The organism is Duganella sp. CF458 (assembly GCF_900113115.1).
In the GTDB taxonomy this organism is placed as follows: Bacteria; Pseudomonadota; Gammaproteobacteria; order Burkholderiales; family Burkholderiaceae_D; genus Rugamonas.
Genome location: NZ_FOOF01000011.1, coordinates 169,292 through 222,474, shown reverse-complemented (window position 1 = coordinate 222,474; position 53,183 = coordinate 169,292). Strand labels below are relative to the sequence as shown.

Genomic DNA, 53,183 nt, shown 5'->3' with positions numbered 1-53,183 from the left:
GATGTCGATATAGGCGGCCAGTTCGAACAGCGCTTCCGCCAGTACCTGCTGCTTGATGCGGTGGCGCAGCAGCCATGCCACGCCCATGGCGTAGGCCAGGTAAGCCAGGGCGCCGAGCATGAACAGGCCGGCGTGCGCGAACGACTGCGCCGGCGTCAGCACATGCTCGGTCGACATGGTCATGATGAACAGCGTCGCCAACTGCAGCGGCATCGACTTCTTGCCATACACGACCATCATGCTGGCGAAGAAGCTCACCGCCACCAGCATCGGCATCAGCAACCAGTAATACGGCCCGCACAGGCTGATCAGCAGCGTGACGGCGGTGCATAGCAGCACCGATGCCATCATTTCGTTGAACTTGTGGCGCAGTGGGCTCGGCATGTCCATCAGCGCGGTGCACAGCGCGCCGATGCCGATCGACATCGCGATATGGATGTCGGTCAGCCACATGGCCAGCGCAATAACGCCCACCAGGCCGGCGCCGAAGCGCAGGCCCAGGTGGAAGTAATGGCTGTAGAAGAAGGTGCGGGGGTCTAGTGCGTAGTGCATGGTCCCCGTCTTACACAATCGACAGGACAGGGTAGCGGCGCCATTCAGGCTCGCGCTGTCGCTGGCAGTTGTGGAAGATGAAGTGCAGCACTGCGTCCTTGTCCTTCACCAGCGCCGGGTTGGCAGCTTTCCAGTTGTCGAACCTGGCCTTGGTTTCCGGCTCGGCGGCCAGGATGTCGGCAGCCAGGTCTTCGAACACATAGTCGGAGATGTTCTCCTTGCGCTCCAGCACGGAGTTGAAGAAGCCCCAACGGAAGAAGGAATCGTGGCCTTGCGGTTCCAGGGTTTCGACGGCATAGCGCGCGTTGTCCTGGTCCAGTGAAATGTACCAGTCGCCGGGGCTCAGCTCGAACGTGGCGTCGCGCTTTTCGACTTCCACCTCGTCGTGGAACATATGGCCTTCGTAGGCGGTCGGGCGCGAGGTCACGCTGTTGATGTGATAGTACTGGGCCTGCACGGTGGCCGGCGCATCGATGCGGGTCATCTGCACGCCGTTCCATTGCAGGCGCTCGATCGCTTCGCGCCATTGCTGCGGCACGACGTAGGCTTTCGGCGCCTTGATCACGGCGTCGGCAGGGAAGCGGTTGAACCACTTGATGTCGCGCGCCCATGGCTTGCTGCGGTCGTAGGACAGGCGGATGTAGTCGCCCAGCCTGGATGGGCTGCGCTGCGCCTCGTAGCCCTTGAAATGGAAGGTGCCTGGATTCTCTTCATCCATGCGCCAGGTGACGGCCCACTCCTTCTGCTTGCGCTGCGCGGCCTTGGTGGCGGCGCGCATGGCCTTGATCTGTTCGCCGTGCTTGACGGTGAAATTGCGCACGGTGTCGACCAGGGCGCGCATCGACTCATAGCGGTCGGCGTAGGGCTTCAGCATGTGCGTCTCCGGCATGAAGCCGATGATGTTATGCAGGGCGGTGAAGCCGGTCGAGAAGCGGGCGGTCTCCAGGAAGTCGGCGATGCCGTCGTCCGGGGTTTCCACCACAGGGTTCACGTAAGGGCAGGTCGGCCAGCCGGCGGCGGCCATGTCATCGTAAATCCGCGGCAGCATGGTGTCGCGCAGGAATTCGCCCAACTCGCCACCCAGCTTGTCGCACTGGGTGTGGATGAGGGTCATGGTGTAGCTGTAGTCGGCGCCGTTGGAGGTGTGGGTGTCGACCATCACGTCCGGGTCCCAGGCGGTAATCAGCTGGTTGAAGAACTTCGCGTTCAATGTGTCGCATTTGACAAAGTCGCGGTTCAGGTCCAGGTGGCGGCTGTTGCCGCGGAAGCCGAACAGCTCCGGGCCGTCCTGGTTGGCGCGCGAAGTGTTCTGGCGATTCAGGCAGCCGTCCACGTTGTAGACCGGGACGAACAGCAGCACGGTCTTGCCCAGGCTTGCCAGCAGCTCCGGCTTGAAGCACAGGTCGCGCACCGTCGCCATGCAGGAGTCGATGCCTTCCGGCTCGCCGGGGTGGATGCCGTTATTGTTGAAGAAGACCGTACGGCCTTCGCGCTTGATTTGTTCGCGGTCGAATACGCCGTCGGCGCTGACCACGCCCACATGCAGGGGGATGCCGCCGTCCGATACGGCTGCCTGTTCGAATTTCAGGATGTTCGGGAAGCGGCGTGCCAGTTCTTGGTAGAAGGCGATGCACTCGGTCCAGAGGGTAGTCTGGTTTTTGTTGCCTTTTTCGTAAGGCGTGAGCATTTCTTGCATGGTCTGGATCTCAGTCTTCTGCAGTGGGGGAGGTCAGCGATTTTACCACTTGGCCCCGGGCTTAGCCCTTATGGCCATTGGCCTCCACCCATTTCGCGAAAGCGGCGGCCCAGCCGGCCAGCACTTCCTTGGTCTTTTCGTTATTGACCTTGCCGTCTTCGCCGATCAGCGCACTGCCGTTGCCGATGTAGACCTCGGGGCCCGGCATGACGGGCGCATTCAGGGTCACCATGGTCTGGCGCACGTTGTGGTTGCCGGCGAAGCCGCCCACCGCGCCGATGGAGGCGGAGATCACGCCGACAGGTTTCGCGTTCCAGATGCTGTGGCCCCAACGACGCGAACCGACGTCGATGGCGTTCTTCAGCGCACCCGGCATGGAGCGATTGTATTCCGGCGTGGCGATGACGATGCCGTCCACCGCGCGCAGCTGGTCGCGGAAAGCGGTCCAGGCGGCTGGCGGGGTATGGGCGTCGTCCAGGTCCTGGTTGTACAGCGGCAGCTCGCCGATGTCGACGAATTCGAATTGCAGCCCGGCCGGCGCCACTTCCACCAGGGCGTTGGCGAATTTGCGGTTCAGCGAATCCTTGCGCAGGCTGCCGACGATGAGGGCGATTTTCTTGGTCATGGGTGTGGCTCCTTATAAAACAGACAATTTACATCAAGCGGGGAAAACATGTGCGTCCTGTCGCAGCGCGTCGTACAGGAATTGGCTGAGGGCCTTGATGCGCGCGACGTTGCGCAAGTCGCGATGGCTCAACACCCAGAGTTGGGTGTGGAAACGCGGATCGGGCGGCGCCAGCTGCTCCAGCGCGCGCTCGCGATCAGCCAGCATGCAAAGCAGGGGCGCCACGCCCATGCCGTTGCGCGCGGCGTCGACCATGGTCACCAGGCTGTCGGTGCGCACTGCCACCTGGGACGGCGGCACGCGCTCGGCCAGCCACTGGGCGGCGGCCAGGTGGGACAAGCTCTCGTCCGGCGCCACCCAGCGGTGCGCCGCCCAGTCGTCGCGCGCGATGCCCTCGCGTTCGGCGCGGCGCAGGTAGGCGTGGGAGGCGTACAGCGCGCTCGCCAGCGCACCGACCTTGCGGCCGACCAGGTTGGCGGGCGGGGTGTTCGACGGGCGCAGCGCCATGTCGGCCTCGCGCTGGGTGAGGTTGAGGAAGCTGTTGTTGACGACCAGTTGCAGCTGCACGGCCGGGTGGGCTTCCTGGAAGCGGTGCAGGTAGGGCATCAGCAGGCCGTGCGCCAGCGTGTCGGTGGTGGTCAGGCGGATACTGCCGCGCAGGTCTTCATCCAGTCCGCCCACTTCGCGCTGGGCGCTGCCGATTTCTTCTTCAATCGGGCCGAGGCGGCCGCGCAGGGTTTCGCCGGCGCCGGTCATCACATAGCCCGATTGCAGGCGCTCGAACAGGCGCACGCCGAGCGACTGTTCCAGGCTATCCAGGCGGCGCAGCACGGTGGAGTGGTTGACGCCCAGTTCGCGCGCCGCGGCCGAGATGGAACCGCCGCGCGCAACGGCGGCGAAATAGCGCAAGTCTTCCCAGTCAAGTTTCTGCATATTTGCGTAACCGTTCTGCTGTTATAGGGAATTCTAATGCGTTTTTGCGGAGCATACACTGGACTCCATCAAAACACGAAAGGAGCCGACCATGCTGACCCTGTACACCGCCGATACACCCAACGGCCAGAAGATCACCATCGCGCTGGAAGAACTGGGCCTGCCGCACAAGGTGCACCACGTGAACCTGTCCGCGGGCGAGCAGCACCAGCCGCCATTCAGCGTGATGAGCCCGAACCACAAGATTCCCCTGCTGGTGGACGACACCACGCCGATCTTCGAATCGGGCGCGATCCTGATCCACCTGGCCGACAAGGCGGGCAAGCTGCTGCCGGCTGCCGGGGTGGAACGCAGCGTGGCGCTGCAATGGCTGTTCATGCAGGTGGGCCACATCGGGCCGATGCTGGGGCAGTTGTGGTTCTTCCGCCATGGCGCCGCGACGGGTAGTCCGCGCAACGAGCAGGCGCTGGAACGCTATGGCCGCGAGACTTTGCGCTTGCTGGGCGTATTCGAAGAACGTCTGCGCGACAAGGCTTACCTGGCCGGCGACGAATACACGATTGCCGATATTGCCAGCTTCCCGTGGATACGCTCGCACCATGAACTGGGGATCACGCTGGCCGATTTCCCGGCGCTGGCGGATTGGGTGGAACGCATCGGCGCGCGTGCGGCCGTGCAGCGCGGCCTGGCGGCGGCCAAGCCATGATTGCCGCCTGGGGCCTGTTGCTGGCCGCAGCGCTGGTCGATATCGCCATGGCGGTCGCGCTCAAGCACGCCGAAGGCTGGACGCGGCTCTGGCCCAGCCTCGCCGGCCTGTTGTTCGCCAACGGCGCGATCGTGCTGTTGACGATGGCCTTGCGCCAACTGCCAGTCGGTACAGCGTTTGCGGTCTTTACGGGGATAGGAGCGGCGGGCGCCGCGCTGGTAGGTATCGTGGTCTACGGCGAAAGCGCCACGCCGCTGCGGCTGATGCTGATCGCCGCCATCATCGCCAGCATTGCCGGCCTCAAGCTCACAAACGGCTGAGCCCGTGTCCCACCATGGGGTCACACCCGAAATGAGACACGGGCTCTTCCATCCTGTGCATGTGTCCGTGTCCCAAAACGGGTGTGACCCCATGGTGGGACACGGGCTGGGCCGGGCCGTAAGGCTTGGCTTACTCGGCGTTCATTTCCTTCAACAGGTTGTCGGCCTTGTCGATGAACTTCATGTTCCACAGCATGTAGCGCAGGTCGACCTGGATGTCGCGGGTCTTGGCTTTGTTGAAGTCCCAGTCCGAGATGATCGAGTCCAGGGTGCCGTCGAAGGCCAGGCCTACCAGCTCGGCTTTCGAGTTCAGCGCTGCCGAACCGGAGTTGCCGCCGGTGATGTCCAGCGTGGCCAGGAAGTTGACCGGCACCGACTTCAGCTTCGGATCGGCGTATTTGCCGAACTGCTTCTTGTTGATCGCGTCGAGCTGCGCTTGCGGGGCGTTGAATTCGCCTTCGCCGGTGGCCTTGGCTTTCACGCCGGCCACGGTGGTGAAGGCGGACCAGCCAGTGGTGCCGTCTGCGCCTTCGGCACGCGAAGCGATCTTGCCGAAGGTGACACGCAGGGTGCTGTTCGCGTCAGGATATACAGCCTGGCCTTTCGAATTCATGAAGGCGATCTTGGCTTTCATGTAGCTGGCGTAGGCTTGCTGGATCTTGCCGGCCAGTTCTTCGTTGGCGGCTTCCTGTTTCAGGCCTTCGTCGTACAGGGCGACGGCAGCCTTGATGAAGGCGTCGTCGCTGGCCTTGAAGTCTTCCGGCTTCTTGCCCAGCCAGGAGGCGCGGAATTCGCCGTCTTCCAGCTTGGAGCCGGCGTACAGCTTGTCCAGTGCCGCCGACAGTTCGGCTTCGCTCATGCCGGCCTTGATGCCCAGCACGGAGTCGAATACCGCGTTGTGTTCGGCCGCCGGCTGCGCGTTGTACTGCTTCAGGTTATTCAGCACGATCGCCTTGTCGACCTTGGCCACGTAAGTCTTGTTGGCGCCTTTCACTGCTTGCTCGATGCGCTTGACGTCGCGTTCCTGGTAGCCGGCCTTGCGGTCGGCGTTGGGCTTGGTGCTTTCGTTGGCCAGGCGCAGCATGGCGCGTGCCTGGGTCAGCATGGTCGGCGAGGCGCGGTCGTAGAAGAAGTCGCGCTTGTTCTCGGCGTCGCGCTGGGCGATCAGCTTTTCCACCGCTTCCAGGTCGGCGCCGAAGCTTGCCTTGCGCTTGGCGTCGGCATTCACCCAGGCCTTCAGGGCTGCGTGTTCGGCGCTCTTGCGCTCGAGGACATCGCTGCCTTCGTAGCTGTTCAACATGCCCTTGCGGTTCTTGTAGTAGTTGTTGATGTTGGCGACGCGGCCGGCTACTTTCAGGGCCGCATCGCGGTCGCCCTTGGTTTCGCGGTCGATGATGGCCAGGGTCTCGTTGGAGTTCTGGATGAAGGCCGGGTATTCGAAGCCGAAGGTGTTCGATACTTCGGACGGCAGGCGGTGGCGGTTGGTGCGGCCCGGGTAGCCCAGTACCATCACGAAGTCGCCTTCCTTCACGCCTTCCTTGGCCAGCTTCAGGAAGGACTTGGACTCGTAAGGCACGTTGTCCTTGGAGTAGTCGGCGGCCTTGCCGTCCTTGCTGACGTAGGCGCGGTAGAAGCCGTAGTCGCCGGTGTGGCGTGGCCACATCCAGTTGTCGGTGTCGCCGCCGAACTTGCCGACGCCGGCTGCCGGGGCGTGCACCAGGCGCACGTCGCGGATTTCCAGTTGCTTGATCTGGTAGAACTCCAGGCCGCCGTAGAAGGACGACACGGTGCAGCGGTGGCCTTCATCTTTTTCGCATTCCGCAACCAGGGCCTTCTGGTTCTTCTCGATCGCGTCCACGCGCGCCTTGCCCTGCAGCTTGGCTACTTCCGGCGTGATGATTTTGTCGGTGACGTTCAGCACTTCCTTCGTCACGTACACGCGGCTGCCTGGAGCTGCCGGCAGTTCTTCACCGAAGTTGTGCGCGACGAAGCCATTGGCCAGCAGGTCGCGTTCCTTGGTGGAGTTGACGGCCACGCTGTTGTACACGCAGTGGTGGTTGGTCACGACCAGGCCTTGCGGCGACACGAAGGACGCGGAGCAGCCGCCCAGGCTCACGATGGCGTTCATCGGGAACTCGGTCAGCTTGGTCAGCGAGGCGGGGTCCAGCTTCAGGCCGGCGGCCTTCAGTTGCTTGGCTACTTGTGGCAGCTGCTGCGGCATCCACATGCCTTCGTCTGCGAAGGCGGCGGAGGTGGTGCTCAGGACGGCGAGCGCGAGGAGAGTTTTTTTCATGGTCTTGAATTGGTTGTAGTGGTGGCCTGCGAGGCTTGCCGCGGGCGCCCTAGAGTATCGGCATGGCGGCGCCTGGCGTCAACACCAAAAATAGGGCGGAAAGCTGAAGAAAATTCGGACGGGGATGGAACTGTTGCTTTGCAGCATAAGGTGCGCTCAGCGCAGGTGCAGGTAGAGCAGGGTGGCCATCGTCGATAGCCAGGAAGTCAGAATCAGGGCTGTCTGGCGATCGAATTTTCGGTCCATGCGCGCCGCCAACTCATCGTGGCGCCGCCTGTGTTCAGCATGCAATGCATCGCTGCGCGCCAACGCGCGTTCGCGCATGTCCCGCGCTTCGGCTTGCTGCGCGTCCAGGCGGCGCAGGATTTCATGGAATTGCTCACGAGTAAGCTCTTTGTGTTCGTCGAGCGCATGTGGCACGCTGCCGACGCGATCGAAGTCCATCGGTCCCTGTGCCATGGCAGTCTCCTTCGTTGTTGGCGCTGCGTTGGACCATGGTTGCGCGCCGAAGTTCCGCGAAGGCGAAAAAAAGCCAGCGCCGCGGCGCTGGCCTGTGAGGAACCTTTTTGTGCTATCTGACGCGGCCGCGGAAGACCAGGTTCACGATCGCCAGCAGGATCACCGCTCCGAGGAATGATACAGCCAGCGACAGCACGCTGAAATCGTCCGTATTGATGGTGCCTGCCCCGAATAGCGGGGACAGCAGCCAGCCGCCCAGGAGCGCGCCGACAATACCCACCACCACGTTGAGGAACATGCCCTGTTGCGCGTCCGTTTTCATGACCAGGCTGGCCAGCCAGCCCAGGATGCCGCCAATCACAATCCAGATAATGAAATTCATTTCCGCCCCCCTTATTGTTGATGCTTCCAGTGTAGGACATGCGCAGGCCGGCATTCCGTGCGCGAACGTACAGATTTGCGGGGCGCGGCGGCCTATCTTGTGCGGGACTCATGCAAAAAGGGGGAATTCCCATGAACACTGCAGACAAGCAATCCCGTATGGTGACCGGCCTGTTTCGTGACCGCAACAGCGCCGAGCGTGCCTGGCAACACGCCACTTCCCGCGGTTACGACAAGGACGACATCAATGTCGTCATGAGCGACGCGACCCGCCAGCGCTATTTCCATGGCCAGGCGGATACGGAACTCGGTTCGAAAGCCGGCGAAGGCGCCGGCATTGGCGCCAGTGTTGGCGGTGCAATCGGCGCCGCCCTCGCTGCCGTGGCGGCCATGGGCACCACCCTGGTGCTGCCGGGCCTGGGCATCGTGGTGGCCGGTCCGCTGGCCGCCGCGCTGGCCGGCGCCGGTGCCGGCGGTGTGGCGGGCGGCCTGGTGGGTGCCCTGATCGGCGCCGGCATCCCGGAAGAGCGCCTCAAGCACTATGAAGAAGGCATCCGCTCCGGCGGCATCCTGATGGGCGTGAACACCCGCGATTCGGTCGACGCGGCCGATATCGAAAGCGCCTGGAAAGACAGCGAAGGCGAGCACGTGGTCGGCGTCGGCGTCGGCACCACCGGCGGAGCGCTGGCCGGCGCTGCCGCCGGTTCACCGGCCGGTGTGCCCGGCATGGTGGCCGGCGCCGTGATCGGCGGCGTGGCGGGAGCCTTCGTTGGCAAGGGCACGGCGGAAATCGTCAACCCGCAGCTGGAGGACGATGAAGACGACCACAATTTGGCGACCGGTGTCGGTGCCGGCGGCGGCGCGGCGGCGGGAATCGCGGCGGGCGCGGCGGCCGGCCCGATCGGCATGGCTGCGGGCGGCGCCATTGGTGCGCTCGCCGGCGGCATGGCCGGCCAGGGCATCGGCACCTTGCTCAACCCGAGCGAAGAGCGGGTCTATTGGCAGGACCATTACCGCAACGAGGCCTACTTCAACCCGACTTTCGATTACGACGATTACGAGCCGGCTTATATGCTCGGCTTCACCGCGCGCCAGCGCTATCGCGGCACGTGGGAGGAGTTGAAAGGCCAGCTGGAAAGTGATTGGGAAGCGGTGAAGGGCAAGTCGCGCATGGCATGGGAACACGCCAAGGATGCGGTGCGTGCTGCTTACGAGAGGGAGATCCCGTAAGCAGCGAAGACGATATTATTCGGCTTTGATGGCTTCGACCTGGATCGCCAGCTTCACTTCGGGCGCGAATGCCGGAGTGGCGTAGTTCAGGCCGAAGTCGGTGCGCTTGAATTCAGCCGAGGCGTCGGCGCCGCAGACTTCGCGCTTGTAGCGCGGGTGCATGATGCACTTGAACTTGTTGACCTTCAGGGTGACCGGCTTGGTCACGCCCAGCATGGTCAGCTCGCCTTCCACGGCCACCAGTTGCTCGCCTTCGAACTTGAAGTGCTTGCCCTTGTAGGTCACGGTCGGGAATTTCTCGACGTTGAACATGTCGGGCGATTTGGCGTGGTTGTTCATCTTGTCCATGCCGAAATCGATCGAGGCCGCGTCGATGGTGATGTCCATGCTGCCGGTCTTGGCCGCCAGGTCCATCTGGATCGTGCCGCTGGTCTTGTCGAACTTGCCGCGCCATACCGACAGGCCCATGTGGTCGGCTTCGAAGCTCGGGAAGGTATGGGTCGGGTCGATGTTGTAGGTCGCGGCGTTGGCGGCAACAGCGGATACGGCCAGCAATGCGGCGGTCAGGAACTTCAGTTTCATGGGGTCTCCAGGGGTTTATTGAGCTACTACGTGGAACTTGATGGTTACTTCGTCAGCGACCATGCCGGTGTCTTTCCATTCGCCTTCACCGATGTTGAAGGCCAGGCGCTTGATCGGCAGCGCGCCATCGAACACTTGCTTGCCGCCGTCGGCTTTGACGGTGATCGGGAAGGTCACGTCGGCCGCCTTGCCCTTGATGGTCAGCTTGCCGCTGACATTCAACTTGCCCGGGCCGGCGCTCTTGATGGCGCTGGAGACGAAGGTGGCTTTTGGGAACTGGGCGGAATTGAACCAGTCTTTCTTGGCCACTTCGGCGTTCATTTCGGCTTCGCCCAGGTCCAGGCTGGCGGTCTCGATCTCCACGGTGGCCTTGGACGTGTCGGGCGCGGCGGCGTTATAGTCGATGACAATATTGTGTTTCTTGAATTTCGATTCGATCGGCACGTTCATTTGCTTGAACACGGCCGACACGCTGCTCTTGGCAGGATCGGTTTTCAGGACGGCGGCGCTGGCTGCAGCCGCCACGGCCAGCAGGGCGGCCAATAATACGCTTTTCTTCATGGTGTGGCTCCAGGTTATGGCAGCATGCGCTTGAGCAGGCCGTCCTTGTCGATGAATTGGTGTTTCAGTGCCGCTGCCACGTGGCCGATCACGACGGCGGCCAGCAGCATGTTGAGCCAGTAATGTACCGGTTTCAGGACTTCCTTGAGAGCCGGATTGGCTTCAAACAGGGAGGGGATCTTGAACAGGCCCAGGTAGACCACCGGCACCCCGGCAGCGGTGGTGTACAGGTAGCCGGAAACCGGCACGGCGAACATCAGGAAGTAGAGCAACCAGTGGCCGGCTTCGGCGGCTTTCTTCTGGCCCTGGGTCATGGAGACCGGCAATGCGGGCGGCTTTTGCGTCAGTCGCCACAGCAGGCGGGCAGCGGCCAGGGCGAGCACGCTGATGCCCAGCCATTTGTGCCAGGAATAGTATTTGAGCTTGGTTGGGGTCAGGCCGGGGATGTCGGTCATCACCAGGCCGAGAACGAACGCGGCGACGATCAGCAGGGCGATCAGCCAGTGCAGCGCGATCGCGGTTCGTGTGTAGCGTTCCATTGTGACCCTTGGTAGATAGTACGTGTTAGGACTAATATACCAGAGGGTAACTTAACTTGCTTACAGCTTGCTTAAAACCGGTAAATCCAGGTCTGACCCAAGGGGCAGACCCAGTCAGCACAACGGCCGCGGGTTGGTTCGAGGCCTTTGACGTTCGGCGAAAGTCAGAAGCCCAGAACCAAGCCCGCGGCCGCGAGAGCATGCGGGGTCTGACCCTGTGGCTCAGACCCGGGTTTACCGGTTTTAGATGGCCTTGGCCAGCGCAGCAGCAATACCGATGTAATTACCCGGCGTCATGGCCAGCAATTGATCCTTGGCATCCTGCGGAATCGCCAGGCCGGTGATGAACTCGCGCAGCGCTTCCTTGGTAATCCCCTTGCCGCGCGTCAGTTCCTTCAGCTGTTCGTACGGATTTTCGATGCCGTAGCGACGCATCACCGTCTGCACCGGCTCGGCCAGCACTTCCCACGACGCATCCAGGTCCGCTTCCAGGCGGGCAGGGTTCACTTCCAGCTTGTTCAGGCCGCGCAGGCACGAATCATACGCCAGCAGGGTGTAGCCGAAGCCCACGCCGATATTGCGCAGCACGGTCGAATCGGTCAGGTCGCGCTGCATGCGCGACACCGGCAGCTTCTCGGACAGGTGCTTCAGCACGGCATTGGCCAGGCCCAGGTTGCCTTCCGAGTTTTCGAAGTCGATCGGGTTGACCTTGTGCGGCATGGTGGAGGAACCGATTTCGCCGGCCTTCAGCTTCTGCTTGAAGTAGCCCAGCGACACATACGTCCAGATGTCGCGGTTCAGGTCCAGCAGGATGGTGTTGGCGCGTGCGAACGCGTCAAACAGTTCGGCCATGTAGTCGTGCGGCTCGATCTGGATGGTGTAAGGATTGAACACCAGGCCCAGGCGCTGCTCGATCACGTTCTTGGAGAACGCCGGCCAGTCGAACGCTGGGTAAGCCGACAGGTGGGCGTTGTAGTTGCCTACGGCGCCGTTCATCTTGCCCAGGATTTCCACCTTGGCGATACGCTCGATGGCGCGCTGCAGGCGGGCGATCACGTTGGCGAACTCCTTGCCCAGGGTGGTCGGGCTGGCGGTCTGGCCGTGGGTGCGCGACAGCATCGGCAGCTCGGCGTTGGCGAGGGCGATGTCCTTCAGGCGGGCGACCAGGCCGTTCAGGGCCGGCACCATCACGCCGTCGCGCGCGGCTTTCAGCATCATGCCGTGCGAGGTGTTGTTGATGTCTTCCGAGGTGCAGGCAAAGTGGATGAATTCGGAGGCAGCCACCAACTCCGGCACGTCCTTGACTTTTTCCTTCAGCCAGTACTCCACGGCCTTCACGTCATGGTTGGTGACGGCTTCGATTTCCTTGATGCGGGCGGCGTCGGCTTCGGTGAAGTCGGCCGCCAGCTTGTCCAGCAGGGCGGTGCCGGCAGCGGAGAATGGCTTGATCTCGGCAAAACCAGCCAGGGACAGCGCTTGCAGCCACGCGATTTCGACCTTCACGCGGTGGTGCATGAAGCCGGATTCGGACAGGATCGGACGCAGCTTGTCGGTTTTCGACGCATAACGGCCGTCCAGCGGGGACAGGGCCGACAGGGTGGAGTAAGGAGTTGTCATGAGAGTGCTGGGAGGAGGCGGGAAAAAACAGGATTTTACCATTGTGGGCGGCCGCCGCCTGCCGGCCGCTCCGCTGCGCCTGCTACCTGGGGGCGATGCTATACTGTTGTCTAATTCTCCACTTTCGGCATCTATGAAACTAATCGGTTCACTCGCCAGCCCTTATGTACGCAAGGTTCGTGTCGTCCTGGCGGAAAAAAAACTCGACTATCAACTGGAGCTGGAAAACGTCTGGGCGCCGGACACCACCATCCAGAAACTGAATCCGCTGGGCAAAGTGCCATGCCTGATCATGGAAGACGGCTATGCCATGCAGGATTCGCGGGTGATCGTCGAGTACCTCGATTCGGTGTCGCCGGTGTCCAAGCTGCTGCCGCCGAACGGCCGCGAGCGCGCCAACGTCAAGTGCTGGGAAGCACTGGCCGACGGCGTGCTGGATGCCGCGGTGCTGATGCGCCTGGAGCGCAACCAGCGTCCGAAGGAAAAGCAGAGCGAAGAGTGGATCGCGCGCCAGATGCAAAAGGTTGAACTGGGCCTGGCGTCGATGGCGGAGCGCCTGGAAGACGATCCTTGGTGCGCCGGCAACCATTATTCGCTGGCCGACGTGGCCGTGGGCTGCTGCCTGGGCTGGCTGAGCTTCCGTTTCCCGGAAATCGACTGGCGCGGCAAGCACCCGAACCTTGGCCGGCTGCACGACAAGCTGTCCGAGCGGCCATCCTTCAAAGACACCGTTCCACAAGCCTGATCCCCGGAGGCCGCCATGGCAGACAGAATCCTCGTGTTCGGCGAAGCCCTTCTCGATGATTTTGGCGACCAGCAGATAGTCGGCGGCGCTCCCTTCAACGTAGCGCGCAATCTGAGCGCCTTTGGGCTGGCATCGTTGCTGGTGACGCGTGTCGGCAATGACTCTTTCGGCGAGCAGGTGCGCCAGGCGCTTGCCGGTTTCGGCATGAGCGCCGAGGGCTTGCAGCATGGTCCGCAACCGACCGGCCGCGTGCTGGTGGAGCGCGACGGCAACGGCGGGCATCGCTTTCACATCCTGGCCGAACAAGCGTACGACCATATCGAAGCGGCAGCCGCGGTCGACGTGATGCGAGCCTTCTCTCCCGACACGGTATATTTCGGCACCCTGGCCCAGCGCGAGGCCGGCTCGCGCGCCGCGCTCAATGCGGTGCTGGCCGGCGCGGACGATGCCGAACATTTTCTGGACCTGAACCTGCGCGACGGCGCGGACGAATCGGTGGTGTTTGACTCGCTGCAGCAAGCCGATATCGTGAAAGTCAATGAGGACGAGCTGCAGGCGCTGTTCTCGTGGTACTGCCACACCTGTCCGGATACGGTCGACATGGACGGCGCCGCTGTGGAGGCGGAAGCGCGCGCCATGATGCACAATTTTTCCATCCAGGCTTTACTGGTGACGCTTGGTGAGCGCGGCGCCATGTACTTTGGCGCCGATGGCACGCGTGTGGTCGACCAGCAGGCCGTCAAGCCGGCGCAGTTTGTCGATTCGGTCGGGGCGGGCGATGCGTTTGCCGCCGTGTTCCTGGCGGGCCGTGCACGCGGCTGGGACACGCCGCTGATCCTGGCACGCGCCAACGCATTTGCCGGCGCCGTGTGCCGCATTGCGGGCGCGGTAGCGCCTGATCCGGCGTTCTACGCGCCCTGGCGCTCAGCCTGGGGCCTGGATTAAGCGGCTGCGACCTTGCGGCGGGTCTGGATCATTTTCCAGCCGTTGCCCGACGGGTCGCGGAAGCCGGCATCCACGGTGCCGTAGCGTTCCACCGGCTCCTGGGTGAATTCCACGCCCTTCTGGTGCAGCTTGTCGTAGACCGCGAAACAATCGTCCACTTCCAGCACCATCGGCGGCATGGCGCCCTTGGCGACCAGGGCGTTCAGCGCTTGCGCGGTCGCTGCATCATGCACTGGTGCGCCTGGCACGTAGAGGCCAAGCTGGAACGAAGGCTGTTCCGGATGCTGGACGGTCAGCCAGCGGTAGTCGCCGTTGCGCACGTCGGTGTGGACCTTGAAGCCGAGCTTGTCGACATAGAAAGCCAGCGCTTCATCCTGGTCACGAACGTACAGGCCGACAGTTTGAATACCTTGGGTCATGGGGTGGTCTCCTTTAAGTGAGACTCCATTGTAGGGATGGTCTCCTGGCGCCGCTTCTCCGAAACTGCCATTGTGAGGTCGGGACGGTGCGCGGCGCTGAGCACGCAGGCAGGCACCCGGCCGGCCTGCTCCGCCTCGGCACGGACCTGTTCACGGATGTCGCCCGGGTTCTTGCCGGTGATATCGCGGAAGGTGCGCCCGAAGGTGCCGATACTGTTCCAGCCGGTCGAATAGGCGATATCGGTAATCGGCAGGCCGGTTTCGCGCAGCAGCGTCACGGCGCGCTCGATGCGGCGCGTGAGCAGGTAGCGGTGGGGAGGCAGGCCGAAAGCCTCCTTGAACGAGCGGGCGAAGTGCGTCGGGGAGACGCAGCTCACTTGCGCCAGGCGGCTTACCGGCCATTCCTCGTGGGAGGCGCCGTCCATCCGGTCTTTTGCGCGCAGCAGGCGGCGCAGCAACTCCGGACTCTGGCTGGGCATTACTCAGCTTCCGACATCTGCGATTGCAGGTAGTTCTGGATGCCGATCTTGCCGATCAGGTCGATCTGGGTTTCCAGCCATTCGATGTGCTCCTCGGTATCCTTCAGGATATCCAGCAGCAGGTCGCGCGATACGTAATCGCCGACTTTCTCCGCTTGCGCGATGCCTTCCTTGATGGTCACATGCGCGCCTTTTTCCAGCTTCAGGTCGGCGGCCAGCATTTCCTCGGTGTTTTCGCCGATCAGCAGCTTGTGCAGGGCTTGCAGGTTCGGCAGCCCGTCCAGCATCAGGATGCGGTCGATCAGGCGGTCGGCATGCTTCATTTCGCCGATCGACTCGTCGTACTCTTTCTTGCCCAGCTTGTCGAAGCCCCAGTGACGGTACATGCGCGCATGCAGGAAGTACTGGTTAATCGCGGTCAGCTCGTTGGTCAGCTGTGCATTGAGCAGACGGATAACGTCTTTGTCGCCCTTCATGGGGTTTCCTTCTTGTTTGGTTGGGAATAATGGCATTTTGCCACGAAGCAGCAGCGCCACCTAGTCATGCGGGGAACATAGGATTGCTAACGACATTGCTAATGTAAATGAAAACAATTATCATTTGCGTTTTATGCTCACAATGTAGAGTTGTCCATGTCCTTTATTAAGAGCCGCAAGCATTCGCCAGCTACGCTCGCAGCCATCGCCGCTTCCCTGGCGCTGCCTGTAGCCCATGCCGATTCCAACAGCGCTGCCCCTGAGCAGAAGATGCAGGAAGTAGTCGTTACTGGCCAGAATGGCAACGACTTCCAGGTCAAGAAATCCGCTTCCGATAAATTCACCGCACCGCTGCTGGATACCCCGAAATCGGTGACCGTGATCCCGGCCGAGGTGATTTCCCAGACCGGCGCTACCTCCCTGACCGACGCCCTGCGCACCGTGCCGGGCATTACCGTTGGCGCGGCTGAAGGCGGCCAGCCGGTGGGCGACAACCTGTTTATCCGCGGCTACAACGCACAGACCGACACCTATATCGACGGCATCCGCGACAGCGGCTCGCAGTCGCGCGAAATCTTCGCGCTGGAGCAGATCGAAGTCGTGAAGGGCCCGAATTCCGCCTACGGCGGCCGTTCTTCCGCTGGCGGCGGCATCAATATGGTGTCCAAATCCGCCAAGGCCGAAAACTTCAGCAACGCCAGCGTTGGCCTGGGAACCTCGAAATACCGCCGCGCGACTGCCGACCTGAACCGCACCATCGGCGATAACGCCGCCGTGCGCCTGAATGTGATGGGCCACGAGAACCACGTCGCCGGCCACAACAAGGAAGTCTACGGCGACCGCTGGGGCTTCGCGCCAAGCGTGGCCTTCGGCCTGACTGGTCCCACCAAGGTCAACCTGAGCTACTACCATTACAAGTCGAGCGAACTGCCGGACGCTGGCGTGCCTTTCGATAACCCGATCACCACCGGTCCGAACGTGGCCAAGAACGGCGTCGGCAAGCCGGTCAACGTACCCAGCGAAACCTTCTACGGCCTGGTCGAGCGCGATTTCCGCGACACCAAGTCGGACATCGGCACCATCGACATCAAGCACGAGTTCGGCAATAACCTGACCTTCCGCAACGTGACCCGTTACGGCAAGACCGGCAACGAATACGTCTACACCCTGCCCGACGATTCCAAGGGCAACGTCGTGCTGTACGGTACCGTATGGCGCCGCCATAACAGCCGCAATGCCGAAACCGAATCGCTGGCCAATGCATCGAGCCTGACCGGTTCCCTGGTGGCTGCCGGCATCAAGCACAGCTTCACCGCCGGCGTCGAAGTGAGCCGCGAAGTCACCGAGCGCGCGACCTATAACTTCAACCCGGGCACCAACAATCCGCTGACGAAGACCACCACCTGCCCGACCGCGGGCGCGGCGACCCTGTACAACTGCACCACCCTGGCCAACCCGAATCCATTCGATCCGTGGACCGTGGGCCAGGTGCGCAGCGTTGCGCCTAACGACACCAACGTGCACTCCAACTCGCGCTCGGTGTACGGCTTCGACACCATTGAATTCAATCCACAGTGGCTGCTGAACGTGGGTGTGCGCTGGGATGAGTTCCGCACCGGGCTGCATACCAATGCCAACACTGCCGCCACCCCGGTGGTGGCAGCGATCGACGCGGAAAACAAGTCCAGCTTCGCCAACTACCAGGCAGGCCTGGTGTACAAGCCGGCAGCCAACAGCAGCATCTACGTATCGTACGGCACCTCGTCCACCCCACCGGGCAACGACGGCGGCGACGGCGTGGACGCATTGTCCACCACGGTACAGAACCTGAAGCCGCAGGACAGCAAGAACTTCGAACTGGGCACCAAGTGGGAAATCCTGGCACGCAAACTGTCGGTCAGCGGCGCCATCTTCTCCAGCAAGATGAACAATGCCCGCGTGACCAACGTGGACGGCACCACCCAGAACGTGGGCAAGAAGTCGGTCAAGGGTATTGAACTGGGCGTGAGCGGCGCGCTGACCGCCAACTGGCAGGTCTTCGGCGGCTACACCTGGCTCGATTCCGAAGTGGAAGACAACGGCTTCGTGAACGTGGGTACCACCGCCAAGCCGGTGTATGCGGCTTCCCCGTTCAATGGCAACGCCTTCCCGGCAACACCCAAGCAGAGCGCTTCGTTGTGGACTTCGTACACGATCATGCAAGGCCTGGTCGTCGGCGGCGGCGTGAATGCGGTCTCCAAGGTATGGGGTAACATCAACAACACCAAGTTCGTGCCGGGATATACCCGCTACGACGCGATGGCAAGCTATGATGTGAACAAGAACATCAGCCTGCAGTTGAACATCCAGAACCTGACGGACAAGCTGTACTACGACAAGGTGGGCTCCAGCCACTACGCCGGCGTCGGCGTGGGCCGTACTGCAATCCTGACTGCGAACTTCCGCTACTAATATGATGCTGCATATCCCCGGCGTGCTGACGCCGGAGCAAGTCAAAACCTTCCGCCAGCGCCTGGCAGCCGCCGATTGGATCGACGGCCGCGCCAGCGTGGGATCGCAGGGGGCGCAAGTCAAGCGCAACCGGCAGATCGCGGAAGGCACGCCGCTGGCGCTGGAGCTCGGGGATATCATCATCAAGGCGTTGGCGAAGAACCCGCTGTTCTATTCGGCGGTTCTGCCGCTGAAGCTTCTGCCGCCGTATTTCAACAGCTACACCGGCGGCGAGAATTACGGCTTGCATATCGATGGCGCGATCCGCCACATGGTGGGCTCGTCGGACGTGATGCGTTCCGACGTTTCCACCACCGTGTTCCTGTCCGATCCGGAAGAGTATGAGGGCGGCGAGCTGACCGTGATGGACAGCTACGGCGCGCACGAAGTCAAGCTGCCGGCCGGCGATGCGATCGTCTACCCGGCCAGCAGCGTGCACCGCGTGAATCCGGTGACTGCGGGCGAGCGTGTAGCGTCCTTCCTGTGGACGCAATCGATGGTGCGCGATGACTGGCAGCGCAGCATGCTGTTTGAGCTGGACCAGAATATCCAGAAGCTGCGCGCCTCGCACGGCGATGACGAGGCAACAGTCGGCCTCGCTGGCCACTATCACAACCTGCTGCGAATGTGGGCTGACCTATAAAAAAATGGGGTACGTCCCCATTTTTTTTATTGCTTAAGACATCTGGAAGTTAATCGGCACCACGACATACACCGGCTGTGCCTTGCCATCTTCCACATAAGGCTTGAACAGCGCGCGCATCACGGCGGCGCGGCCGGCTTCGTCCAGGTTGTTGGAGCCGGACGATTTCTGGATCGATGCCTGCTCGGCATAACCCTTTTCATTGACCAGCACACGCAAGGTCACCACGCCTTGTTCGCCCATGCGGCGTGACACCGACGGGTACACCGGCTGCGGCGCACGAACATATTCAACCGCGGAGATCACTCGCGGGCCAGCCGGCGCGGCTGGTGCCGCCGGCGCTGCGGCAACCGGCGCCACGACGACCGGCGTGGCCGCTGCGGGTTCAGTCACGCGCGCCTGGGAAGGCGGCAAGGTGATGGTGTTTTCGATCACGATTGGCAGCATCGGCAGCGGCGGCGGGGTAATCGAAGGCGCTTTCTGCGCGATTTCTACCGTCTTTGGCTGCGAGGCTGGCGGGGGAGGTGGCGGCGCCGCCACAAAAGTGACGTTGACCACTTCGGGGATGCGGTCCACCAGGCGGTGCATCGTGCCGTTGATAAAAGCATAACCGAGGACTGCGTGCAAAACGACGACTGCTGCGATCTTGGTCAGCTTGGCGCCGCCAACGCCGGCGCCGAAATCGCCGCCAGCCGGGAAAGTCATCGATTGCATCACGCGCTCCTTACACGGTCAGTGTTGGGCGCTTGAGCACAGTCTCCTGTATTCCGCTGCCCAGATGTTCGTCCAGCACTTCCACTGCATAGCTGAGGCAGTTGCCGCAGCAGGTGGCCACGCCGAGCGCTTCGCGCAACTCGTCCATGGAGCTGATACCCATATCTATGGCTTGACGGATTTCTCGATCAGAGATGTTGTTGCAGACACAAACGATCATTTCAGAGATTACCTTCTGGCTAAGATTGCGATTCCGTTATTGAGAATCATTATCATTACGGTTCCCATTCTACCCGAACAGGGCTACAATGCAAGCGAAATTGAAAACCATTCTCATTTATAATGGTGCGGTATGTCCGCCTGGAAAGTTCGCCATGACCCTTGCTCCAACCCTGATCAAGCTTGATTCCCTGCCGCTGGGGCAGAGCGGAACGGTGATCCATATTGCCCCGGGCAATCCTGAAGATACCGAGGACGGCGCCGACCTGGCGCGCCGCCTGATGGAGCTGGGTTTCGTGCCCGGCGAGCGCATCCGCATGCTCAAGCGCGGACTGCCGGGCGGCGAACCGCTCGCCATTAAAGTAGGCAATGCCACGTTTGCCTTGCGCCGCTTCGAAGCCGCGCTGATCTCGATCCAACCGGAATAAATGCAATGGGTGCAGTAGAAAAGGCCGCGCCAGTCGTCGCGCAGCAGCCAATGGTCGCCCTGTTGGGCAACCCGAATTGCGGCAAGACCGCATTGTTCAACCGCCTGACCGGCGCCCGCCAGAAAGTCGCCAACTATGCCGGCGTGACCATCGAGCGCAAGGAAGGCCAGTTCACCTCCGGCGCCGGCAACCAGTACCGCCTGCTCGACCTGCCGGGCGCTTACAGCCTGTCGGCCCACACTCCTGATGAAATGATCACGCGCGACGTGGTCGCCGGCCTGCGCGAAGGCGAGCGCTCGCCCGACGTGGTGGTGTGCGTGGTCGATGCCACCAACCTGCGCCTGAACCTGCGCCTGGTTCTTGAAATCAAGCGCCTCGGCCTGCCGATGGTGCTGTGCCTGAACATGGTCGACGTGGCGAAGAAGCGCGGCATCGTGGTCGATGCGGCCAAGCTGTCGCAGGAAGTGGGCATGCCGGTGGTGGAAACCGTGGCCGTGAAGAGCGGCGGCGAGAAAGCCCTGGTCGATGCGCTGGACGGCCTGTGGCCGTTCCATGAAAGCGTCGCCAACCCCTTGGCCGCCATCGACGCCGTGAGCGTCGAGGAAACCCAGCGCGAGGTGCGCCGCATCATGTCGGTCGCCGTGAAAGACAGCGACGACCGCGGCAACCGGTCGGAGAAGATCGACCATTTCGTGCTGCATCCGTTCATGGGCCCGGTCATCCTGGCGGTACTGATGTTCTGCGTGTTCCAGGCCGTGTTCAGCTGGGCCGAAGTACCGATGGACATGATCAGCGGCGGCGTCGAACATCTCGGCGTGCTGGTCAAGACCCATATGGCCGACGGCGTGCTGCGCTCCCTGCTGGTGGACGGCGTGCTGGGCGGCGTCGGCGCCGTGCTGGTATTCCTGCCGCAGATCCTGATCCTGTTCTTCTTCATCCTGGTGCTGGAAGATTGCGGCTACCTGCCGCGCGCAGCCTTCCTGCTGGACCGCCTGATGGGCGGGGTCGGCCTGTCGGGCCGCGCCTTCATCCCGCTGCTGTCCTCATTCGCCTGCGCGATTCCGGGCATCATGGCGGCACGCACCATCCAGAATCCGCGCGACCGCATCGTGACCATCATGATCGCGCCGCTGATGACCTGTTCGGCGCGCCTGCCGGTGTACGCGCTGGTGATCGCCGCCTTCATCCCTGACCGCGAGGTGTGGGGCCTGTTCAACCTGCAAGGCCTGGTGCTGTTCTGTCTCTATTTCGCCGGCATCATCTCCGCCATGGCGGTGGCCTGGGTCATGAAGCGTTCGATGCGCGCCAAGCGCAACCAGCCGCTGATGCTGGAGCTGCCGGCCTATCACTGGCCGCATATGCGCAACCTGGCCATTGGACTGTACGAGCGCGCCAAGATTTTCCTGATGCGCGTCGGTACCACCATCCTGACCTTGATGGTGCTGCTGTGGGCCCTGTCCAGCTTCCCCGGGGCGCCGGACGGCGCGACCCATCCGCCGATCTACTACAGCGTTGCCGGCATGCTGGGCCGCGCGCTGGAATTCATCTTCGCGCCGATCGGCTTCAACTGGCAGATCTGCATTGCGCTGGTGCCGGGCATGGCGGCGCGTGAAGTGGCGGTCGGTGCCCTGGGCACCGTGTACGCGCTGTCGCAGACCGGCGACGAGCTGGCAAATTCCTTGCTGCCGGTGATCCAGTCCAGCTGGGGCCTGCCGACGGCGCTGGCGCTGCTGGCCTGGTACGTGTTCGCGCCGCAATGCCTGTCCACGCTGACCGTGGTGCGCCGCGAAACCAATTCGATGAAGTATCCGCTGCTGATGGCGGCTTATATGTTCGTGCTGGCCTACGTCGCCACCTTCATCACTTACCGCGTCGCCCTGGCGCTCGGAGGCTGAACCATGTGGCAGGAAATCATCGTCGGCATCATCGTGGCGGCCGCCGCGCTGCACGCGGCGAGGAAATACCTGCCTGCCGCATGGCGCCAGCAGATCGTCTACGCGCTGTCGCGCCGCGGCCTGTCGCAGGAAAAACTGGCGCGCTTCTTCAACACGGAATCGAGCTGCGGCAGCGGCTGCGGTTCCTGCGGCGGTTGCGGCGATGCGCCTGCGCCATCTGCACCAGCTGCTCCTCCTTCCGACGGCGGCCCTGCGCGCCGCGTCATCAGGATCTACACTTCATCGAAAGCGTGAAGCCCAGCTGCGGGCAAGTGAAAACTTGATCTAGGGCATATCGCCTATGAAAAGGCGTATCTACAATGCACTTATTGAGTTGCATTGTAGGAGCCATCGTGGGCTGGAGCAGGAGAAAGATTGCCGGTATCGTCAGGATCGCGCTGTTCGCGATGTTGATGGCCGTCTCCGCGCCAACGCTGTCCACGCTGCTGGCCGCGGCCTGCGGCGATAACAACGTCGGCCATTGCCACGCCCAGCCGAAAGCTCACCACGTCGCCCAGAAGTGCGGCTACTGCATGGTGCAGGCCGACCTGCCTGCCGTGCCGCCACCGCCTGCCCGCATTGCGTTGGCGCTGCTGATGCCATCGCGCACCGGGCCGGCATTGCTCGTGCCCGCAGCGCTGCCGCAGCAAGAATCCCTGGCGCCGCCCTCGCGCGCTCCGCCTTCCGCTTGATCCTTCCCGCGTAGTTCCCCCGGCTTTGCATTGCACGCGCCCTGTGGCGGCGCGGTCGCAAGGCCTTCGCTCGCAAGAACAAGAAAGGAAGCATCATGAACACCCGCCTCATTCCGCTGGCCGCTGCGCTGCTGGTTGTATTCCCGGCGCCGGCCTTTGCCGATCACGAAGGGGAATCGCCGCTCAAGATGGTTGGCACCGTCGTCATCGCCGGCAGCCATCCGACCTCGCTGCCGACCCAGATCCCGACCACCATCGAGGGCATTACCCGAGCGCAGATCGAAGACCAGGTCAACGCCAGCGATGCGGAGGACGCCCTGAAATACCTGCCAAGCCTGCTGGTGCGCAAGCGTTATATTGGCGACTACAACCATGCGGTGCTGTCCACCCGCGCCTCCGGCACCGGCAACAGTGCGCGTTCGGCGGTGTATGCCGATGGCGTGCTGCTGTCGAATTATCTTGGTAACGGCGCCACCTTTGCGCCGCGCTGGGGCATGGTCGCGCCGGAGGAAATCGAGCGTGTAGACGTGTTGTACGGCCCGTTCTCGGCGGCTTATGGCGGCAACTCGGTCGGCGCGGTAGTCGATTACGTGACGCGCATGCCCAAGCAGTTCGAAGCCCATGCGCGCGTCGCTTACGTGCGCCAGCCGTTCGAGTTGTACAACACGGACACTACTTTCAGCGCGCGCCAGTCCAGCATGTCGCTCGGCAATCGCCATGGAGCGTGGTCCTGGTTCGTCAGCGTGAACCGTACCGACAGCGATGGCCAGCCGCAAACCTTTACCAACCGCGCAATCGCGAGTGGCACGGCAGGCGGCGCCGGGGGGCCGGTTACCGGTGCCGTCGTCGACAAGGACCGCACCAACCGCGACATCTATATCTTCGGTACGGCAACCCAGTACAGCACGGTGCAGAACCATGCCAAGATCAAAGTGGCATACGATTTTTCGCCAACCGTGCGCGCCAGCTACTCGCTGGGCTGGTGGCAGAACGACTCGAACGGCACTCCCAGCACGTACCTGCGTGATGCAACGGGCAAGCCTGTGTTCAGCGGACCGGTTTCGATCAATGGCCGCAGCTTCACGCTGGCAGCTTCCGACTTCAATTCGACGAAAGAGGAGCTGCGCCACCTGATGCACGGCCTGACGGTGAAGAGCAATACCAAGGGCGTATTCGATTGGGAAGTGGCGGCCAGCCTGTACGACTACAGCCGCGACATCCTGCGTGCCCCGACCGCGGCGCGCCCGGCGGCAGCCACCGGCGGTGCGGGCCGCATCGTCGACCAGGGCGGCACCGGCTGGAATACCCTGTCGCTGAAAGGCGTGTATCGTCCGGACGGCATGCGCGGCACCCACATTGTCGACTTTGGCTACCAGCGCGCGGCCTACAAGCTGGCCACCATCGAACGCGCCACCACAGACTGGCTGAATGGCGAGCCGGGTGCGCGCAACCAGGCATTCTCGGGCCGTACCGGCATCGACAGCCTGTACTTGCAGGACACCTGGAAACTGTCGCAAGACTGGAAGACCGTGCTCGGCGCCCGATTCGAACACTGGGAAGGGCGCGACGGCGAGACCGCCAATGCAGGCAAGGTCGTGCGCCACGCCAAACGCAGTGAGAATGATGTTTCGCCCAAGGCGGCGCTGGCTTTCCAGGCCAACGAGGACTGGACGCTGAAAGCTTCCACCGGCCGTGCGATTCGCATGCCGACCGTGTCCGAGTTATACCAGGGCGGCATCAACAATACCGGCACGCTGGTCAACAACGACCCGCACCTGAAGGCCGAGCGCTCCTGGACCACGGAATTGAGCGCCGAGCGCCTGGTCGGCAATTCCGCGCTGCGCATCACCGCCTTCTTCGAACGCAACCGCGACGCGCTGTATTCGCAAACCAATGTGCTGGTGACGCCGAACGTGACCAATGTACAGAACGTTGGCCTGATCCGCACCCATGGCCTGGAAACCGCCTGGTCGAACGAGAACGTGCTGGTCGAAGGGCTGGACATGCAGGCCAGCCTGACCTGGACCGATTCGAAGATCAAGCGCAACGAGAAATTCCCGGCCAGTGTGGGCAAATGGCAGCCGCGCATTCCCGAATGGCGTGCCAGCGCCGTGGCGACCTACCGTGTGAACGACAAGTTGAGCACCACGCTGGCTGCGCGCTATAGCGGCAAGCAGTATTCGACGCTGGACAACATGGACATCAACGGCTTCGCCTACCAGGGCGCCAGCAGGTACTTCACGGTCGATGCCCGGCTGCGCTACCGCATCGACAAGCATTGGAGTGCCGCCTTTGGCATCGACAACGCCAACAACTACAAGTACTGGAACTTCCATCCCTACCCACAACGCTCCTACTCTGCGGAGGTGAAATTTGATTGGTAACGCACTCAAGCTGGGCCAGTTTGAACTCTGGTGCCAGCCGCAGGTTGCCGCACGTGACGGCAGCATCGGCAGCGTGCTGGGGGCGGTCCACTGGCGCCGTCCCGGCTGCGGCGTCCTGCACTACTGCGATTTTGCCGGCGAATTGTCGACCTCCGGGCTGGAGCGGGTTTTCCTGCTGCACATGGTGTGCGACGCCCTGGCCGCATTGCGGATGTGGGAAGCCGAGGGCTTCAAGCTGGACATGGTGTTGTGCCTGCCGCTGCCGGCGTTCAGCAAAGACATTCCGGATGGCATCGCGCTGGCGGCCGATATCCAGGGACTGATGGCGCAGGCAGGCATCGCGCCGCACCGGCTCGAACTGCGCGATGCAGGGCATGCCGGCTGCTGCCAGGTGTCCAACCTGCTGGACTGGCTGCAGGTGCGCGCGGAAGGGTGCATGCAAGCTTCCGGCGACTTCATCGCAGCGCCGCAGCCGATGCAGGTGCTGCCGGCTGCGCTGCGCCGCTGGCAAGCCTGCTATTCGGTGATGAGCGCGGCGGATGCCTGTTAACTGAAATGCACCTGGCCGAAGAAGCCGTACTGCAGGCTTTGCGCAATGCGGCTGGCCACGATGCGGAATTCTTCCGCCACGGCTGGCTCGAACAGGCGCTCCACGGTCGACTGGAACAGCGCCAGCCAGCGCTGGAAGTGCTGCGGCTGCACGCCCGGCAGCGCCATATGCTTGCCGTAGACATTGCCCTGGAAGCTCTTGGTGCCCAACATGGTGGTGCTCCAGAACTCCACCATGCGCGCCAGGTGCGGCTCCCAATCGTCGATGGCAGCGCTGAACACCGGCCCCAGTTCCGCATCGGCGCGCACGCCGTCATAGAACTCGCGGACCAGGGTCGAGATGGATTCCTGGGTCAGTGGTAAAGTCATGGCTCCATTTTAACCTTGCGGAGCGCGCCCATGATCATTGTCCACCACCTCAATAACTCTCGTTCGCAGCGTGTGCTGTGGTTGCTGGAAGAGCTGGGGCTGGCATATGAGATCAAGCATTACCAGCGCAATCCGAAGACCATGCTGGCGCCACCGGAGCTGACCAAGGTCCATCCGCTCGGCAAGTCGCCTGTCATCGAGCATGAAGGCAATATCGTCGCCGAGTCGGGCGCCATCATCGAATACCTGGTGGAGAAGCATGGCAATGACCGCCTGGTGCCGCCGGCCGGCACGCCCGACAAGCTGCGCTGGCGTTACTTCATGCATTACGCGGAAGGCTCGCTGATGTCGCCGTTGCTGATGAAACTCGTTTTCGACAAGGTCGATTCCTCGCCGGCGCCGTTTTTCGTCAAGCCGATCAAGCGTGCGATTGTGCAGAAGGTAATGTCGGGCTTCGTGCAACCGAATATCGACCGGCACCTGGCCTACCTCGAGTCCGAACTGGCCGATCGCGACTGGTTCGCGGGCGGCGAGTTCAGTGCGGCCGATATCCAGATGAGCTTCCCGCTGGAAGCTGCGGCAGCCCGTGGCGGTCTCGGCGCAACCCATCCGCGCTTGCAGGCCTTCCTGCAGCGCATCCACGCCCGTCCGGCTTACCAGCGCGCGCTGGAGCGCGGCGGACCTTATGCGCTGCTGAAATAATACTTAGTGCTGAATTGAATATAACTTAGTTGCAAACAAGCACTAAGCGATTTATGATGTTCCTGCTTGATCCAAAAGACCAATAACAAGCAAGGAACATCAAATGATCAATCGAGAAGTACGCTCCCGGATCGCCCAGGATGAACCTGAGCGTCTTGGCGAGCTCGAAGCAGCCATGCTGGCCCGTATCGACATGCTGCTGGCACTCGCCGTCCACCACGGCCATACCGCGTTGGTTCGCACAGCAATTGCTGCACAACCCCAACTACCGCAACGCCTTCGAACACGTGGTCTTTGCCGTGCTTGACCGAAAGGGGGCATCGCTTGCCGCCTTCGAAGCGCAGTTCATTGGAGAGGAATCGAAATGAGGAATGTCGTCGAGTTATGCGAGCACATCCAGCACCACGGTCAGCCCAAGATGGTCCTGTTCTGGGGACACCAGCCGTCCCGGAACGGGGTGATCACGAAGACTTGCTTCAGCCAATGGTTCGAGGCCGAGTTTGTGATTGATCGAGTCCGGTATCCGACGGCCGAACATTTCATGATGGCCGAGAAGGCTCGCCTGTTTGGCGACACCGCCGCGCTTGACCGCATCCTGCAATCACGCAACCCGGCAGCCGTGAAAGCTGCTGGCCGCGCAGTGCAGGGCTTCGACGACGAGGCCTGGGCGGAAAACCGCTGGGATATCGTGGTTAAGGCCAACCATGCGAAGTTTTCGCAGAACCCTCCCTTGAAGAAATTCCTGCTCGCCACTGGCGAACAAGTGCTGGTCGAAGCAAGCCCGGTCGATTTCGTGTGGGGCACCGGCTTTGCTGCGGACTCGCCGCATGCCGAAAACCCGTCCGAATGGACTGGCATGAACCTGCTTGGCTTTGCCTTGATGGAAGTACGCTCACGCCTGCGCTAGAGTCTGGCCAGTAGCTGTGCGGTAAAATGCTGCCTATGACGGGAAGATTGTTGGCCATTGATGGCTTGAATATCGTGCGGCGAGTGTATGAGGCCAGTCCGGAGCCGGACTCCGACCTCAAAGCCGAGATAGCGATGCGCCATGCGTTCAACGCATTCCAGCGCCTGGTCAACGGCCACGAACCTACCCATATCCTGCCTGCCTTTGATTACGGCGGCCCTACCTGGCGCCACACCCTGTACCAAGGGTATCGCGCAGGCCGCCAACCGATGCCTGAGGTATTGCGCGAGGCGCTGCCGGAGTTCTATATGCAGCTGACCCGAATCGGCATGTGCCCGATTGCCATCCCTGAAGTGGAAGCCGACGACGTGATCGGCACCGTGGTCACCCGCTGGCTCAGCGAAAACCGCGGCGAGGCGGTGGTGGCCACCACCGACAAGGACTTGCATTGCCTGATCGCCGAAGGGGCCCGCGTCTGGGACCATTTCAAGTCCGAATGGCACGACCGCACCTGGGTCGAGCAGAAGTGGGGCGTCACGCCCGGCATGCTGCCGGACCTGCTGGCGCTGATGGGCGATGAGACCGACTCCATCCCCGGCGTGTCCAATGTGGGGGTGAAGACCGCTGCCAAACTGTTGCGAACTTACGGCACTCTGGACGCAATCATGGCCGGTGCAGGCATCCTGAAGGACAAAGTCGGCGAAAGCCTACGAAAAGAGCGCGAGATGTTGTATCTTTCTCGTCAATTGGTACAACTGAAAACGGACGTCCGGATCGGCGTGAGCTGGAATATGCTGGCCTGGGACCACCGTTAAACCTCCTGATGTTAAAAGCGGTTCTTATCGACAGCAGCGCCATTGCACGCGGCCTGCTCAATACGGTGCTGATCGACGGCGGCTACGACGTGGTCGGCCAGGCGCATACTTGCCTGGCAGGCAATGTGCTGCTGATCAAGCACCAGCCCCAGATCATCTGCGTTGCGCGCGATTGCATCGAGGCTGATGAGCCATCCATGCTGGCCATGCGCAAGGATTGGCCGAAAGCCATGATTTTCATGGTGTCGTCGGAGTTCGACCAGGCCACGATCCAGAAAGCCCATGCGATGGGCATCAATGGCTATATCGTGAAGCCGTTCAATGGCGGTACGGTATTGAAGACCATCCGCAACACCATCATCGCGGCGGTGAAGCGGCAGCAGAAGGCGCAGGCCGACGCGCAAGGCGCCAGCCCGGCCGAGGGGTCAGACGAAGTTTGAGCCGTCGATAATGCCGCCGCCCAGGCAAACGTCGCCGTCGTACAGCACGGCCGACTGGCCCGGGGTGACCGCCCACTGGGCATCCATGAATTTCAGCGCGAATTCGCTGTCGCCATTGGCGGCAACGTCGCAAGGCACGTCGGCCTGGCGGTAGCGCGTCTTGGCGCTGATGCGGCCGGCTTCCGGCGCCACGCCGGCAACCCAGCTTGCCTGGCCGGCATGCAGCGCCTCCGACAGCAGCCACGGATGGTCGTGGCCCTGCACCACCCACAGCGTATTGTTTTCAACGTCCTTGCGTGCCACGTACCAGGCGTCCGACGAACCGTCGGCGTTCTGGTAAGTCTTCACGCCGCCGATGCCGATGCCCTTGCGCTGGCCCAGGGTATAGAAAGACAGCCCCACGTGCTCGCCCACCACCTTGCCGTCCGGGGTCTTGATCGGGCCGGCCTTGTAGGACAGGTAGCGGTTCAGGAACTCGCGGAACGGGCGCTCGCCGATGAAGCAGATGCCGGTGGAATCCTTCTTGGCCGCATTCGGCAGCTGCAGCTTTTCCGCGATCTTGCGCACTTCGGTCTTCGGGATTTCGCCCAGCGGGAACAGGGTCTTCGACAATTGCGCCTGGTTCAGGCGGTGCAGGAAGTAGCTCTGGTCCTTGGTGTGGTCGACCGCCTTCAGCAGCTCGTGGCGGCCGGTCACGCTGTTGTGGCGCACACGCGCATAGTGGCCGGTGGCGATCAGGTCGGCGCCGAGGTGCATGGCGTGGTCGAGGAAGGCCTTGAACTTGATCTCCGCATTGCACAAAACGTCCGGGTTCGGCGTGCGGCCGGCCTGGTATTCGCGCAGGAATTCCGCGAACACGCGGTCCTTGTATTCCGCGGCGAAGTTGACGGCTTCGATGTCCACGCCCACCACGTCGGCCACGCTGGCCGCGTCGATCCAGTCCTGGCGGGAAGAACAGAATTCGGAATCGTCGTCGTCTTCCCAGTTCTTCATGAACAGGCCGACAACTTCATAGCCTTGCTCTTTCAGTAACCAAGCGGAAACGGAGGAATCAACGCCACCGGACATGCCGATGACCACTTTTTTCTTACTCATGTTGTAAATCGTCCAAACTTAGAGGAAGTCTTCAGACTTCCTCGAATACCGACACATGGGTGTGCAGGATTTCCAGCGGCGCGCGTTTGCCGGCCAAATATTCATCCACGCAGGTCAGCAGCAGGGGGCTGCGATGGCGCTCGCGGCAGGCCGCGATTTCATCGCGCGTCATCCAATGGGTACGCAGGATGCCTTCGTCCAGCGGCCGATCCGGGTAGTAGGTGCCCACGTCGCCGCAGAAGGCGAAGCGCAGGAAGGTGACCAGCTGGCCGGTACGTGCCGAGCGGTAGCGCGACATATACATGCCTACCAGCGCGGTCGGGGTGAAATCGTAGGCGGTTTCTTCCAGGGTTTCGCGCACCACGGCCTGTTCCAGCGATTCCAGCGGATCGAGGTGGCCGGCCGGCTGGTTCAGGCGAATGCCGTCACTGGTTTCTTCTTCAATCAGAAGAAACTTTCCGTCGCGCTCTATGACGGCGGCGACTGTGACATTCGGTTTCCAGGTACGCGGCATGGTAGTCCATCCTCAGAAGACCCGACATTGTAGCCTGATCTTGCCTCTTCGTTGTTACCACGTTGTGAAAAGCTTGTGCATTGCAACAATTCGGCACAGGTAATGTTGGCCGTAGAACATTTCATGTTAGATTTTAGTCAGTTTTTCCCACTATTGGAGGCATTATGAAGATTGGCGTACCGGCCGAGTCAAGGCCGGGGGAGACCCGAGTGGCGGCAACGCCAGAGACGGTCAAGAAACTAGCAGTCAAACACCAGGTGGTGGTGCAGGCGGGAGCCGGCATTGCTGCTTCGGTGACGGATGAAGCATATGCCGCTGCCGGTGCCACGATTGGCACCGCCGCAGAGGCCCTGGGCGCGGAAATGGTACTGAAGGTACGCGCCCCGAATGCCGACGAACGGTCCCGCATGAAGCCGGGGGCCGTCCTGGTCGGCATGCTGAATCCCTTTGATGGGGAAAACATTGCGGCCATGGCGGCTTCCGGCCTGTCCGCGTTTGCATTGGAAGCTGTGCCGCGTATCACGCGCGCGCAGTCGATGGACGTATTGTCCTCCCAGGCCAATATCGCGGGCTACAAGGCCGTGATGGTTGGCGCGAATACCTACCAGCGTTTCATGCCCATGCTGATGACCGCAGCGGGTACCGTGAAAGCTGCCCGTGTGCTGATCATGGGCGTCGGCGTGGCCGGCTTGCAAGCGATTGCAACCGCGAAACGCCTGGGCGCCGTGATCGAAGCGTCCGACGTGCGTCCGCCGGTGAAAGAGCAGGTGGAGTCGCTCGGCGCAAAATTCATCGACGTGCCTTACCTGACCGACGAAGAGCGCGAGATCGCGAAGGGTGTCGGCGGCTATGCGCGCCCGATGCCGCCTGAATGGATGAAACGCCAGGCGGAACTGGTGCATGAACGCGCCAGGCAGGCCGACATCGTCATTACCACGGCACTGATCCCGGGCCGCCCGGCGCCGGTGCTGATCTCCGAAGAAACCGTGAAGGCCATGAAGCCCGGCTCCGTCATCGTCGACCTGGCGGTGGAGCAAGGCGGCAATTGCCCCTTGTCCGAACTGGGCAAGACGGTCATCAAGCATGGCGTGCATATCGTCGGCGAGCCGAACCTGGCCTGCCACGTGGCGGCGGATGCCTCCGCCCTTTACGCGCGCAATGTGCTCGACTTCCTCAAGCTGGTCTTCGACAAGGAAGACCAGCTGGTCATCGACCGCGAGGATGAAATCATCAAAGCAACGCTGGTCTGCCACGGCGGCGAGCAGTTGCGGAAATAGGAGACGGAAATGGAAGTCAGTCACACCATTATCAACCTGATCATTTTCGTGCTGGCCGTGTATGTGGGCTACCACGTGGTCTGGAACGTCACGCCGGCGCTGCATACGCCGCTGATGGCGGTAACCAATGCCGTATCGGCCATCATCATCGTGGGCGCCATGCTGGCGGCCGCGCTGACCGAAGGCCTGGTTGGACAAATCATGGGCACGGTCGCCGTGGCGCTGGCCGCGGTCAATGTGTTCGGTGGCTTCCTGGTCACCCAGCGCATGCTGGAGATGTTCAAGAAGAAGGAGAAGAAGGCGGCGCCTGCGGCTGGTACTGGTGCGCCGGCTGAGAAGGAGGCCAAGGCATGAGCTTCATCACCATGAACCTTGTCACGATGATGTACCTGATCGCGTCTGTCTGCTTCATCCAGGCGTTGAAAGGTCTGTCGTCGCCGGCATCGGCACGCAAGGGCAATGCCTTCGGCATGGCCGGCATGGCGATTGCCGCCGTGACCACCATTGCGCTGATCCTGCGCCTGAAAGCGGATATCGCCGCCGCATCGGAAGGGGCGGAAGCCGTAGCCGCGGCGGCACGCGCGCTCGGCATGGACGTGCATGCACGTTCCGGCTCCGGCGGCCTGGGCCTTGGCCTGGTCGCTTTGGGCGTGCTGGTCGGCGGCGGCATCGGCGCCTTCCTCGCCAAGCGCGTCGAAATGACCAAGATGCCGGAGCTGGTGGCGGCCATGCACTCGCTGATCGGCATGGCGGCGGTCTGCATCGCCATTGCAGCGGTGGCCGAACCGCACGCTTTCGGCATCGCGGCGCGCGGCCAGGCGCTGCCGGTCGGCAACCGCATCGAGCTGTTCATCGGCACCTTTGTCGGCGCGATCACCTTCAGCGGTTCGGTGATCGCTTTCGGCAAGCTGGCGGGCAAATACAAGTTCCGCCTGTTCCAGGGCGCGCCGGTGGTGTTCGGCGGCCAGCACATGCTGAACCTGGCGCTGGCGCTGGTCATGTTCGGCCTGGGCCTGGTGTTCGTGTTCAGCGGCGGCAACGAACCGGCCTGGACCCCGTTCCTGCTCATGACCGCGATAGCCTTCGTGCTGGGCGTGCTGATCATCATCCCGATCGGCGGCGCCGACATGCCGGTGGTGGTGTCGATGCTGAACTCCTACTCCGGCTGGGCCGCGGCGGGCATTGGCTTCTCGCTCAATAACTCGATGCTGATCATCGCCGGTTCGCTGGTGGGTTCTTCCGGCGCGATCCTGTCCTACATCATGTGCAAGGCGATGAACCGCTCGTTCTTCAACGTGATCCTGGGCGGCTTCGGCGGCGATGCTTCCGCGGCAGCGGCAGGCGGCGCGCAGGCTCAGCGCAATGTGAAGTCGGGTTCCTCCGACGACGCGGTGTTCCTGATGCAAAATGCCGAAACCGTGATCATCGTCCCCGGCTACGGCCTGGCGGTGGCACGCGCCCAGCATGCGTTGAAAGAGCTGGTCGAAAAGCTGGGCCACCACGGCGTGACGGTGAAGTACGCGATCCACCCGGTCGCAGGCCGCATGCCGGGCCATATGAACGTGCTGCTGGCGGAAGCCGAAGTGCCGTATGACCAGGTGTTCGAGATGGAAGACATCAACAGCGAATTCGCGCAGGCCGACGTGGTGCTGGTGCTGGGCGCGAACGACGTGGTGAACCCGGCGGCGAAAGATCCGAAATCCCCGATCGCCGGCATGCCGATCCTGGAGGCCTACAAGGCCAAGACCATCATCGTCAACAAACGCTCGATGGCATCCGGCTATGCAGGCCTGGACAACGAGCTGTTCTACATGGACAAGACCATGATGGTGTTCGGCGACGCCAAGAAGGTGCTGGAAGACATGGTGAAAGCCGTCGAGTAAAGGCAGCGCCTCACAGCCGAGCCCGTGTCCCACCGTGGGGTCACACCCGTAATGAGACACGGGCTCTTCGGTATCTAGCGGGTGGGTTGGCGTTTCCTCTAACGGCGGCCGTACATCATGAGTTCGGCCAGCACGGCGCGTGCCGGGGCGGCGACGTCAATGGCGGCCAGGCCCAGTCCAAGCAGGGGCTGCAGCGCAGATTCGCTGGCGAAGATGCGGGCCATGGTGTCGGTCAGGCGCACCGTCAGCTTGCGGTCCCGGCGGCGCAGGGCGGCATATTGCTCCAGTGTTTGGGGCGTGGCGCCGCGGGCCAGGGCGCGCGCCAGTTCGGCGGCATCGCGCAGGCCCAGGTTCAGCCCCTGGCCGGCAACCGGGTGCAGGGTTTGCGCGGCATTGCCGATGGCGACGCTGCGTGCAGTGCCGGTGGCGCCGGCATTCAGTCCGAGCGGGAAGGCCAGGCGGCGCGTGGCCAGGGTGAACTTGCCCAGGCGCTGGCCGAAGGTTTCGCCGAGCTTGGCCAGGAATGCGGCGTCGTCCAGTGCGAGGATCGCCTGCGCGCTGGCGGGGCGGGCGCACCAGACCAGCGAATAGCCGTCGTCCTGTGGCAGCAGTGCCAGCGGGCCTTCGTTGGTGAAGCGTTCGTAGGCGCGGTGCGCTACCGGGGCGCTGGCATGCACCTGGGCGATGATGGCGGTTTGCCGGTAGTCGCGTGTTTCGGCTTTGTCGGCCTGCTGGCCGAACAGGCCGCCCTCGGCTTGCACCACCACGGCGGCGCGCAGGACGCGCGGGCATTCGCCTTCGCTTTCGAGGTGCAGCGCGACGCTGTCGGCCGCTTCGTCGCTGCCGGTGACGCGCACCGGGCGCAGGGCGGCGATGCCAAGGCGCTGGCAGACATTGCCCAGCGCTTCGACGATGGCGCCGTAGCGGGTGACGTAGCCGAGCGCCGGCAAACCGTGTTCGTCGCGCGTGATCATGCTGCGGCCGAACTGGCCGCGCCGCGAGACGTGGATTTCATGGATGGCGGTGGCATGGATCGGCCACGCGCCCACCTGCTCGAGGATCTGGCGGCTGCCGTAGGACAGTGCCAGGGTGCGTGGATCCTGCATGGCCTGGTCGAGCGGCTTGGCGTCCACCAGTGCGATGCGGGCGGGATTCACGCCGCGCTTCACCAGCAGCGCCGCCAGCGCCATGCCGGCCGGGCCGGCGCCGCAGATGGCGATATCGTAATCAGTCATTTCATCAAAGCTTCAATCTCGGCCACCGTCCTGGGCGCGCCGTCCGTCAGCAGCTGGAAGCCGTTTTCGCGGACGATCACGTCGTCCTCGATGCGGATGCCGATGTTCCAGTATTTTTCCGGCACGCCTTCTGCCGGGCGCACGTAGATGCCGGGTTCCACCGTCATCGCCATGCCCGGCTGCAGCAGGCGCGATGGCTTGTCTTCGCGCGCCGCGTCGCGGTACAGGCCGACGTCGTGCACGTCCATGCCGATCCAGTGGCCGGTGCCGTGCATGTAGAACTGCGTGTATTTCTTCTCTGCCAGCACATCGTCCAGCGTGCCTTGCAGCAGGCCGAAGTCGAGCATGCCCTGCGCCAGCACCTGCACGGCGGTATCGTGGGCGTCGTGGTATTTGCGGCCCGGCCCGATGGCGTCGAAGGCGGCCTGCTGCGCGGCCAGCACCAGTTCGTACAGTTCGCGCTGGGCGGGACTGAAACGGCCGTTGACCGGGAAGGTGCGTGTGATGTCGGAGGCGTAGCCATCGAGCTCGCAGCCGGCGTCGATCAGCACCAGGTCGCCGTCCTCGGTGCGGCGGTTGTTGGCGTTGTAATGCAGGACGCAGGCGTTGGGGCCGGAGGCGACGATCGGCGTGTAGGCCGGGAATTGGGCGCCGTGGCGGCGGAATTCATGCAGCAGTTCGGCTTCCAGCTGGTATTCGAAGGTACCGGCGCCGTGGGTGCCGGCAAAGCGCATGGCGCGCGCATGGGCACCTGCGGAGATTTCCCCGGCGCGCAGCATGATGGCGCTTTCGTGCTGGTCCTTGAACAGGCGCATCTCGTCGATCAGCGGCGGCAGGTCGCGCAGCGCGGGCGGCGCAGTGGTGCCGCTGCGCGCGAGCCTGCGCACGCCGTCGAACCAGCGCCGCTGCTGCTCTTCGCCGCCGCGTGCCAGCGGGGCGTACAGTGCGCTGGTGTTGGAAAGCTGGCGCACCATGTGTTCATCGAGCGAGGCGATCGGGAAGGCCGAGTCGAAGCCGAACGCTGCGCGCGCGGCGTCGGGGCCATAACGGTAGCCGTCCCAGATCTCCGATTGCAGGTGCTTCTCGCGGCAGAACAGAAGCGATTGCGCGGCGGCTTCGCCACGCGGCGCCACCAGCACCAGCACCGCTTCCGGCTCGGTGAAGCCGGTCAGGTAGTAGAAGGAGCTGTCGTGGCGGTAGGGGTATTCGGTGTCGGCATTGCGCGTGACTTCGGGCGCGGTGCCGATGACCGCCACGCTGCCCGCTTCCATCCGGGCCAGCAGGCGCGCGCGGCGCTCGGCGTAGGGTTTCATGCGTTCAGTTCTTCCAGTTGGCGCACGGTGCCGACGTTGACCCACTCGTCCTGGTAGATCTCGCCGCCGATGCGGCCCTGGTCGGCGAACTCGAACAGCAGCTTGCCCAGGCCGGCCTTCTGGCCCGGCGTGATGCCGGCGAACATCTCGGGGCGGTACACGCCGAGATTGGCGAAGTTCCATTTCGGCGCGCCCTGGCCGGAGACGGTGTACAGGTTCAGCGCGAAGTCGCCGTCCGGGTTATGCCACGGGTTGGGCGTCAGCCAGATCCAGGCGATGTCGCGCACGTGGGCGGGATACGGGTCGCCGCGGTGGTCCTTGTCCTTCAGCACGTCCAGCGCTTCGGAGAAATCGAAGTGCGGGCAGTAGATGTCGCCCGACAGCACCAGGAACGGTTCGTCGCCCAGCAGGTGCAGGGCGTTGGCGACGCCGCCCGCCGTTTCCAGCGCGTGCGCTTCCGGCGAATATTGGATCTTGGCGCCGAACTGCGCGCCGTCGCCCAGTGCTTCCTCGATCATGTGGCCGAGATGGGCGTGGTTGATGACGATCTCCGTGATCCCGGCGCGCACCAGGTTCAGGATGTGCCACACGATCAGCGGGCGGCCGCGCACTTTCAGCAGCGGCTTGGGGCAGGTGTCGGTCAGGGGCCGCATGCGTTCGCCGCGGCCGGCGGCGAGGATCATGGCTTTCATGCGTCGCCCCTTAGAAGGTGTAGCCGACTTGCGGCGCGGTGCCTTCCAGCGTGTCGAGCAGCTTGATCAGCGGCTTGAGGTCGCGGTAGCGGTTGGCGGTCTTGCGCACGTATTCCATCACGGTCGGCAGGTCGCCCAGGTAGTGCGGCTTGCCATCGCGGTAGTTCAGGCGGCAGAAGATGCCGAGGATCTTCAAATGGCGCTGCAAGGCCATGTACTCGAAGTCCTTGTAGAACTCATCGAAGTCCTTCTTCACCGGCAGGCCGGCGCTGCGCGCGTGCTGCCAGTAGCGGATCAGCCAGTCCAGCACCAGTTCCTCGTCCCACGACACGTAAGCGTCGCGCAGCAGCGAGGCGCAATCGTAGGTGACCGGGCCCCATACCGCGTCCTGGAAATCGAGGATGCCGGGATTGCCCTCGTCCATCCACATCAGGTTGCGCGAGTGGTAGTCGCGGTGCATGTAAACCTGGGGCTGGGCCAGGCAGTTGGCCAGGATCGCCTCGAACACTTTGTCCAGTTCCTGCTGCTGCTTCTCGTTGAGGGTGGTGGCCAGGTGCTTGCCGATGTACCACTCGGGGAAGATATTCAGTTCGCGCAGCATGAAAGCGCGGTCGAATTCGGGCAGTACGCCCGGCTGGCTGGCCTGCTGGATCTTGACCAGCGAGGACAGTGCTTCGGCATACAGGGTGGCGGCCGAATCGTGGTCCAGCGCCTGCAGGTAGGTGGTGCTGCCCAGGTCGGACAGCAGCAAGAAGCCCTGCTCGACGTTCGCGGCGGCGATTTTGGGCACCGACACGCCGGCAGCTTCCAGCAAGCCCTGGACTTTCACGTAAGCCGGCACGTTTTCGCGCTGCGGCGGGGCGTCCATGGCAACCAGGGTGGCGCCGTGGAAGGCGCGCTGGGCCGGCAGCACGTCGACGCGGAAATAGCGGCGGAAGCTGGCGTCCTCGGAAGCCGGGCGCGCCGAAGCGGTGTCGACCAAGCCGGTAGCTTGCAGCCATCCGGTCAGCTCGGCAAGGCGTGGATCGGCGGCTGGGGATGGTGAATTAGATAATAAAGACATTAAAGCAGCCTGCGAAATCCAGTGAGTGGTAAAGATTCCCATATAATAAGGGATTCACATTAAAAAATCGCCTTTATGGTGTTTCACGCGTCCCATCCATGACCCGGTTCCTGGCACCCCCCAACTCCAAGCGCTGGGCGTTCGCCTTGACCGCCATTGCCGCCGCTACCACGGCGATGTCCGCCCATGCGCAGTCGCATCCCGCCGCCAAACGCCCGCCGCACGTGGAAGACAAGAATGCTCCGACCACCGTGCGCGCCGAAGACATGTCCGGCCGCCCGGAACGCGACCTGCGCCTGGTGCGCGACGTGGAAGTGGTGCACGACAAGACCCGCGTGACCGCCGATGCGGCCAGCTTCCAGCAGGTGGAGCAGGAACTCGAGGCCAAGGGCAATGTGCGTCTCTGGCGTTTCGGCGACTATTACACCGCCGATGAACTGAAGCTGAATATGGAAACCGCGCGCGGCTATGCACTGCAGCCGACCTACCAGCTGGAAACCAATAATGCCCAGGGCAAGGCGCAGCGCATCAACTTCCTGAACGAGGACGAAGCGCAGGTGGTGGACGGCACCTACAGCACCTGCCAGGGCCCGAACCCGGACTGGTACGTGAAGGCGCGTTCGCTGAACCTGGACCAGGGGCGCGACGTCGGCACGGCCGGCGCCACCCTGATCTACTTCAAGGACGTGCCGATCCTGGGCACCCCGGCCATGTCGTTCTCGCTGTCGGGCGCGCGCCGCTCCGGCTGGCTGCCGCCGACCCCGTCGTACTCCTCGCGCGGCGGGGCGGAACTGCTGGTGCCGTACTACTTCAACATCGCGCCCAACCGCGACCTGACGCTGTACCCGCGCTATATTGCCCGCCGCGGCCTGCAGCTGGGCGCGGTCGCCCGCTACATCGGCGAAACCGACGCCGGCAACTACTACGAGGGCAGGACCCTGCTCGAGTACTTGCCGAACGACAAGGAAGCCGAACGCGACCGCTGGCAACTGCATACCGTGCATACCCAGAACCTGGCCAAGGACTGGACCTATGGCTGGAACCTGCGCGCCGCGTCGGACAACAACTACCCGAGCGACTTTTCCAAGACCGTGTCCTCGTCGGCCGAGCGCCAGTTGCTCAAGGAGCTGCGCACCGATTACAGCGGCGAGTACTGGAGCCTGACGGCACGCGCCCAGAAGTACCACGTGCTGCAGGATCCGGGCTACCCCGCGGACCCATCGCTGTTCGTCTCGCGTCCCTACGACCGCCTGCCGGCCATCAACCTGCACGCGGCGCGTTATGACGTCGGCGGCTTCGACTGGCAGCTCGATTCGGAGCTGACCCGCTTCTGGCACCCGGACCTGATCAAGGGCAACCGCCTGGTGGCCGTGCCGCAGGTCAGCTACCCGATCATCGGCGCGTCCTATTTCGTGACGCCGAAAGTGATGCTGAACGCCAGTGCCTACCAGCTTGACGAATTCGGCACGGACCCATCGCGCTCGCTGCAGCGCGCCGTACCGACTTTCTCGCTCGATTCGGGCCTGGTATTCGAGCGCGACACCAAGTTCGGCGGCAAGAAGCTGACCCAGACGCTGGAGCCGCGCCTGTTCTACGTCTACACGCCGTATCGCAAGCAGGACCAGTTCCCGAACTTCGACACCGCACCGGCCACCTTCAACTTCTCGCAGATCTTCAGCGAGAACCGCTTCGTCGGCTCCGACCGTATCGGCGACGCCAACCAGGTGACGGCGGCCGTGGTGTCGCGCTTCCTGGAAAGCAGCGGCGCGGAACGCCTGCGCCTGGCGTTCGGCCAGCGCTTCTACTTCGCCGACCAGCGCGTGCAGATCGACAATTCGACGCCGGTCAACAGCACCCGTTCCGACATGCTGCTGGCGGCTACCGGCCGTATCTCCAATTCCTGGGGCATCGACAGCCTGGTGCAGTACAACCCGAGCACCAGCAAGGTCACCACCTCGAATATGTCGCTGCAGTACACGCCGGGTACCTACAAGGTGCTCAACGCCGGCTACCGCTATGTGCGCGACAGCTTCAAGAATGCCGACCTGTCGGCCCAGTGGCCGATCACGGACAAGTGGTTCGGCGTGGGCCGCGTGTCATACTCGCTGCGCGAGCACAAGATGCTGGAAAGCGTGGTGGGGCTGGAATACAACTGCGATTGCTGGGTATTCCGCATGGGGGCGCAGCGCTTCGTCACCACCGCCAAGAAGACCTCGACCCAGTTCTTCTTCCAGTTGGAGTTGAACGGCTTGTCCAAGCTCGGTTTCGGCAACCCGCTGGAGGTGCTGAAAAACAGCATCCCCGGCTATCGCCGCGTCAATGAAGGCGTGCGTTAAGCTTTCGATTTCCTCAACACTGATACATGAGCGTTTCAGATATGCACCCGATCAAACTAGCTGTTGCCCTGCTGTGTGCTTCCCTTGCCGTCCCGGCCCTGGCGCAGGACGCCAAGACTGCCAAGCCGGCAGCACCGGCCGCCGCCAAGGCGGCGCCATCGAAGGGCTTCACGCCGCCGGGCCAGTCGGCCAATGCGCCGATCGACGCCATTGCGGTCATCGTCAACGACGAAGTGATCACCCAGCGCGAACTGAACGAACGCGTGGCCACCATCGTGGCGCGCATGCAGCAGCAGAAACTGGCCCTGCCTGACGCGGGCGAGCTGCGCAAGCAGGTGCTGGAGCGCATGATCGTGGAGCGGGCCCAGCTCCAGCTGGCCAAGGAAATGGGAGTACGGGTCGACGACAATATGCTCGACCGCGCTATCGCCCGCATCGCCGAGCAGCAGAAGATGACGGTTCAGCAGCTGCGCAACCAGATGGAGAAAGACGGCACCACCTTCGCTTCCTTCCGCGAAGAGATCCGCGAAGAGATCGTCATGCAGCGCCTGCGCGAGTATGAGGTCGACAACAAGATCAATATCGCCGAAGCGGAAGTGGACAACTTCATCGCCGCCGAGAAAGCGGCCGCGTCCGAGCAGTTCGAGCTGAATATCTCGCAGATCATGGTGCGCATCCCGGAAAACGCCTCGCCGGACGTGATCGGCCAGCGCCAGAAGCGCGCCGAGGAAGTGCTGCGCCAGCTGCGCACCGGCGCCGACTTCGCCAAGATGGCCGCCACCTATTCCGACGCTTCCGACGCGCTGCAGGGCGGCGCCGTGGGCTGGCGCCCGGGCAGCGCCTTGCCGCCGATCTTCGCCGAGGCGTTGAACAAGCTGAAACCGGGCCAGAGCACGCCGATCATCAAGAGCGCGGCCGGCTTCCACATCCTGAAGCTGGTCGACAAGCGCAGCATGGCCGATGCGGCCGCGCAGGAAACCGTGCAGCAGACCCATGCCCGCCACATCCTGCTGAAGGTGACGCCGACCATGAGCGCGGCCGACGCCAAGCGCAAGCTGCTGGAACTGAAGGAGCGCCTGGACAACAAGGCCGCCAAGTTCGAGGAACTGGCACGCCTGTTCTCCAACGACAGCAGCGCCAACAAGGGCGGCGACATGGGCTGGCTGTACCCGGGCGACACCGTGCCGGAATTCGAGCAGGCCATGAACGGCCTGAAGCCCGGCCAGGTATCCGAGCCGGTGGAAACCTCCTTCGGCTACCACTTGATCGAAGTGCTGGAGCGTAAATCGGACGACGTCTCGAAAGAGAAGCAGCGCGCCGCCGCCCGCAACGCCCTGCGCGAGCGCAAGCTGGTGGAAGCGGTGGAAGACTGGCAGCGCCAGGTGCGCGACCGCGCCTACGTCGAATTCCGCGACGAATCGCTGAAATAAGCAGGCGGGGGACACCATGAGCGCCAACCTTGCTACGCGGCGCCCAAGTGTGCGCCCCGGGGTTCGTCCGGTGATTGCGATCACCACCGGCGAGCCGGCCGGCATCGGGCCGGAAATCGCCATCCGCGCGGCATGGGCCATGCGGCACCAGGTCAATGCGGTGCTGGTGGGCGATGCCGCCTTCCTGGCCATGACCGCCTCGGGCATCGATCCCGAGATCCGCGTCAGCGCCATTTCCACCATGGCGGCGCGCAATGCCGGCCTGCCGCGTTTCGGCGCCGACCGCCTGTGCGCGCTGGATATCCCGCTGGGCGCCCACGTGCAGCCGGGCGTACTGGACAAGGAAAACGGCCGCTACGTGCTGGCCACGCTGGACGCCGCCATCGAAGGCGTGCGCGCCGGCTGGTTCGAAGCGGTGGCCACGGCACCGGTGCAGAAGTCCACCATCAACGATGCCGGCGTGCCGTTCTCCGGCCACACCGAGTACTTCGCCGAGCAGACCGGTACCGCGCGCGTGGTGATGCTGCTGGCGGGCGACGCCAACGGCATGCCCTTGCGCGTGGCATTGGCGACCACCCACCTGCCGCTGAAAGACGTCAGCGGCGCGCTCACGCAGGAGAGCCTGGCGCAGACGCTGGACATCATCCAGGCCGACCTGCGCGGCAAGTTCGGCATCGCCGCCCCGCGCATCCTGGTGGCGGGCCTGAACCCGCATGCCGGCGAAAACGGCTATCTTGGCCGCGAAGAAATCGACACCATCACGCCGGCGCTGGCAGCGGCGCGCGCGCGCGGCATCGATGCGCGCGGTCCCTATCCGGCCGACACCCTGTTCCAGCCCAAGTACCTGAAAGACGCGGACTGCGTGCTGGCCATGTACCACGACCAGGGCCTGCCGGTGCTGAAGTACGCCACCTTTGGGCACGGCGTCAACATCACGCTCGGCTTGCCGCTGATCCGCACCTCGGTCGACCACGGCACCGCGCTTGACTTGGCCGCGCAAGGCCTGGGACGCGCCGACTGCTCCAGCATGCAGGCCGCGCTGGAAGCGGCGCTGCAGATGGCCCAGGCCAGCCAATAAGAAAGACAGAATATGAAACACATTGCCCGCAAACGCTTCGGCCAGAACTTCCTGCAGGACGACCGCGTCCTCGGCGACATCATCGACTCCATCGCGCCGGCCGCCGGCGACACCATGGTGGAGATCGGCCCCGGCCTGGCCGCCATGACCGACCTGCTGCTCAAGTCCCTGCCGCATATGCACGTGGTGGAGCTGGACCGCGACCTGGTGGCGCGCCTGGAGAAGCGTTACCCGCGCGATAAACTGACCATTCACGCCGGCGACGCGCTGAAGTTCGACTTCGGCTACATCCCGGTTCCGGAAGGGAAGAAGCTGCGCGTGGTGGGCAACCTGCCGTACAACATCTCGTCGCCGCTGCTGTTCCACCTGGCCGAATTCGCGCCCATGGTGCAGGACCAGCATTTCATGCTGCAAAAGGAAGTGGTGGAACGCATGGTGGCCGAACCGGGCACCAAGGCCTACAGCCGCCTGTCGGTGATGCTGCAATGGCGCTACCGCATGGCCATGCTGTTCATCGTGCCGCCGGACGCCTTTGACCCGCCGCCCAAAGTCGACTCGGCCATCGTGCGCATGATCCCGATCGAGCAGCCGCTGGCCTGCGACCAGGCGCGCCTGGAAGCGGTGGTGCAGAAAGCCTTCTCGCAACGGCGTAAGGTGATCCGCAACTGCGTGGCCGGCATGTTCACCGAAGCGCAGTTGGTGGCAGCCGGCATCAACCCGCAAGACCGGCCGGAAGCCGTGCCGGTGGAAGCTTACGTGGCGCTGGCCAACCTGCCTGTCTAAATAAAAGTCGGGGTCAGCTCTGGCAATCGGACATTTTCGCTAGCGAAAATGTCCGATTGCCAGAGCTGACCTCGACTTTCAACTTAGCGGTGGGTGATCAGTTGCAGCACTTGGGCGGCGACGCGGTCCCAGGTGAATGACTTCGCATACTCCAGGCTGCTGGCGCTGACCGCGCGCCAGTAGGCGGACTGCTCGAATTTCAGGATTTCGCTGCGCCAGGCGGCGGCGTCCAGATGCGCCGGGTAGCGCGGGTGGTCCTTGGCCCAGATCTTGATGCTGTCGAGTTCGTGCGTCAGCACGGGCACCCCGGCTGCCATCCCTTCCAGGATCGTCAAGCCAAAACTTTCGAGATCGGTCGGATGCAGCAGGAGGAAGGCGTGCCGCAGCAGGCCGACCACTTCTTCCTGGCGTTTCCTGCCGTGGAAAGTCAGGCTGGGCGAGCTGCCGTACTTGGCCAGCAAGCCCTCCAGCAGCGGGCCGTCGCCCACGATATCGAGTTGGTAGCCTTGCTGGGCAAGGCCGCTTTGCGTGAAGAACTCGGCCAGCCATGCCACGTTCTTGCTGCCGTCCAGGCGGCCGATGTACAACAAGCGCTTGTCGCTCGGGTAGGGCGGCGGGCTGGCGGGGAAGAAACCATCGTCGACGCCCAGTGGCAGCGACGCGATGTCGAGGCCCCATTTGCGCTTGGTTTTTTCAGCCGCCCGGTAGCCCAGGTAAAACACGTCCCGCGGCGGGACCTGGCGGAAAAATCCCCGCATCGACACGCCCGGCAGGAAATGACGGAAGCGCGCGCGCAGCGCAGGGTAGCGCTTCGACAGCAGGTAGGCATCGGCTTCATAGAAGGTCACGATGTAATCGTAGCGCGACAAGTCCATGCCGGATTGCTTGAGCGCCCTGAAAAAGCTGTAGCTCTCGATCTTGAAACGGCTGGTCATCAGGATCTTGCTCAGCACGTGGTTCAGCCGGGAGTCGCGCGCCACAAACGGCAAGGTCAGCAACTCAACGCCATCGAGCGCGATCAGGCGCTGGTGGCCGGTGCCGGGGTCGCCGCTTAACAGCGTCAGCTGGGCCTGATCCTTGAGGCGGTGGCAGAACTGGCTGACCACCGTTTCCGTGCCGCCGATATAGGCAGCAACGGTCGGGCAGATGAACAGCAGCCGTGGTTTTTGCTGGTTCACGCGGTGCCCGCTTTCATCTTGTGTTGCAGGGGCAGCTGGTACAGCAGGGCGCCTTGCAAGCCGAGGAACAGCATCACCCAGGCGCGGCTGACCGAGCCCATGAAGACGGTATTGGTCAAGCTGCTCAAGATCAGGATCAGGGCAAACGCCAGGACCACCCCGCCTTCGAAGGAGTGGCGCCGTTGCCATCCGGTCCAGAACACGGCCGCATACAGCCAGACCAGAGCCTGCAGCCCGAAAATCCCGTAAAACGAGGCGAAGAACAGGAAGGCGTTATGCGGCTCGACGAAGGCTTTGCCTTCTTCGCCGCGCGGCTGGCTGGCCCAGGCCGCTTCAAACCCTGCCGCGCCGCCGCCCACCAGGGGATGCGCACGGAACACGCCCCAGGCGGTCTTCCACATTTCCAGCCGGTAACCCAGCGAGGTTTGGGTGACGTTCTGCTGCAGCAGCTGCATATCGCTGGCGGCGTCCTTGATCCTTTTTTGCACCGTGGGGGCCATCAGGAGCGCGACGCTGGCGATGACGCACAGCAGGGCGGCCTTGGTCCGGTTCTGCCTGGTGAACAGATTGGTGATGACGAATGGGAGCAAGACCAGCACCACCCACATGCCGGTGCGGCCCATGCCCGAGGTCAGGCCGGCGAAGAACATGACCATGCCGGCCAGATAAGCAAGCCGCAGGCCCTTGCTGGTTTCATGTTTGTAAAGAATCGACAGCAAGACCACGCCGATTGCCAGGAATTGGGAATACAGGATGTAGTTGGCAATCAAGGACGGCGGATCGAGCGGCCACCACCCTTTGTACTGGAGCTGGGCGTACAGGAAGCCGACCAGGATGCCGCACAGCAGGGCGCGCAGCCAGGGCAGGATGCGCATCTGGCTGGCCGCCAGGAACGTCATGACGGCGATGATCCAGTAGTAGCTGGTTTCGGCGTGGATCACCAGTTTGCTGCTGGCAGGGTGGATCAGCAGGGACAACAGCGGCAAGGCGGCAAGGATGGCCGCGGGCGCGACCCAGGGCAGGGTGCGCCAGGAACGCAGCGCCGTGGCCAATCCGCCGCCTGCCACAAACAGGATGAAGGCGATGGCCAGTGCGATAAACAGCAGTGCCTTGGAAAGGGGGAGGAAGAAGAATGCTACCGCGTAGGCGTATTGTGTTGCATTCAGCAATTTTACCGGTGGGCCCTGGCAGCCTTCTGAGGTCATAAGTTTTTCCGGCTATGCCGCTTGGATCCTGAAACAGTAGTCGACTATAGCCTACAAATATCGAGCTCATCAAGACCGGCCCGCTTGGGGCGCCGCCGCCATTGGACGAAAAAAAAGCCCGCTCAGGGAGCGGGCTGAATCCATTTCTGTTAAGAAGTGGAGGAGACGGGAGTAAGTATGCTGCGTTGCCGCATATAGATCCAATTTATTTTGGTAATCCCAGTCATTCCGCTTGCTTATATCACGGGGTGGTGCAGCTTACCGCGATGTTGGTGCGCGCCGCATCCCCCATCACGCCGCTGCCGTTGGCCACGCTGCAGGTCTGGCTGTCCGGCTTGGTCAGCACGGTGACGCCGTAGGCGGTGCCGACCGGAATGGTGCCCGGCACGGTGAAGCTGGTGGCGCCCTTGGCAATCGTGAAGCTGGTGCTGCCGTTGACCAGCACCAGGTCGCCGGCGGTCAAGCCTTGCACAGTGCCGCCCAGGGTGTAGGCGTTCTGGCTGCAGCTGAGCACGATATTGATGCTGGTGGTGTGGCCGGCCGAGCCGACTTCCGTGCCGCCCAAGAAGGCGCAGGTCATGTGATCCGGCTGTTGCTTGATGCTGACCTTGTATTCGGTGCCGTAGCTGATGCCGTTCGGGAAGCTGAAGCTGGTGGCGCCGGCGTTGACCTTCAGGTCGTCGCCGCCGTTGTTTTGCAGGATCAAGCCCTGATTGGCCAAGCCGCTAATGCTGCCGCCGAGGGTGAAACTGGCTTTGCCGCCGCAGGCGGCGAGGGCGGCGGCCAGCAGGGCCGCGGCAATCAATTTTGCTTTCATCGGAATTCTTTCTTAGCTGACTTTGTTGACGCAGGTTACACGCACGCTGGTGACCGCCTCGGCCGGCATGGTGCCGGCACCCAGGTTGTTGCCGCCGCCGGACACGCTGCAGGTCTGGTTGCTCGGCTGGGTCAGCACGGTCACGCCGTACACGCTGCGATTGCCGATCGGGGTGGTGAATTGCCAGGCACCGTCGGCGGTCACGCCAAGGGTCTGGGCGCCGTTAGCCAGCACCAGGCCGGTGCCCTGCAGGCCGCTTACCGTGCCGCCCAGGGTGAACGCATCCGGGGTGCAGGTCACGCTGGCCTGCTGGTAGGTGTAGTAATTGATCTTGCCGGTATTATTGGCCAGTTTGCACGTCACGTTGGCCGGCGCGCTCTTGATCGTCACATTGAACTGCGCGTCAGGAGCCATCAGGGTCTTGAAGTAATACAGGGCGCTGCCGGTGCCGGTGATCACCAGGTCGTCGCCGCCATTGTTCTGCAGCACCAGGCCCTCGCGGTCAATGCCGAATACCTGGACGCCCAGGTTCAAGCTGCCATTGCCCTTGCCGCCGCAGGCGGCCAGTCCGGCGACGCACAGCAGCGCGGCGGCGGCAGACAGATACTTACTCTTCATTCCACATTCTCCAGTCGGTTTCGCGCCTCGCGCGGACAAATCGGCGCCTATTTTAGTGCATTTGCTACTTCTTTAGCCGATTTGACCAGCTTTTCCCTTGTAACAGCTTGCAACCGCGGCGCGGTACAATGCGCCCATGAAGCCCAAAGCCATCCTGTTCGACCTGGACGATACCCTGTGGCCGATCGCGCCCGTGATTGCCGAGGCGGAAATCACGCTGCACGCCTGGCTGGCGGCCCATGCGCCGAAAGTGGCGGCGCAGTGGTCGATCGAGGCCTTGCGCGCGCACCGCGCCGAACTGGCGGCGGCCCAGCCCGACCTGCTGATCGACCTGGGCCAGTTGCGCCGCGCCAGCCTGCACGCCGCCTTTGCCGCGTCCGGCGAGGATGCGGCCCAGGTCGAGGGCGCCATGGCGCATTTCTTTGCCGCGCGCAATGCGGTGACCCCATATGACGATGTGCTGCCGGGCTTGCTCAAGCTGCGCCAGCAGGTGCAACTGGGCACCATCTCCAACGGCAATGCCGACCTGGAGGTGATCGGCCTGGCCCACCATTTCGAGGTGTCGCTGGCCGCTGCCCATTTCGGCGCAGCCAAGCCGGCGCCGGAACTGTTCCGCGCGGCCTGCCAGGCGCTGGGCGTGGCGCCGCAGGACGCGGTGTATGTGGGCGACGACCTGGCGCTGGACGTGGCCGGAGCGCAGGCGGCGGGCCTGTGTGCGGTGTGGATGAACCGGCGCGGCGCCGCGCTGCCGGACGGCGCCGCGCAGCCCGATGCCATCTGCGCCACGCTCGATGAATTGCTTGCGTGGCTGGAACAACAGTTGGCAGAATAGCGCTATGCATCTCGATATCCGTGCCCAAACCCTGCTCAAAGCCCTGGTCGAGCGTTACATCGCCGACGGCCAGCCGGTGGGCTCGCGCTCCCTGTCCAAGATTTCCGGGCTGGAGCTGTCGCCGGCCACCATCCGCAACATCATGGCCGACCTGGAAGAGCAGGGCTATGTGGCCAGCCCGCATACCTCGGCGGGCCGGGTGCCGACCCCGCGCGGCTACCGCATCTTTGTCGACACCCTGCTGACGGTGCAGCACATCGACGAGCGCGCGGTGCAGGCCGGCTTGCAGGTGGCCTCGCCGCAGCCGCAAAAGCTGATTGCCAACGCGGCCCAGATGCTGTCCTCGCTGACCCAGTTTGCCGGCGTGGTGCTGACGCCGCGCCATGAGTCGGTGTTCCAGCAGATCGAGTTCCTGCGCCTGGGCGAGAAGCGCATGCTGCTGGTGATCGTCGCGCCGGGCGGCGACGTGCAAAACCGCATCCTGCTGACCGACGTCGATTACACCCCGGCCCAGTTGCAGCAGTCGGCCAATTTCATCAACCAGCACTATTCCGGGCTCTCGTTCGAAGACGTGCGCGGGCGCCTGCAGCACGAGCTGCGCCAGTTGCGCGACGATATGGGGCGCCTGATGCAGGCAGCGGTGGAGGCCGGCAGCGAGGCGATGGCCGAATCGGCCGAGGAGATGGTGATCGCCGGCGAGCGCAACTTGCTGTCGGTGGCCGAGCTGTCGTCGAATATGAGCTCGCTGCGCGCGATGTTCGACCTGTTCGAGCAGAAGACCGGCCTGATGCAGCTGCTGGACGTGTCGTCCAAGGCCTCCGGCGTGCAGATTTTCATCGGCGGCGAGTCGCAGCTGGTGCCGATGGATGCCATGAGCGTGGTGACCGCGCCCTATGAGGCGAACGGCAAGATCGTGGGGACGCTGGGGGTGATCGGGCCGACCCGCATGGCCTACGAGCGGGTCATCCCGATTGTCGATATCACCTCGCGGCTGCTGTCGAACGCGCTCAGCAACCACTGAAAAAATAAATGGGGACGTACCCCATTTATTTTTCGCAGAAAAATGGGGTACGTCCCCATTTATTTTTTAATGCTTGTGCGGGCAGTTGACCTTGGTGCAGCTGCCGTAGATGGCCAGCGCGTGCTCGGCGATCTTGAAGCCGCGCTCGGCGGCGATGCTTTGCTGGCGCTTTTCAATTTCTTCGTCGACGAATTCCTCCACCCGGCCGCAATCGAGGCAGACCAGGTGGTCGTGGTGCGAGCCTTCGTTGAGCTCGAAAATCGCCTTGCCGCTCTCGAAATGGTTGCGGTTGAGCAGGCCGGCCTGTTCGAACTGGGTCAGCACCCGGTACACGGTGGCCAGGCCGACGTCCATGTTCTCGGCCAGCAGCAGCTTGTACACGTCTTCCGCCGTCAAATGGCGCACGGGGCTGCTCTGGAAAATGTCGAGGATCTTCAGGCGCGGCAGGGTAGCCTTCAGGCCGGACGCCTTCAGGTCGGTAGGGCTGTTACTCATGTTTGCTAACGTCAGTTGCGGGAAGTGCTTTATGATATAGCGTTTTAGGCACTTCTGCTCACGGAATTGAGGTATGCATACCATGCGTTTGACCCCGCTGTCTTTGTTGCAACGTAGCACTCCGCTGCTGGCGGCCGCCCTGTTGACCGCCTGCGCCAGCCAGCCGGCCAGCGTGGCCCCGGTGGAAGCCTCGCAGGGGGCCCAGACCACCCAGATCACCGCGACGCAGAAGTTCTTCTGGTTCTTCTCGCCCTACCGGCCCGACATCCAGCAGGGCAATTTCGTGTCGAAAGAGATGCTGGCCCAGCTCAAGAACGGCATGAGCAAGGACCAGGTCAAGTTCCTGCTCGGTACCCCCTTGATGGCGGATGCCTTCCACGGCCAGCGCTGGGATTACCCGTTCCGCCTGGCCAAGGGCAACGGCGAGCTGACCACCAGCACGGTGGTGGTGTTCTTCGACAAGGAGGACAAGGTGGAGCGCTTCGAGGGCGGCAACTTGCCGACCGAACAGGAATACATCGCACGCATCGCCGGCCCGATCAAGGACTTCAAGAAGGCCGAGGACGCCAAGGGCAACCTGGCACCGGGCAAGGCGCCGCTGCCGGGCGGCCAGGAATCGGGTACCAAGCAATAAGCTTCCAGAGTATTAAGGAATGAGCAAGATGACGCAATTGAATATCGCCATCGCCGGCGCCAGCGGCCGCATGGGCCATATGTTGATCGAGGCGGTGCAGAAGGCGCCCGAGGCGCGCCTGGCCGGTGCGCTGGACCGCGCAGGCGCGCCAGCCCTGGGCAGCGATGCCGCCGCCTTCACCGGCCAGCCGGCCGGCGTGGCCATCACCGCCGACCTGGCTGCCGGCCTGGCCGGCGCCGATGTGCTGATCGACTTCACCCGCCCGGAAGGCACCCTGGCCCACCTGGCTTACTGCGCCGAGCATGGCGTGAAGATGGTGATCGGCACCACCGGCTTCGACGCAGCGGGCAAGGCGGCCATCGCGGCGGCGGCGCAAAAGACCGCCATCGTATTCGCACCGAACATGAGCGTGGGCGTCAACGTCACCCTGAAGTTGCTGGAATTCGCGGCCAAGCAGTTCGACCTCGGCTACGACATCGAGATCATCGAAGCGCACCACCGCCACAAGGTCGATGCGCCGTCCGGCACCGCGCTGAAAATGGGCGAGGTGATTGCCGATGCGCTGGGGCGCGACCTGAAGGAATGCGGCGTGTTCGCGCGCGAAGGCGTGACCGGCCCGCGCGATCCTTCCTCGATCGGCTTTGCCACCGTGCGCGGCGGCGACATCATCGGCGACCATACCGTGATGTTTGCCACCGAGGGCGAGCGCATCGAGATCAGCCACAAGTCCTCTTCGCGCCAGCACTACGCCAACGGCTCGCTGCGCGCGGCCGCTTTCCTGGCCGACAAGAAGACCGGCTTGTACGATATGTACGACGTGCTGGGCCTGAACGGCTGATGGAGCACTTTACCTTCGCCAGCTATTGGCAGCGCGGCGACGCGATTAGCCACGCCGTGGCTTACCTGCTGCTGGCGATGTCGCTCGCGTCCTGGTTCTTCATCCTGTGGAAGGGCTGGGCCGCGTGGCGCATCCGGCGCGCGGCGCCGGTGGTGCAGGCGTTCTGGGACGCGCCTTCGGTGGCCGATGGCGTGGCGCTGATGGCGGCACGCGACCGGGAGGCCATCTTCGCGGCGGTGGCGCAGGCCGGCGCGCACCAGCTGGCGCACGCGAAGAATGGCAGCATCGCGGCCGAGATGGGGCGTTCGGAGCAGGTGACGCGCGTGCTGCGCGATGCGATCCACGTTTCGACCACGCGGCTCGAAGCGGGCCTGACGCTGCTGGCCTCAATCGCTTCCACCGCGCCGTTTGTCGGGCTGCTGGGCACCGTGTGGGGCATTTACCACGCGCTGGCGGCGGTGTCGGCGCAAGGCACGGTGCAGATCGACAAGGTGGCCGGGCCGGTGGGCGAAGCCTTGATCATGACCGGCGTCGGCCTGACCGTGGCAATTCCCGCGGTGCTGGCGTATAACGGCTTTAACCGCATCAACCGCATCACGCTGTCCGAGCTCGACGCCTTCGCGCACGACTTGCACGCTTACCTGGCCAGGGATTGAACTGATGGCATTCGGCTCCTTCAACCATCACCGGCAGAAGGAATCCATGGCGGACATCAACGTCACGCCGATGGTGGACGTGATGCTGGTGCTGCTGGTGATCTTCATCATCAGCGCGCCGATGTTTACCAACGCGGTGCAGCTGGAGCTGCCCAAGGCGCAGGCCAAGGCGCTGCAGCAGGAAGCCGGCAGCGTGACGCTGGCCATCGATGCCGCCGGCACGGTCTACTGGAATAATGATGCCTTGCAGGCCGGGGAGCTGGAACAGCGCCTGGCCGAGGCGGCGGGCTTGCCGCAGCAGCCGGAGTTGCAGCTGCGGGCGGACAAGGATACCCGCTATGAAGTGGTGGCGCAGGTGATGGCGGCGGCACAGTCGCATGGCCTGACCCGCATTGGGTTTGTCACCGATCCGAAGGAAAAGAAATAATGGCTATTGCCACGTTAAACGGCGCCGCGATCGGCGATGAAGCAGCTTTCCACGCGGCCTGCCAGGCGGAACTCGGGTTCCCGTCGGGCTATGGCGCGACCATCGATGCCTGGGTGGACTGCCTGTCCTACCTGCGCGATGAGGACAATATGACGCGCTTCAAGCTCAAGCCCAACGAGGTGCTGGAGATCGTCATTACCGATGCGAAGAAAATGCCGGCGGATCTGCTGGAGGAGATTACGTACTGCGTTGGCGGCATCAATGAGCGCTATGACGATTACGGCGAGAAGCCGGCGTTGAAGCTGACGTTGCGCTAGACCGCAGGCCAGGTGCCTGGCCCCGCGGCTCAGGCACCGTGTTACCGGTTTTGCTCGCCCGGCGCCAGCGTCAGCACGTCAAACCCGGTCTCGGTCACCGCCACCATATGCTCCCACTGCGCCGACAGCGACCTGTCGGCCGTCACGACGGTCCAGCCGTCCGGCAGCGCGCGCGTGGCGTGCTTGCCCGCATTGATCATCGGTTCGATGGTAAACACCATGCCCGGCTCCAGCAGCAGGCCGGTGTCCGGCCGCCCGTAGTGCAGCACTTGCGGGTCTTCGTGGTACACCATGCCGATGCCATGTCCGCAATAGTCGCGCACCACGCTGTAGCCGGCCGCCTCGGCCAGCTTCTGGATCGCATGCCCGACGTCGCCCAGGCGCTTGCCCGGCTTGACCGCGCGGATGCCGGCCCACATCGCCTCATACGTCACTTCGCACAGCTTCTGCGCCGCTTTCGACGGCGTGCCGACGTAGTACATGCGGCTGGTGTCGCCGAACCATTCATCCTTGATGACGGCCACGTCGATGTTGATGATGTCGCCATCCTTCAGCACCTTCCTGTCCGACGGGATGCCGTGGCAGACCACCTCGTTGACCGA

The 53,183-nt window shown here is 63.3% G+C and carries 61 protein-coding genes (2 of these 61 running past the window's edge); 32 read left to right on the top strand and 29 right to left on the bottom strand.

The genetic code is table 11. The features are described 5' to 3' along the window. The 4 genes from BM269_RS18585 to BM269_RS18570 all read right to left on the bottom strand — a co-directional run. Positions 1-552, bottom strand: partial view of an FUSC family protein gene (locus BM269_RS18585; RefSeq protein WP_090440126.1) — the start only. The gene continues 1,605 nt to the left of window position 1, outside the view; 552 of the gene's 2,157 nt are visible here — the first part of the coding sequence; its start codon is at positions 550-552; its stop codon lies off the left edge, out of view. A 10-nt stretch (positions 553-562) separates the two neighbouring features. Continuing rightward, positions 563-2,239 carry a M14 family zinc carboxypeptidase gene (locus BM269_RS18580; RefSeq protein WP_090440275.1) on the bottom strand — a complete coding sequence of 559 codons (1,677 nt, stop codon included), beginning with the start codon at positions 2,237-2,239 and terminating at the stop codon, positions 563-565. A 70-nt stretch (positions 2,240-2,309) separates the two neighbouring features. Beyond that, on the bottom strand, positions 2,310-2,873 hold the full coding sequence (locus BM269_RS18575; RefSeq protein ID WP_090440123.1) for an NADPH-dependent FMN reductase: 564 nt from the start codon (positions 2,871-2,873) through the stop codon (positions 2,310-2,312). Between the two features lie 33 nt (positions 2,874-2,906). Then, positions 2,907-3,806 (bottom strand): LysR family transcriptional regulator, encoded by a 900-nt coding sequence (locus tag BM269_RS18570; protein WP_090440120.1) that lies wholly within the window; start codon positions 3,804-3,806, stop codon positions 2,907-2,909. A 91-nt stretch (positions 3,807-3,897) separates the two neighbouring features. On the opposite strand from BM269_RS18570, the gene BM269_RS18565 reads away from it, so the two are divergent. Together BM269_RS18565 and BM269_RS18560 are read left to right on the top strand one after the other, a co-directional pair. Beyond that, a complete protein-coding gene (locus tag BM269_RS18565; RefSeq protein ID WP_090440118.1) occupies positions 3,898-4,512 on the top strand; it encodes a glutathione S-transferase family protein in 615 nt (204 codons plus the stop codon). Next, a complete protein-coding gene (locus tag BM269_RS18560) occupies positions 4,509-4,832 on the top strand; it encodes a DMT family transporter (RefSeq protein ID WP_090440114.1) in 324 nt (107 codons plus the stop codon). Before BM269_RS18565 ends, BM269_RS18560 begins: the two co-directional genes overlap by 4 nt. 130 nt (positions 4,833-4,962) lie before the next feature. On the opposite strand, the gene BM269_RS18555 is transcribed toward BM269_RS18560, so the two are convergent. The 3 genes from BM269_RS18555 to BM269_RS18545 form a co-directional block, all read right to left on the bottom strand. Then, positions 4,963-7,125 carry a S46 family peptidase gene (locus BM269_RS18555; protein ID WP_090440111.1) on the bottom strand — a complete coding sequence of 721 codons (2,163 nt, stop codon included), beginning with the start codon at positions 7,123-7,125 and terminating at the stop codon, positions 4,963-4,965. A 156-nt stretch (positions 7,126-7,281) separates the two neighbouring features. After that, positions 7,282-7,584 (bottom strand): hypothetical protein, encoded by a 303-nt coding sequence (locus BM269_RS18550; RefSeq protein ID WP_090440108.1) that lies wholly within the window; start codon positions 7,582-7,584, stop codon positions 7,282-7,284. A gap of 112 nt (positions 7,585-7,696) precedes the next feature. Next, positions 7,697-7,966: a GlsB/YeaQ/YmgE family stress response membrane protein gene (locus BM269_RS18545; protein ID WP_055934298.1), complete on the bottom strand. Its 270-nt coding sequence runs from the start codon at positions 7,964-7,966 to the stop codon at positions 7,697-7,699. Positions 7,967-8,097: 131 nt separating this feature from the next. On the opposite strand from BM269_RS18545, the gene BM269_RS18540 reads away from it, so the two are divergent. Beyond that, on the top strand, positions 8,098-9,195 hold the full coding sequence (locus tag BM269_RS18540; RefSeq protein WP_090440105.1) for a hypothetical protein: 1,098 nt from the start codon (positions 8,098-8,100) through the stop codon (positions 9,193-9,195). A gap of 15 nt (positions 9,196-9,210) precedes the next feature. Here BM269_RS18540 and BM269_RS18535 read toward each other — a convergent pair whose 3' ends face one another. From BM269_RS18535 to purB, 4 genes are all read right to left on the bottom strand, one after another. Beyond that, positions 9,211-9,777: a YceI family protein gene (locus tag BM269_RS18535; protein ID WP_090440102.1), complete on the bottom strand. Its 567-nt coding sequence runs from the start codon at positions 9,775-9,777 to the stop codon at positions 9,211-9,213. Positions 9,778-9,792: 15 nt separating this feature from the next. Beyond that, positions 9,793-10,338, bottom strand: a complete 546-nt coding sequence (locus tag BM269_RS18530; protein WP_090440098.1) for a YceI family protein — start codon at positions 10,336-10,338, stop codon at positions 9,793-9,795. Between the two features lie 14 nt (positions 10,339-10,352). Continuing rightward, positions 10,353-10,877, bottom strand: coding sequence for a cytochrome b (locus BM269_RS18525; RefSeq protein WP_090440095.1), 525 nt, complete (start codon positions 10,875-10,877; stop codon positions 10,353-10,355). Between the two features lie 243 nt (positions 10,878-11,120). After that, positions 11,121-12,494, bottom strand: a complete 1,374-nt coding sequence (purB, locus tag BM269_RS18520) for an adenylosuccinate lyase (RefSeq protein ID WP_090440092.1) — start codon at positions 12,492-12,494, stop codon at positions 11,121-11,123. A 133-nt stretch (positions 12,495-12,627) separates the two neighbouring features. On the opposite strand from purB, the gene BM269_RS18515 reads away from it, so the two are divergent. After that, positions 12,628-13,239 (top strand): glutathione S-transferase family protein, encoded by a 612-nt coding sequence (locus BM269_RS18515; RefSeq protein ID WP_090440088.1) that lies wholly within the window; start codon positions 12,628-12,630, stop codon positions 13,237-13,239. A 15-nt stretch (positions 13,240-13,254) separates the two neighbouring features. Further along, positions 13,255-14,184, top strand: coding sequence for a PfkB family carbohydrate kinase (locus BM269_RS18510; RefSeq protein WP_090440085.1), 930 nt, complete (start codon positions 13,255-13,257; stop codon positions 14,182-14,184). Here the strand turns inward: BM269_RS18510 and BM269_RS18505 are convergent. Genes BM269_RS18505 through bfr form a run of 3 tightly spaced genes read right to left on the bottom strand, consistent with a single transcriptional unit; the run spans position 14,181 to position 15,558 of the window. Then, positions 14,181-14,603: a VOC family protein gene (locus BM269_RS18505; RefSeq protein WP_090440082.1), complete on the bottom strand. Its 423-nt coding sequence runs from the start codon at positions 14,601-14,603 to the stop codon at positions 14,181-14,183. The two genes, BM269_RS18510 and BM269_RS18505, sit on opposite strands and share 4 nt — an antisense overlap. Then, the gene (locus BM269_RS18500; RefSeq protein ID WP_090440079.1) at positions 14,600-15,082 is read right to left on the bottom strand and encodes a helix-turn-helix domain-containing protein; all 483 of its coding nucleotides are present in this window, start codon (positions 15,080-15,082) and stop codon (positions 14,600-14,602) included. Before BM269_RS18500 ends, BM269_RS18505 begins: the two co-directional genes overlap by 4 nt. Then, positions 15,082-15,558, bottom strand: a complete 477-nt coding sequence (gene bfr, locus BM269_RS18495) for a bacterioferritin (protein WP_090440077.1) — start codon at positions 15,556-15,558, stop codon at positions 15,082-15,084. The genes BM269_RS18500 and bfr overlap by 1 nt, the downstream gene beginning before the upstream one ends. 156 nt (positions 15,559-15,714) lie before the next feature. Between bfr and BM269_RS18490 the strand changes: the two genes are divergently transcribed. Together BM269_RS18490 and BM269_RS18485 are read left to right on the top strand one after the other, a co-directional pair. After that, positions 15,715-18,009: a TonB-dependent receptor gene (locus tag BM269_RS18490; protein ID WP_090440074.1), complete on the top strand. Its 2,295-nt coding sequence runs from the start codon at positions 15,715-15,717 to the stop codon at positions 18,007-18,009. A gap of 1 nt (position 18,010) precedes the next feature. Next, complete coding sequence (locus tag BM269_RS18485) at positions 18,011-18,691, top strand: Fe2+-dependent dioxygenase (RefSeq protein WP_090440071.1); 681 nt, start codon at positions 18,011-18,013, stop codon at positions 18,689-18,691. Between the two features lie 33 nt (positions 18,692-18,724). Here BM269_RS18485 and BM269_RS18480 read toward each other — a convergent pair whose 3' ends face one another. Together BM269_RS18480 and BM269_RS18475 are read right to left on the bottom strand one after the other, a co-directional pair. Then, positions 18,725-19,405, bottom strand: coding sequence for an energy transducer TonB (locus BM269_RS18480; protein WP_090440068.1), 681 nt, complete (start codon positions 19,403-19,405; stop codon positions 18,725-18,727). A gap of 10 nt (positions 19,406-19,415) precedes the next feature. Next, complete coding sequence (locus tag BM269_RS18475) at positions 19,416-19,625, bottom strand: (2Fe-2S)-binding protein (RefSeq protein WP_055934253.1); 210 nt, start codon at positions 19,623-19,625, stop codon at positions 19,416-19,418. Positions 19,626-19,779: 154 nt separating this feature from the next. Here BM269_RS18475 and BM269_RS18470 point away from each other — a divergent pair, with 154 nt between their 5' ends. The 6 genes from BM269_RS18470 (at position 19,780) to BM269_RS18445 (ending at position 25,612) form a co-directional block, all read left to right on the top strand. After that, on the top strand, positions 19,780-20,052 hold the full coding sequence (locus BM269_RS18470) for a FeoA family protein (protein ID WP_090440065.1): 273 nt from the start codon (positions 19,780-19,782) through the stop codon (positions 20,050-20,052). A 5-nt stretch (positions 20,053-20,057) separates the two neighbouring features. Beyond that, complete coding sequence (locus BM269_RS18465; RefSeq protein WP_090440061.1) at positions 20,058-21,947, top strand: ferrous iron transporter B; 1,890 nt, start codon at positions 20,058-20,060, stop codon at positions 21,945-21,947. Positions 21,948-21,950: 3 nt separating this feature from the next. Next, on the top strand, positions 21,951-22,241 hold the full coding sequence (locus BM269_RS18460; protein ID WP_090440058.1) for a DUF6587 family protein: 291 nt from the start codon (positions 21,951-21,953) through the stop codon (positions 22,239-22,241). 98 nt (positions 22,242-22,339) lie between these two features. Then, positions 22,340-22,678, top strand: coding sequence for a DUF2946 family protein (locus tag BM269_RS18455; protein WP_170860420.1), 339 nt, complete (start codon positions 22,340-22,342; stop codon positions 22,676-22,678). A gap of 95 nt (positions 22,679-22,773) precedes the next feature. Further along, positions 22,774-25,062 (top strand): TonB-dependent receptor, encoded by a 2,289-nt coding sequence (locus BM269_RS18450; RefSeq protein ID WP_090440052.1) that lies wholly within the window; start codon positions 22,774-22,776, stop codon positions 25,060-25,062. Then, entirely contained in the window at positions 25,052-25,612 is a 561-nt protein-coding gene (locus tag BM269_RS18445) for an EAL domain-containing protein (protein ID WP_090440049.1), read from the top strand. Before BM269_RS18450 ends, BM269_RS18445 begins: the two co-directional genes overlap by 11 nt. Here the strand turns inward: BM269_RS18445 and BM269_RS18440 are convergent. Continuing rightward, positions 25,609-25,980 carry a group III truncated hemoglobin gene (locus BM269_RS18440; protein WP_090440048.1) on the bottom strand — a complete coding sequence of 124 codons (372 nt, stop codon included), beginning with the start codon at positions 25,978-25,980 and terminating at the stop codon, positions 25,609-25,611. The two genes, BM269_RS18445 and BM269_RS18440, sit on opposite strands and share 4 nt — an antisense overlap. Before the next feature lie 30 nt (positions 25,981-26,010). Between BM269_RS18440 and BM269_RS18435 the strand changes: the two genes are divergently transcribed. From BM269_RS18435 to BM269_RS18415, 5 genes are all read left to right on the top strand, one after another. Beyond that, positions 26,011-26,682: a glutathione S-transferase family protein gene (locus BM269_RS18435; RefSeq protein WP_090440045.1), complete on the top strand. Its 672-nt coding sequence runs from the start codon at positions 26,011-26,013 to the stop codon at positions 26,680-26,682. Positions 26,683-26,785: 103 nt separating this feature from the next. Beyond that, complete coding sequence (locus tag BM269_RS29125) at positions 26,786-26,989, top strand: hypothetical protein (RefSeq protein WP_139232792.1); 204 nt, start codon at positions 26,786-26,788, stop codon at positions 26,987-26,989. Between the two features lie 57 nt (positions 26,990-27,046). Further along, positions 27,047-27,589 (top strand): riboflavin biosynthesis intermediates N-glycosidase, encoded by a 543-nt coding sequence (locus BM269_RS18425; protein WP_090440039.1) that lies wholly within the window; start codon positions 27,047-27,049, stop codon positions 27,587-27,589. A gap of 35 nt (positions 27,590-27,624) precedes the next feature. Further along, entirely contained in the window at positions 27,625-28,404 is a 780-nt protein-coding gene (locus BM269_RS18420) for a 5'-3' exonuclease (RefSeq protein ID WP_373994402.1), read from the top strand. Between the two features lie 8 nt (positions 28,405-28,412). Beyond that, positions 28,413-28,844, top strand: coding sequence for an ANTAR domain-containing protein (locus BM269_RS18415; protein WP_090440033.1), 432 nt, complete (start codon positions 28,413-28,415; stop codon positions 28,842-28,844). Here the strand turns inward: BM269_RS18415 and mnmA are convergent. Next, the gene (mnmA, locus tag BM269_RS18410; protein WP_090440030.1) at positions 28,830-29,939 is read right to left on the bottom strand and encodes a tRNA 2-thiouridine(34) synthase MnmA; all 1,110 of its coding nucleotides are present in this window, start codon (positions 29,937-29,939) and stop codon (positions 28,830-28,832) included. The genes BM269_RS18415 and mnmA overlap by 15 nt on opposite strands. Positions 29,940-29,970: 31 nt before the next feature. Continuing rightward, positions 29,971-30,453 carry an NUDIX hydrolase gene (locus BM269_RS18405; protein ID WP_090440028.1) on the bottom strand — a complete coding sequence of 161 codons (483 nt, stop codon included), beginning with the start codon at positions 30,451-30,453 and terminating at the stop codon, positions 29,971-29,973. A 164-nt stretch (positions 30,454-30,617) separates the two neighbouring features. Here BM269_RS18405 and BM269_RS18400 point away from each other — a divergent pair, with 164 nt between their 5' ends. Genes BM269_RS18400 through BM269_RS18390 form a run of 3 tightly spaced genes read left to right on the top strand, consistent with a single transcriptional unit; the run spans position 30,618 to position 33,613 of the window. Further along, a complete protein-coding gene (locus tag BM269_RS18400) occupies positions 30,618-31,730 on the top strand; it encodes a Re/Si-specific NAD(P)(+) transhydrogenase subunit alpha (RefSeq protein ID WP_090440024.1) in 1,113 nt (370 codons plus the stop codon). A gap of 9 nt (positions 31,731-31,739) precedes the next feature. Next, positions 31,740-32,084, top strand: coding sequence for an NAD(P) transhydrogenase subunit alpha part 2 (locus BM269_RS18395; RefSeq protein WP_090440021.1), 345 nt, complete (start codon positions 31,740-31,742; stop codon positions 32,082-32,084). Further along, entirely contained in the window at positions 32,081-33,613 is a 1,533-nt protein-coding gene (locus BM269_RS18390) for an NAD(P)(+) transhydrogenase (Re/Si-specific) subunit beta (protein WP_090440019.1), read from the top strand. Before BM269_RS18395 ends, BM269_RS18390 begins: the two co-directional genes overlap by 4 nt. A gap of 98 nt (positions 33,614-33,711) precedes the next feature. Here the strand turns inward: BM269_RS18390 and BM269_RS18385 are convergent, their stop codons facing one another. From BM269_RS18385 to BM269_RS18370, 4 genes are read right to left on the bottom strand one after another with little or no spacing between them, the layout of a single operon-like run. Further along, positions 33,712-34,848 (bottom strand): UbiH/UbiF/VisC/COQ6 family ubiquinone biosynthesis hydroxylase, encoded by a 1,137-nt coding sequence (locus BM269_RS18385; protein WP_090440016.1) that lies wholly within the window; start codon positions 34,846-34,848, stop codon positions 33,712-33,714. Continuing rightward, positions 34,845-36,161: a Xaa-Pro aminopeptidase gene (gene pepP / locus BM269_RS18380; protein WP_090440013.1), complete on the bottom strand. Its 1,317-nt coding sequence runs from the start codon at positions 36,159-36,161 to the stop codon at positions 34,845-34,847. The genes BM269_RS18385 and pepP overlap by 4 nt, the downstream gene beginning before the upstream one ends. Further along, positions 36,158-36,853, bottom strand: coding sequence for an N-acetylmuramate alpha-1-phosphate uridylyltransferase MurU (murU, locus tag BM269_RS18375; RefSeq protein ID WP_090440010.1), 696 nt, complete (start codon positions 36,851-36,853; stop codon positions 36,158-36,160). Before murU ends, pepP begins: the two co-directional genes overlap by 4 nt. A 10-nt stretch (positions 36,854-36,863) precedes the next feature. Beyond that, entirely contained in the window at positions 36,864-37,916 is a 1,053-nt protein-coding gene (locus tag BM269_RS18370; protein ID WP_090440007.1) for an aminoglycoside phosphotransferase family protein, read from the bottom strand. Between the two features lie 98 nt (positions 37,917-38,014). Between BM269_RS18370 and BM269_RS18365 the strand changes: the two genes are divergently transcribed. From BM269_RS18365 to rsmA, 4 genes are read left to right on the top strand one after another with little or no spacing between them, the layout of a single operon-like run. Beyond that, positions 38,015-40,252, top strand: a complete 2,238-nt coding sequence (locus BM269_RS18365) for an LPS-assembly protein LptD (protein WP_090440003.1) — start codon at positions 38,015-38,017, stop codon at positions 40,250-40,252. A gap of 26 nt (positions 40,253-40,278) precedes the next feature. Beyond that, positions 40,279-41,682 carry a peptidylprolyl isomerase gene (locus BM269_RS18360; RefSeq protein WP_229204699.1) on the top strand — a complete coding sequence of 468 codons (1,404 nt, stop codon included), beginning with the start codon at positions 40,279-40,281 and terminating at the stop codon, positions 41,680-41,682. A 16-nt stretch (positions 41,683-41,698) separates the two neighbouring features. Continuing rightward, a complete protein-coding gene (gene pdxA, locus BM269_RS18355; RefSeq protein WP_090439997.1) occupies positions 41,699-42,760 on the top strand; it encodes a 4-hydroxythreonine-4-phosphate dehydrogenase PdxA in 1,062 nt (353 codons plus the stop codon). 12 nt (positions 42,761-42,772) lie between these two features. Further along, positions 42,773-43,543, top strand: coding sequence for a 16S rRNA (adenine(1518)-N(6)/adenine(1519)-N(6))-dimethyltransferase RsmA (gene rsmA / locus BM269_RS18350; protein WP_090439993.1), 771 nt, complete (start codon positions 42,773-42,775; stop codon positions 43,541-43,543). A gap of 83 nt (positions 43,544-43,626) precedes the next feature. Here the strand turns inward: rsmA and BM269_RS18345 are convergent, their stop codons facing one another. The 4 genes from BM269_RS18345 to BM269_RS18330 all read right to left on the bottom strand — a co-directional run bounded on the left by BM269_RS18345 (position 43,627) and on the right by BM269_RS18330 (position 47,361). Further along, a complete protein-coding gene (locus BM269_RS18345) occupies positions 43,627-44,721 on the bottom strand; it encodes a glycosyltransferase family 4 protein (protein WP_170860419.1) in 1,095 nt (364 codons plus the stop codon). Further along, entirely contained in the window at positions 44,718-45,926 is a 1,209-nt protein-coding gene (locus BM269_RS18340) for an O-antigen ligase family protein (protein WP_090439990.1), read from the bottom strand. The genes BM269_RS18345 and BM269_RS18340 overlap by 4 nt, the downstream gene beginning before the upstream one ends. Positions 45,927-46,167: 241 nt before the next feature. Next, positions 46,168-46,743, bottom strand: coding sequence for a hypothetical protein (locus BM269_RS18335; protein ID WP_090439988.1), 576 nt, complete (start codon positions 46,741-46,743; stop codon positions 46,168-46,170). Between the two features lie 12 nt (positions 46,744-46,755). Beyond that, positions 46,756-47,361, bottom strand: a complete 606-nt coding sequence (locus tag BM269_RS18330) for a hypothetical protein (RefSeq protein ID WP_090439985.1) — start codon at positions 47,359-47,361, stop codon at positions 46,756-46,758. Between the two features lie 136 nt (positions 47,362-47,497). Here BM269_RS18330 and BM269_RS18325 point away from each other — a divergent pair, with 136 nt between their 5' ends. Then, positions 47,498-48,193, top strand: coding sequence for an HAD family hydrolase (locus BM269_RS18325; RefSeq protein WP_090439982.1), 696 nt, complete (start codon positions 47,498-47,500; stop codon positions 48,191-48,193). Positions 48,194-48,197: 4 nt separating this feature from the next. Continuing rightward, positions 48,198-49,214, top strand: a complete 1,017-nt coding sequence (gene hrcA / locus BM269_RS18320; RefSeq protein WP_090439979.1) for a heat-inducible transcriptional repressor HrcA — start codon at positions 48,198-48,200, stop codon at positions 49,212-49,214. Between the two features lie 66 nt (positions 49,215-49,280). Here the strand turns inward: hrcA and fur are convergent, their stop codons facing one another. Then, positions 49,281-49,709: a ferric iron uptake transcriptional regulator gene (gene fur, locus BM269_RS18315; protein WP_090439976.1), complete on the bottom strand. Its 429-nt coding sequence runs from the start codon at positions 49,707-49,709 to the stop codon at positions 49,281-49,283. Between the two features lie 73 nt (positions 49,710-49,782). On the opposite strand from fur, the gene BM269_RS18310 reads away from it, so the two are divergent. Genes BM269_RS18310 through BM269_RS18290 form a run of 5 tightly spaced genes read left to right on the top strand, consistent with a single transcriptional unit; the run spans position 49,783 to position 52,581 of the window. Further along, positions 49,783-50,343 carry an outer membrane protein assembly factor BamE gene (locus tag BM269_RS18310; RefSeq protein ID WP_373994401.1) on the top strand — a complete coding sequence of 187 codons (561 nt, stop codon included), beginning with the start codon at positions 49,783-49,785 and terminating at the stop codon, positions 50,341-50,343. 28 nt (positions 50,344-50,371) lie between these two features. Further along, entirely contained in the window at positions 50,372-51,181 is an 810-nt protein-coding gene (dapB, locus tag BM269_RS18305) for a 4-hydroxy-tetrahydrodipicolinate reductase (RefSeq protein ID WP_090439973.1), read from the top strand. Beyond that, positions 51,181-51,837 carry a MotA/TolQ/ExbB proton channel family protein gene (locus BM269_RS18300; RefSeq protein ID WP_090439970.1) on the top strand — a complete coding sequence of 219 codons (657 nt, stop codon included), beginning with the start codon at positions 51,181-51,183 and terminating at the stop codon, positions 51,835-51,837. The genes dapB and BM269_RS18300 overlap by 1 nt, the downstream gene beginning before the upstream one ends. A 4-nt stretch (positions 51,838-51,841) precedes the next feature. Continuing rightward, a complete protein-coding gene (locus BM269_RS18295) occupies positions 51,842-52,264 on the top strand; it encodes an ExbD/TolR family protein (RefSeq protein WP_090439967.1) in 423 nt (140 codons plus the stop codon). After that, positions 52,264-52,581 (top strand): barstar family protein, encoded by a 318-nt coding sequence (locus BM269_RS18290; protein WP_090439965.1) that lies wholly within the window; start codon positions 52,264-52,266, stop codon positions 52,579-52,581. Before BM269_RS18295 ends, BM269_RS18290 begins: the two co-directional genes overlap by 1 nt. Positions 52,582-52,622: 41 nt before the next feature. Here BM269_RS18290 and map read toward each other — a convergent pair whose 3' ends face one another. Further along, positions 52,623-53,183, bottom strand: the 3' portion of a protein-coding gene (gene map, locus BM269_RS18285) for a type I methionyl aminopeptidase (protein WP_090439962.1). 231 nt of this gene lie beyond the right edge of the window; 561 of the gene's 792 nt are visible here — the last part of the coding sequence; its start codon lies beyond the right edge, outside the window; its stop codon occupies positions 52,623-52,625.

Bases quoted from the DNA above. Each gene is read 5' to 3' on its own strand.
- BM269_RS18340 (WP_090439990.1), bottom strand. From the start codon at position 45,926: ATGACCTCAGAAGGCTGCCAGGGCCCACCGGTAAAATTGCTGAATGCA.
- BM269_RS18505 (WP_090440082.1), bottom strand. From the start codon at position 14,603: ATGACCCAAGGTATTCAAACTGTCGGCCTGTACGTTCGTGACCAGGAT.
- BM269_RS18415 (WP_090440033.1), top strand. From the start codon at position 28,413: ATGTTAAAAGCGGTTCTTATCGACAGCAGCGCCATTGCACGCGGCCTG.
- BM269_RS18525 (WP_090440095.1), bottom strand. From the start codon at position 10,877: ATGGAACGCTACACACGAACCGCGATCGCGCTGCACTGGCTGATCGCC.
- BM269_RS18370 (WP_090440007.1), bottom strand. From the start codon at position 37,916: ATGTCTTTATTATCTAATTCACCATCCCCAGCCGCCGATCCACGCCTT.
- BM269_RS18360 (WP_229204699.1), top strand. From the start codon at position 40,279: ATGAGCGTTTCAGATATGCACCCGATCAAACTAGCTGTTGCCCTGCTG.
- BM269_RS18470 (WP_090440065.1), top strand. From the start codon at position 19,780: ATGACCCTTGCTCCAACCCTGATCAAGCTTGATTCCCTGCCGCTGGGG.
- purB (WP_090440092.1), bottom strand. From the start codon at position 12,494: ATGACAACTCCTTACTCCACCCTGTCGGCCCTGTCCCCGCTGGACGGC.
- fur (WP_090439976.1), bottom strand. From the start codon at position 49,709: ATGAGTAACAGCCCTACCGACCTGAAGGCGTCCGGCCTGAAGGCTACC.
- BM269_RS18500 (WP_090440079.1), bottom strand. From the start codon at position 15,082: ATGCCCAGCCAGAGTCCGGAGTTGCTGCGCCGCCTGCTGCGCGCAAAA.
- dapB (WP_090439973.1), top strand. From the start codon at position 50,372: ATGACGCAATTGAATATCGCCATCGCCGGCGCCAGCGGCCGCATGGGC.
- BM269_RS18440 (WP_090440048.1), bottom strand. From the start codon at position 25,980: ATGACTTTACCACTGACCCAGGAATCCATCTCGACCCTGGTCCGCGAG.
- BM269_RS18575 (WP_090440123.1), bottom strand. From the start codon at position 2,873: ATGACCAAGAAAATCGCCCTCATCGTCGGCAGCCTGCGCAAGGATTCG.
- BM269_RS18475 (WP_055934253.1), bottom strand. From the start codon at position 19,625: ATGATCGTTTGTGTCTGCAACAACATCTCTGATCGAGAAATCCGTCAA.
- BM269_RS18565 (WP_090440118.1), top strand. From the start codon at position 3,898: ATGCTGACCCTGTACACCGCCGATACACCCAACGGCCAGAAGATCACC.
- mnmA (WP_090440030.1), bottom strand. From the start codon at position 29,939: ATGAGTAAGAAAAAAGTGGTCATCGGCATGTCCGGTGGCGTTGATTCC.
- BM269_RS18395 (WP_090440021.1), top strand. From the start codon at position 31,740: ATGGAAGTCAGTCACACCATTATCAACCTGATCATTTTCGTGCTGGCC.
- BM269_RS18530 (WP_090440098.1), bottom strand. From the start codon at position 10,338: ATGAAGAAAAGCGTATTATTGGCCGCCCTGCTGGCCGTGGCGGCTGCA.
- BM269_RS18550 (WP_090440108.1), bottom strand. From the start codon at position 7,584: ATGGCACAGGGACCGATGGACTTCGATCGCGTCGGCAGCGTGCCACAT.
- BM269_RS18365 (WP_090440003.1), top strand. From the start codon at position 38,015: ATGACCCGGTTCCTGGCACCCCCCAACTCCAAGCGCTGGGCGTTCGCC.
- rsmA (WP_090439993.1), top strand. From the start codon at position 42,773: ATGAAACACATTGCCCGCAAACGCTTCGGCCAGAACTTCCTGCAGGAC.
- BM269_RS18300 (WP_090439970.1), top strand. From the start codon at position 51,181: ATGGAGCACTTTACCTTCGCCAGCTATTGGCAGCGCGGCGACGCGATT.
- BM269_RS18335 (WP_090439988.1), bottom strand. From the start codon at position 46,743: ATGAAAGCAAAATTGATTGCCGCGGCCCTGCTGGCCGCCGCCCTCGCC.
- BM269_RS18420 (WP_373994402.1), top strand. From the start codon at position 27,625: ATGACGGGAAGATTGTTGGCCATTGATGGCTTGAATATCGTGCGGCGA.
- BM269_RS18295 (WP_090439967.1), top strand. From the start codon at position 51,842: ATGGCATTCGGCTCCTTCAACCATCACCGGCAGAAGGAATCCATGGCG.
- BM269_RS18310 (WP_373994401.1), top strand. From the start codon at position 49,783: ATGCATACCATGCGTTTGACCCCGCTGTCTTTGTTGCAACGTAGCACT.
- BM269_RS18330 (WP_090439985.1), bottom strand. From the start codon at position 47,361: ATGAAGAGTAAGTATCTGTCTGCCGCCGCCGCGCTGCTGTGCGTCGCC.
- BM269_RS18460 (WP_090440058.1), top strand. From the start codon at position 21,951: ATGTGGCAGGAAATCATCGTCGGCATCATCGTGGCGGCCGCCGCGCTG.
- BM269_RS18485 (WP_090440071.1), top strand. From the start codon at position 18,011: ATGATGCTGCATATCCCCGGCGTGCTGACGCCGGAGCAAGTCAAAACC.
- pepP (WP_090440013.1), bottom strand. From the start codon at position 36,161: ATGAAACCCTACGCCGAGCGCCGCGCGCGCCTGCTGGCCCGGATGGAA.
- BM269_RS18465 (WP_090440061.1), top strand. From the start codon at position 20,058: ATGGGTGCAGTAGAAAAGGCCGCGCCAGTCGTCGCGCAGCAGCCAATG.
- BM269_RS18400 (WP_090440024.1), top strand. From the start codon at position 30,618: ATGAAGATTGGCGTACCGGCCGAGTCAAGGCCGGGGGAGACCCGAGTG.
- BM269_RS18555 (WP_090440111.1), bottom strand. From the start codon at position 7,125: ATGAAAAAAACTCTCCTCGCGCTCGCCGTCCTGAGCACCACCTCCGCC.
- BM269_RS18405 (WP_090440028.1), bottom strand. From the start codon at position 30,453: ATGCCGCGTACCTGGAAACCGAATGTCACAGTCGCCGCCGTCATAGAG.
- BM269_RS18540 (WP_090440105.1), top strand. From the start codon at position 8,098: ATGAACACTGCAGACAAGCAATCCCGTATGGTGACCGGCCTGTTTCGT.
- BM269_RS18515 (WP_090440088.1), top strand. From the start codon at position 12,628: ATGAAACTAATCGGTTCACTCGCCAGCCCTTATGTACGCAAGGTTCGT.
- BM269_RS18480 (WP_090440068.1), bottom strand. From the start codon at position 19,405: ATGCAATCGATGACTTTCCCGGCTGGCGGCGATTTCGGCGCCGGCGTT.
- murU (WP_090440010.1), bottom strand. From the start codon at position 36,853: ATGAAAGCCATGATCCTCGCCGCCGGCCGCGGCGAACGCATGCGGCCC.
- BM269_RS18535 (WP_090440102.1), bottom strand. From the start codon at position 9,777: ATGAAACTGAAGTTCCTGACCGCCGCATTGCTGGCCGTATCCGCTGTT.
- BM269_RS18385 (WP_090440016.1), bottom strand. From the start codon at position 34,848: ATGACTGATTACGATATCGCCATCTGCGGCGCCGGCCCGGCCGGCATG.
- BM269_RS18390 (WP_090440019.1), top strand. From the start codon at position 32,081: ATGAGCTTCATCACCATGAACCTTGTCACGATGATGTACCTGATCGCG.
- BM269_RS18450 (WP_090440052.1), top strand. From the start codon at position 22,774: ATGAACACCCGCCTCATTCCGCTGGCCGCTGCGCTGCTGGTTGTATTC.
- BM269_RS18435 (WP_090440045.1), top strand. From the start codon at position 26,011: ATGATCATTGTCCACCACCTCAATAACTCTCGTTCGCAGCGTGTGCTG.
- BM269_RS18510 (WP_090440085.1), top strand. From the start codon at position 13,255: ATGGCAGACAGAATCCTCGTGTTCGGCGAAGCCCTTCTCGATGATTTT.
- BM269_RS18290 (WP_090439965.1), top strand. From the start codon at position 52,264: ATGGCTATTGCCACGTTAAACGGCGCCGCGATCGGCGATGAAGCAGCT.
- bfr (WP_090440077.1), bottom strand. From the start codon at position 15,558: ATGAAGGGCGACAAAGACGTTATCCGTCTGCTCAATGCACAGCTGACC.
- BM269_RS18325 (WP_090439982.1), top strand. From the start codon at position 47,498: ATGAAGCCCAAAGCCATCCTGTTCGACCTGGACGATACCCTGTGGCCG.
- BM269_RS18545 (WP_055934298.1), bottom strand. From the start codon at position 7,966: ATGAATTTCATTATCTGGATTGTGATTGGCGGCATCCTGGGCTGGCTG.
- hrcA (WP_090439979.1), top strand. From the start codon at position 48,198: ATGCATCTCGATATCCGTGCCCAAACCCTGCTCAAAGCCCTGGTCGAG.
- BM269_RS18425 (WP_090440039.1), top strand. From the start codon at position 27,047: ATGAGGAATGTCGTCGAGTTATGCGAGCACATCCAGCACCACGGTCAG.
- BM269_RS29125 (WP_139232792.1), top strand. From the start codon at position 26,786: ATGATCAATCGAGAAGTACGCTCCCGGATCGCCCAGGATGAACCTGAG.
- BM269_RS18570 (WP_090440120.1), bottom strand. From the start codon at position 3,806: ATGCAGAAACTTGACTGGGAAGACTTGCGCTATTTCGCCGCCGTTGCG.
- BM269_RS18560 (WP_090440114.1), top strand. From the start codon at position 4,509: ATGATTGCCGCCTGGGGCCTGTTGCTGGCCGCAGCGCTGGTCGATATC.
- BM269_RS18490 (WP_090440074.1), top strand. From the start codon at position 15,715: ATGTCCTTTATTAAGAGCCGCAAGCATTCGCCAGCTACGCTCGCAGCC.
- pdxA (WP_090439997.1), top strand. From the start codon at position 41,699: ATGAGCGCCAACCTTGCTACGCGGCGCCCAAGTGTGCGCCCCGGGGTT.
- BM269_RS18580 (WP_090440275.1), bottom strand. From the start codon at position 2,239: ATGCTCACGCCTTACGAAAAAGGCAACAAAAACCAGACTACCCTCTGG.